The sequence below is a fragment of the Microbacterium paraoxydans genome, assembly GCF_900105335.1.
GTDB classification, from domain to species: Bacteria; Actinomycetota; Actinomycetes; order Actinomycetales; family Microbacteriaceae; genus Microbacterium; species Microbacterium paraoxydans.
This window is the reverse complement of the sequence record NZ_LT629770.1, coordinates 2,790,336-2,845,391: the sequence shown is the minus strand read 5'-3', so window position 1 is coordinate 2,845,391 and position 55,056 is coordinate 2,790,336. Positions and strand designations below refer to the sequence as shown.

At 71.5% G+C, this 55,056-nt stretch carries 63 protein-coding genes (2 of these 63 running past the window's edge); 35 read left to right on the top strand and 28 right to left on the bottom strand.

Annotated features, from left to right (window positions below):
• From BLU02_RS14015 to BLU02_RS13995, 5 genes are all read right to left on the bottom strand, one after another.
• On the bottom strand, positions 1-210 hold the 5' end (the start) of the coding sequence (locus BLU02_RS14015; RefSeq protein ID WP_060922047.1) for a glycosyltransferase family 2 protein. 1,278 nt of this gene lie to the left of the window's left edge; only the first 210 of its 1,488 coding nucleotides appear in the window; its start codon is at positions 208-210; the stop codon falls past the left edge of the window.
• On the bottom strand, positions 210-923 hold the full coding sequence (locus BLU02_RS14010) for a PHP domain-containing protein (protein ID WP_060922048.1): 714 nt from the start codon (positions 921-923) through the stop codon (positions 210-212). The genes BLU02_RS14015 and BLU02_RS14010 overlap by 1 nt, the downstream gene beginning before the upstream one ends.
• A complete protein-coding gene (locus BLU02_RS14005) occupies positions 920-1,909 on the bottom strand; it encodes an ATP-grasp domain-containing protein (protein WP_083371019.1) in 990 nt (329 codons plus the stop codon). The genes BLU02_RS14010 and BLU02_RS14005 overlap by 4 nt, the downstream gene beginning before the upstream one ends.
• Positions 1,909-2,955, bottom strand: coding sequence for a response regulator (locus BLU02_RS14000; protein WP_060923104.1), 1,047 nt, complete (start codon positions 2,953-2,955; stop codon positions 1,909-1,911). Before BLU02_RS14000 ends, BLU02_RS14005 begins: the two co-directional genes overlap by 1 nt.
• Positions 2,956-3,092: 137 nt before the next feature.
• A complete protein-coding gene (locus BLU02_RS13995; protein WP_060923105.1) occupies positions 3,093-3,404 on the bottom strand; it encodes a DUF2277 domain-containing protein in 312 nt (103 codons plus the stop codon).
• Positions 3,405-3,504: 100 nt separating this feature from the next.
• On the opposite strand from BLU02_RS13995, the gene BLU02_RS17455 reads away from it, so the two are divergent.
• Positions 3,505-3,915, top strand: coding sequence for a DUF4190 domain-containing protein (locus BLU02_RS17455; protein WP_157547061.1), 411 nt, complete (start codon positions 3,505-3,507; stop codon positions 3,913-3,915).
• 72 nt (positions 3,916-3,987) lie between these two features.
• On the opposite strand, the gene guaB is transcribed toward BLU02_RS17455, so the two are convergent.
• Positions 3,988-5,490 (bottom strand): IMP dehydrogenase, encoded by a 1,503-nt coding sequence (gene guaB, locus BLU02_RS13985; protein WP_060923107.1) that lies wholly within the window; start codon positions 5,488-5,490, stop codon positions 3,988-3,990.
• A gap of 317 nt (positions 5,491-5,807) precedes the next feature.
• On the opposite strand from guaB, the gene BLU02_RS13980 reads away from it, so the two are divergent.
• Genes BLU02_RS13980 through BLU02_RS13965 form a run of 4 tightly spaced genes read left to right on the top strand, consistent with a single transcriptional unit; the run spans position 5,808 to position 9,827 of the window.
• Positions 5,808-7,094 (top strand): branched-chain amino acid ABC transporter permease, encoded by a 1,287-nt coding sequence (locus BLU02_RS13980; protein WP_060923108.1) that lies wholly within the window; start codon positions 5,808-5,810, stop codon positions 7,092-7,094.
• A gap of 3 nt (positions 7,095-7,097) precedes the next feature.
• On the top strand, positions 7,098-8,075 hold the full coding sequence (locus BLU02_RS13975; RefSeq protein ID WP_025103732.1) for a branched-chain amino acid ABC transporter permease: 978 nt from the start codon (positions 7,098-7,100) through the stop codon (positions 8,073-8,075).
• Complete coding sequence (locus tag BLU02_RS13970) at positions 8,065-9,063, top strand: ABC transporter ATP-binding protein (RefSeq protein WP_060923109.1); 999 nt, start codon at positions 8,065-8,067, stop codon at positions 9,061-9,063. Before BLU02_RS13975 ends, BLU02_RS13970 begins: the two co-directional genes overlap by 11 nt.
• Positions 9,060-9,827 (top strand): ABC transporter ATP-binding protein, encoded by a 768-nt coding sequence (locus tag BLU02_RS13965; protein ID WP_060923110.1) that lies wholly within the window; start codon positions 9,060-9,062, stop codon positions 9,825-9,827. The genes BLU02_RS13970 and BLU02_RS13965 overlap by 4 nt, the downstream gene beginning before the upstream one ends.
• A 65-nt stretch (positions 9,828-9,892) precedes the next feature.
• Here BLU02_RS13965 and BLU02_RS13960 read toward each other — a convergent pair whose 3' ends face one another.
• The 3 genes from BLU02_RS13960 to groES form a co-directional block, all read right to left on the bottom strand.
• Entirely contained in the window at positions 9,893-11,149 is a 1,257-nt protein-coding gene (locus BLU02_RS13960) for an ABC transporter substrate-binding protein (RefSeq protein ID WP_060923111.1), read from the bottom strand.
• Between the two features lie 144 nt (positions 11,150-11,293).
• Positions 11,294-12,226 (bottom strand): EamA family transporter RarD, encoded by a 933-nt coding sequence (gene rarD / locus BLU02_RS13955; RefSeq protein WP_060923112.1) that lies wholly within the window; start codon positions 12,224-12,226, stop codon positions 11,294-11,296.
• Between the two features lie 131 nt (positions 12,227-12,357).
• The gene (gene groES, locus BLU02_RS13950) at positions 12,358-12,654 is read right to left on the bottom strand and encodes a co-chaperone GroES (protein ID WP_017203655.1); all 297 of its coding nucleotides are present in this window, start codon (positions 12,652-12,654) and stop codon (positions 12,358-12,360) included.
• Positions 12,655-12,805: 151 nt separating this feature from the next.
• On the opposite strand from groES, the gene BLU02_RS13945 reads away from it, so the two are divergent.
• The gene (locus tag BLU02_RS13945) at positions 12,806-14,011 is read left to right on the top strand and encodes a THUMP-like domain-containing protein (RefSeq protein WP_083371018.1); all 1,206 of its coding nucleotides are present in this window, start codon (positions 12,806-12,808) and stop codon (positions 14,009-14,011) included.
• Positions 14,012-14,017: 6 nt separating this feature from the next.
• Here the strand turns inward: BLU02_RS13945 and BLU02_RS13940 are convergent, their stop codons facing one another.
• From BLU02_RS13940 to flgN, 10 genes are read right to left on the bottom strand one after another with little or no spacing between them, the layout of a single operon-like run.
• The gene (locus BLU02_RS13940) at positions 14,018-15,202 is read right to left on the bottom strand and encodes a hypothetical protein (protein WP_060923331.1); all 1,185 of its coding nucleotides are present in this window, start codon (positions 15,200-15,202) and stop codon (positions 14,018-14,020) included.
• Complete coding sequence (locus BLU02_RS13935; RefSeq protein WP_060923330.1) at positions 15,186-16,310, bottom strand: hypothetical protein; 1,125 nt, start codon at positions 16,308-16,310, stop codon at positions 15,186-15,188. Before BLU02_RS13935 ends, BLU02_RS13940 begins: the two co-directional genes overlap by 17 nt.
• An 11-nt stretch (positions 16,311-16,321) precedes the next feature.
• Positions 16,322-16,804, bottom strand: a complete 483-nt coding sequence (locus BLU02_RS13930; RefSeq protein WP_060923329.1) for a hypothetical protein — start codon at positions 16,802-16,804, stop codon at positions 16,322-16,324.
• Positions 16,801-17,889 (bottom strand): tRNA (adenosine(37)-N6)-threonylcarbamoyltransferase complex transferase subunit TsaD, encoded by a 1,089-nt coding sequence (tsaD, locus tag BLU02_RS13925; protein ID WP_060923328.1) that lies wholly within the window; start codon positions 17,887-17,889, stop codon positions 16,801-16,803. The genes BLU02_RS13930 and tsaD overlap by 4 nt, the downstream gene beginning before the upstream one ends.
• A complete protein-coding gene (rimI, locus tag BLU02_RS13920; protein WP_060923327.1) occupies positions 17,886-18,374 on the bottom strand; it encodes a ribosomal protein S18-alanine N-acetyltransferase in 489 nt (162 codons plus the stop codon). The genes tsaD and rimI overlap by 4 nt, the downstream gene beginning before the upstream one ends.
• Positions 18,371-18,988, bottom strand: coding sequence for a tRNA (adenosine(37)-N6)-threonylcarbamoyltransferase complex dimerization subunit type 1 TsaB (gene tsaB / locus BLU02_RS13915; protein ID WP_060923326.1), 618 nt, complete (start codon positions 18,986-18,988; stop codon positions 18,371-18,373). The genes rimI and tsaB overlap by 4 nt, the downstream gene beginning before the upstream one ends.
• 57 nt (positions 18,989-19,045) lie before the next feature.
• On the bottom strand, positions 19,046-19,417 hold the full coding sequence (locus BLU02_RS13910) for a flagellar assembly protein FliW (protein ID WP_060923325.1): 372 nt from the start codon (positions 19,415-19,417) through the stop codon (positions 19,046-19,048).
• Entirely contained in the window at positions 19,414-20,283 is an 870-nt protein-coding gene (flgL, locus tag BLU02_RS13905) for a flagellar hook-associated protein FlgL (RefSeq protein ID WP_306304914.1), read from the bottom strand. The genes BLU02_RS13910 and flgL overlap by 4 nt, the downstream gene beginning before the upstream one ends.
• A 25-nt stretch (positions 20,284-20,308) precedes the next feature.
• The gene (gene flgK / locus BLU02_RS13900) at positions 20,309-21,718 is read right to left on the bottom strand and encodes a flagellar hook-associated protein FlgK (protein ID WP_083371017.1); all 1,410 of its coding nucleotides are present in this window, start codon (positions 21,716-21,718) and stop codon (positions 20,309-20,311) included.
• A gap of 13 nt (positions 21,719-21,731) precedes the next feature.
• Positions 21,732-22,214: a flagellar export chaperone FlgN gene (flgN, locus tag BLU02_RS13895; protein ID WP_025104341.1), complete on the bottom strand. Its 483-nt coding sequence runs from the start codon at positions 22,212-22,214 to the stop codon at positions 21,732-21,734.
• Positions 22,215-22,432: 218 nt separating this feature from the next.
• Here flgN and BLU02_RS13890 point away from each other — a divergent pair, with 218 nt between their 5' ends.
• From BLU02_RS13890 to BLU02_RS13815, 16 genes are all read left to right on the top strand, one after another.
• Positions 22,433-23,236 (top strand): sigma-70 family RNA polymerase sigma factor, encoded by an 804-nt coding sequence (locus tag BLU02_RS13890; protein ID WP_060923201.1) that lies wholly within the window; start codon positions 22,433-22,435, stop codon positions 23,234-23,236.
• 81 nt (positions 23,237-23,317) lie between these two features.
• Positions 23,318-24,148: a flagellin N-terminal helical domain-containing protein gene (locus BLU02_RS13885; protein ID WP_060923202.1), complete on the top strand. Its 831-nt coding sequence runs from the start codon at positions 23,318-23,320 to the stop codon at positions 24,146-24,148.
• An 88-nt stretch (positions 24,149-24,236) separates the two neighbouring features.
• On the top strand, positions 24,237-25,625 hold the full coding sequence (gene fliD, locus BLU02_RS13880) for a flagellar filament capping protein FliD (protein WP_060923203.1): 1,389 nt from the start codon (positions 24,237-24,239) through the stop codon (positions 25,623-25,625).
• 2 nt (positions 25,626-25,627) lie between these two features.
• Positions 25,628-26,014, top strand: a complete 387-nt coding sequence (gene fliS, locus BLU02_RS13875) for a flagellar export chaperone FliS (protein WP_060923204.1) — start codon at positions 25,628-25,630, stop codon at positions 26,012-26,014.
• Entirely contained in the window at positions 26,011-26,307 is a 297-nt protein-coding gene (locus BLU02_RS13870) for a hypothetical protein (protein WP_060923205.1), read from the top strand. The genes fliS and BLU02_RS13870 overlap by 4 nt, the downstream gene beginning before the upstream one ends.
• Before the next feature lie 112 nt (positions 26,308-26,419).
• Positions 26,420-26,761 carry a flagellar basal body rod protein FlgB gene (flgB, locus tag BLU02_RS13865; protein WP_060923206.1) on the top strand — a complete coding sequence of 114 codons (342 nt, stop codon included), beginning with the start codon at positions 26,420-26,422 and terminating at the stop codon, positions 26,759-26,761.
• Entirely contained in the window at positions 26,758-27,153 is a 396-nt protein-coding gene (locus BLU02_RS13860) for a flagellar basal body rod protein FlgC (protein WP_060923207.1), read from the top strand. The genes flgB and BLU02_RS13860 overlap by 4 nt, the downstream gene beginning before the upstream one ends.
• Before the next feature lie 41 nt (positions 27,154-27,194).
• Entirely contained in the window at positions 27,195-27,455 is a 261-nt protein-coding gene (gene fliE, locus BLU02_RS13855; protein ID WP_060923210.1) for a flagellar hook-basal body complex protein FliE, read from the top strand.
• On the top strand, positions 27,455-29,077 hold the full coding sequence (gene fliF / locus BLU02_RS13850; RefSeq protein ID WP_060923208.1) for a flagellar basal-body MS-ring/collar protein FliF: 1,623 nt from the start codon (positions 27,455-27,457) through the stop codon (positions 29,075-29,077). Before fliE ends, fliF begins: the two co-directional genes overlap by 1 nt.
• The gene (gene fliG / locus BLU02_RS13845) at positions 29,074-30,078 is read left to right on the top strand and encodes a flagellar motor switch protein FliG (RefSeq protein WP_060923209.1); all 1,005 of its coding nucleotides are present in this window, start codon (positions 29,074-29,076) and stop codon (positions 30,076-30,078) included. Before fliF ends, fliG begins: the two co-directional genes overlap by 4 nt.
• Positions 30,068-30,676: a FliH/SctL family protein gene (locus BLU02_RS13840; protein ID WP_083371016.1), complete on the top strand. Its 609-nt coding sequence runs from the start codon at positions 30,068-30,070 to the stop codon at positions 30,674-30,676. Before fliG ends, BLU02_RS13840 begins: the two co-directional genes overlap by 11 nt.
• Positions 30,673-31,965 carry a FliI/YscN family ATPase gene (locus tag BLU02_RS13835; RefSeq protein ID WP_060923647.1) on the top strand — a complete coding sequence of 431 codons (1,293 nt, stop codon included), beginning with the start codon at positions 30,673-30,675 and terminating at the stop codon, positions 31,963-31,965. The genes BLU02_RS13840 and BLU02_RS13835 overlap by 4 nt, the downstream gene beginning before the upstream one ends.
• Positions 31,962-32,384 (top strand): flagellar export protein FliJ, encoded by a 423-nt coding sequence (locus tag BLU02_RS13830; protein ID WP_060923648.1) that lies wholly within the window; start codon positions 31,962-31,964, stop codon positions 32,382-32,384. Before BLU02_RS13835 ends, BLU02_RS13830 begins: the two co-directional genes overlap by 4 nt.
• The gene (locus BLU02_RS13825) at positions 32,381-33,766 is read left to right on the top strand and encodes a flagellar hook-length control protein FliK (protein ID WP_083371015.1); all 1,386 of its coding nucleotides are present in this window, start codon (positions 32,381-32,383) and stop codon (positions 33,764-33,766) included. Before BLU02_RS13830 ends, BLU02_RS13825 begins: the two co-directional genes overlap by 4 nt.
• A 14-nt stretch (positions 33,767-33,780) precedes the next feature.
• Entirely contained in the window at positions 33,781-34,239 is a 459-nt protein-coding gene (locus BLU02_RS13820; RefSeq protein ID WP_060923654.1) for a flagellar hook assembly protein FlgD, read from the top strand.
• A 25-nt stretch (positions 34,240-34,264) separates the two neighbouring features.
• Entirely contained in the window at positions 34,265-35,425 is a 1,161-nt protein-coding gene (locus BLU02_RS13815) for a flagellar hook protein FlgE (RefSeq protein WP_060923655.1), read from the top strand.
• A gap of 94 nt (positions 35,426-35,519) precedes the next feature.
• Here BLU02_RS13815 and BLU02_RS13810 read toward each other — a convergent pair whose 3' ends face one another.
• Complete coding sequence (locus tag BLU02_RS13810) at positions 35,520-36,896, bottom strand: M23 family metallopeptidase (protein ID WP_231919582.1); 1,377 nt, start codon at positions 36,894-36,896, stop codon at positions 35,520-35,522.
• Between the two features lie 218 nt (positions 36,897-37,114).
• Between BLU02_RS13810 and BLU02_RS13805 the strand changes: the two genes are divergently transcribed.
• Genes BLU02_RS13805 through csrA form a run of 12 tightly spaced genes read left to right on the top strand, consistent with a single transcriptional unit; the run spans position 37,115 to position 46,340 of the window.
• On the top strand, positions 37,115-37,369 hold the full coding sequence (locus BLU02_RS13805) for a flagellar FlbD family protein (RefSeq protein WP_060923592.1): 255 nt from the start codon (positions 37,115-37,117) through the stop codon (positions 37,367-37,369).
• Positions 37,369-38,181, top strand: a complete 813-nt coding sequence (locus tag BLU02_RS13800) for a motility protein A (protein WP_060923591.1) — start codon at positions 37,369-37,371, stop codon at positions 38,179-38,181. The genes BLU02_RS13805 and BLU02_RS13800 overlap by 1 nt, the downstream gene beginning before the upstream one ends.
• On the top strand, positions 38,178-38,987 hold the full coding sequence (locus tag BLU02_RS13795) for an OmpA/MotB family protein (RefSeq protein ID WP_060923590.1): 810 nt from the start codon (positions 38,178-38,180) through the stop codon (positions 38,985-38,987). Before BLU02_RS13800 ends, BLU02_RS13795 begins: the two co-directional genes overlap by 4 nt.
• Before the next feature lie 49 nt (positions 38,988-39,036).
• Positions 39,037-39,957 (top strand): flagellar motor switch protein FliM, encoded by a 921-nt coding sequence (locus BLU02_RS13790; protein ID WP_231919689.1) that lies wholly within the window; start codon positions 39,037-39,039, stop codon positions 39,955-39,957.
• Complete coding sequence (gene fliN, locus BLU02_RS13785; protein WP_060922126.1) at positions 39,954-40,613, top strand: flagellar motor switch protein FliN; 660 nt, start codon at positions 39,954-39,956, stop codon at positions 40,611-40,613. Before BLU02_RS13790 ends, fliN begins: the two co-directional genes overlap by 4 nt.
• Positions 40,610-41,095, top strand: coding sequence for a FliO/MopB family protein (locus BLU02_RS13780; RefSeq protein ID WP_331218851.1), 486 nt, complete (start codon positions 40,610-40,612; stop codon positions 41,093-41,095). Before fliN ends, BLU02_RS13780 begins: the two co-directional genes overlap by 4 nt.
• Positions 41,092-41,901: a flagellar type III secretion system pore protein FliP gene (gene fliP / locus BLU02_RS13775; RefSeq protein ID WP_060922128.1), complete on the top strand. Its 810-nt coding sequence runs from the start codon at positions 41,092-41,094 to the stop codon at positions 41,899-41,901. Before BLU02_RS13780 ends, fliP begins: the two co-directional genes overlap by 4 nt.
• Positions 41,898-42,170: a flagellar biosynthesis protein FliQ gene (gene fliQ / locus BLU02_RS13770; RefSeq protein ID WP_025104366.1), complete on the top strand. Its 273-nt coding sequence runs from the start codon at positions 41,898-41,900 to the stop codon at positions 42,168-42,170. Before fliP ends, fliQ begins: the two co-directional genes overlap by 4 nt.
• Positions 42,171-42,174: 4 nt before the next feature.
• A complete protein-coding gene (locus tag BLU02_RS13765; RefSeq protein WP_060922129.1) occupies positions 42,175-42,936 on the top strand; it encodes a flagellar biosynthetic protein FliR in 762 nt (253 codons plus the stop codon).
• On the top strand, positions 42,933-44,024 hold the full coding sequence (locus BLU02_RS13760) for an EscU/YscU/HrcU family type III secretion system export apparatus switch protein (RefSeq protein WP_060922130.1): 1,092 nt from the start codon (positions 42,933-42,935) through the stop codon (positions 44,022-44,024). Before BLU02_RS13765 ends, BLU02_RS13760 begins: the two co-directional genes overlap by 4 nt.
• Entirely contained in the window at positions 44,021-46,084 is a 2,064-nt protein-coding gene (locus BLU02_RS13755) for a flagellar biosynthesis protein FlhA (RefSeq protein WP_060922131.1), read from the top strand. Before BLU02_RS13760 ends, BLU02_RS13755 begins: the two co-directional genes overlap by 4 nt.
• Before the next feature lie 4 nt (positions 46,085-46,088).
• Complete coding sequence (gene csrA / locus BLU02_RS17875; protein WP_060922132.1) at positions 46,089-46,340, top strand: carbon storage regulator CsrA; 252 nt, start codon at positions 46,089-46,091, stop codon at positions 46,338-46,340.
• On the opposite strand, the gene BLU02_RS13745 is transcribed toward csrA, so the two are convergent.
• Positions 46,337-48,124, bottom strand: coding sequence for a 2-isopropylmalate synthase (locus tag BLU02_RS13745; protein WP_060922133.1), 1,788 nt, complete (start codon positions 48,122-48,124; stop codon positions 46,337-46,339). The genes csrA and BLU02_RS13745 overlap by 4 nt on opposite strands.
• A 186-nt stretch (positions 48,125-48,310) precedes the next feature.
• On the opposite strand from BLU02_RS13745, the gene BLU02_RS13740 reads away from it, so the two are divergent.
• Complete coding sequence (locus tag BLU02_RS13740; RefSeq protein WP_060922134.1) at positions 48,311-48,979, top strand: FadR/GntR family transcriptional regulator; 669 nt, start codon at positions 48,311-48,313, stop codon at positions 48,977-48,979.
• A gap of 14 nt (positions 48,980-48,993) precedes the next feature.
• Here the strand turns inward: BLU02_RS13740 and BLU02_RS13735 are convergent, their stop codons facing one another.
• From BLU02_RS13735 to glmS, 7 genes are all read right to left on the bottom strand, one after another.
• Entirely contained in the window at positions 48,994-50,130 is a 1,137-nt protein-coding gene (locus BLU02_RS13735; RefSeq protein WP_060922135.1) for a hypothetical protein, read from the bottom strand.
• Positions 50,127-51,719, bottom strand: coding sequence for a sensor histidine kinase (locus BLU02_RS13730; RefSeq protein WP_060922136.1), 1,593 nt, complete (start codon positions 51,717-51,719; stop codon positions 50,127-50,129). The genes BLU02_RS13735 and BLU02_RS13730 overlap by 4 nt, the downstream gene beginning before the upstream one ends.
• Before the next feature lie 210 nt (positions 51,720-51,929).
• Positions 51,930-52,775 carry a response regulator transcription factor gene (locus tag BLU02_RS13725; protein ID WP_060922137.1) on the bottom strand — a complete coding sequence of 282 codons (846 nt, stop codon included), beginning with the start codon at positions 52,773-52,775 and terminating at the stop codon, positions 51,930-51,932.
• Positions 52,772-53,266 carry a tRNA (adenosine(37)-N6)-threonylcarbamoyltransferase complex ATPase subunit type 1 TsaE gene (gene tsaE, locus BLU02_RS13720; RefSeq protein ID WP_370670653.1) on the bottom strand — a complete coding sequence of 165 codons (495 nt, stop codon included), beginning with the start codon at positions 53,264-53,266 and terminating at the stop codon, positions 52,772-52,774. Before tsaE ends, BLU02_RS13725 begins: the two co-directional genes overlap by 4 nt.
• Positions 53,263-54,369 carry an alanine racemase gene (gene alr, locus BLU02_RS13715; RefSeq protein ID WP_060922138.1) on the bottom strand — a complete coding sequence of 369 codons (1,107 nt, stop codon included), beginning with the start codon at positions 54,367-54,369 and terminating at the stop codon, positions 53,263-53,265. Before alr ends, tsaE begins: the two co-directional genes overlap by 4 nt.
• A complete protein-coding gene (locus BLU02_RS13710) occupies positions 54,366-54,725 on the bottom strand; it encodes a holo-ACP synthase (protein ID WP_060922139.1) in 360 nt (119 codons plus the stop codon). The genes alr and BLU02_RS13710 overlap by 4 nt, the downstream gene beginning before the upstream one ends.
• A gap of 105 nt (positions 54,726-54,830) precedes the next feature.
• Positions 54,831-55,056, bottom strand: the 3' end of a protein-coding gene (glmS, locus tag BLU02_RS13705; RefSeq protein ID WP_060922140.1) for a glutamine--fructose-6-phosphate transaminase (isomerizing). It continues 1,622 nt past the right edge of the window; 226 of the gene's 1,848 nt are visible here — the last part of the coding sequence; the start codon falls outside the window, past its right edge; its stop codon occupies positions 54,831-54,833.

Sequence of the window (55,056 nt, the reverse complement as noted above, 5' to 3'; positions counted from 1 at the left end):
GGGGCCGATCACCAGGCCCTCGTTCCACGCCGGGATGACCACCGCCACGTTCGGGTGGTACGGGGCGGCCTTGCCGTAGTGATTGCGGAAGGCGTGCAGCGGCAGCATGAGGAACTGCAGACCGGTGTTGACGACCGGCAGCGTGCCGATCAGCACGCACAGCAGGAGGATGACGACGACGACCGTCTCGATCCAGGTCAGTTCGGGCATCAGCGTCCTTCCGTCCCTGTGAGCAGCGGGACGATGCGGGAGTACCGGCCGACGTCTGCGGCCACGTGGCTGTCGGTGGAGGCCACGATGCCGGCGCCCGCGCGCTCCAGGGCGTTCAGCGCCTCCGCGCCGGGGCACACCCACTTCTCGTTGACCTCGACGAGCGTGTCCGTCTCCGCGGCGGCTCGCGCCCACGCGTCGAGGCGCTCGACCCCGAGCTCCTCCTCCGCGAGACCGATCTTCGGCAGGATCGAGAAGCAGTGCGCGAGCTGGTTGCCCGGATGGCGGCGCATGGTCGCGACGACGGCGTCCACGAACTGGTCGAGGACGTCGGCCGGCGCCCAGCCCGCGGCGATGCGCTCGCGGACCGCGGTGGGTCCGAGCGGCCCGTCCACACCGGGGAACTGATGATCGGCGATGAGGATCCGGTCGATGCCCGCCGGAAGCGCCGGGATGTCGAGCGCGCCCGAGGCGTCGAGGATCTTCGCCTCGACGCCGGTGAGCACCGTCAATCCGTCCGGGACGTCCAGCCGGCGGACGGCGGCGAGGTACTCCGGCACCCAAGTCGTGGTCTGCCGCACGTGGTCGACGAGACGGACGGTGTCGAGACCGACGGCCGCAGCCGCGGCGACGTTCTCCTCCAGCGTGGAGACCGCGTCGTCGGAGAACGTGGAGTGGACGTGGTGGTCTCCGCGCAGCGCGGGATGACTCACAGCTCCTCCTGGTGACCGGCGTGCGCCGACACGAGCACGTCGTCGACCTCGACGATCACGTCCTCCAGGAAGCGCACGGAGGCGACCTCACGGAAGGGCACCTGCACCGGGATCTCCCGGCCGAGGAAGAGGTCGGCGACGAGCGACGGGATGTCGACTCCGGCGGCGATCGTCAGCGGGAGCGCGCCGGGGAAGCGCGGGTTGACCTCGAGCAGCACGGCGCGCCCGTCGCGATCGCGGCGGAGCTGCACGTTGGCGACGCCGACCAGGCCGATCGCCCGCGCGATGGCGGCGGCGGTCTCCTCGAGCTCGGGGTCGCGGAGGGTGCGGCCGGCGATCGCGACCCCGGAGTCCACGCGGGCACGGGTGCGCGGCACCGCGGCGACCACGCCGCCGGAGGCGTCGGCGATCACATCGACCGAGTACTCCTCGCCCGGGAGGAAGTCCTGCACGATCAGCCCCTCATCCGTGGGGAGGGCGGCGAGCGCGTCCGCGTCGGGGACGAGGCGCACGCCGCGGCTGCCCGCGCCCTGCCGGGGCTTGGCGAACACGGGGAACTCCCACGCGACCTCCGCGGCGTCCGGGCCGGCGAGCACGGTGCGCGGCACACGACCGGTCGGCGCGCAGCGCTCCGCGAGGGCGAGCTTGTCGAGGGCGGTGTGCAGCGTGTCGGCGGGCGGCGCGGCGAGGACGGCCGGGGCCAGCTCGTCCCGGCGGTCCGCGAGCGCTATCAGCTCCACGTCGACGGTGGAGATCACGAGGTCGAGACCGTCCTCGGCGACCATCCGCGCGATCGCCGGCACGAAGTCCGCGTCCCGCCCCGGGGGAACCAGACGACGCTGCGCCGGCGGAACGAGGTAGAGGCCGCTCGCCCAGCCGTCCATGTCGGCCGCGAAGACCTTCAGATCGGACCGTCGCAGCAGGGAGCGGATCACCGCGACTCCGGCGGGGCCCCCGGCTCCGGTGACCAGTACGCGCTTCGTCATCAGCTCTCCCGTCGGGTCAGTTCATGGGCGCCGATGAACTCGGCGGTCTCGCGCACGACCTCCAGCGGCTCGACGGCCACGCCGCCGCCGAACCGCGACCAGTAGCGGGCGGTGGCCGTGACGAACTCCGGCGCGAGGTACTCCCGGTTCGCGGCTGCCTGGGACTGGAAGCACTCCAGCAGCCGCAGCTTGTCGTCGAGGAAGCGGTCGATGCGGACGAAGCGCGTGGGCCGGTAGTCGATGGTCGCGGAGGGGCTCTGGTAGCACGCGACCGTGCCGACGCGGCGTGTCGCGACGATCGTCGCCTCGTTCACCGCGCGGTGATCCTGGTGGCGGTCGTGGTGCGAGTGCGTGTAGACGATGGTCGGCTGGATCTCCTGCACGACCTCCTCGATGAGGCGGACGGTCGACCCGCCGCCGGAGATCTCGGTGTCGACGAGGTCTTTCACGAACAGCCGGGCACCCAGCTGCTCGGCGGCGGCGAGGGACTCGTGCTGGCGGCTGTCGGCATCACCGCCGCGCGCTCCGCGGGAGAGCGTGAGGATGGTGATGCGATCGCCGGCGGCGGCATGGGCTGCGAGGATGCCGCCGACACCGATCTCGACGTCGTCCGGGTGCGCTCCGATCGCGAGGACGACCTCACCGGTCCTCGCCTCCGCCTTCCGGCGCCGGGACTCCTCGACGAGCCGGGTGACCGACTCCACGAGCCGGGCGTTGTCGAGCGGCTTGGTGAGGAACTCGTCGGCCTGCGCCCGGAGCGCGGACACCGCGTACTCGACCGAGACGTGCGCCGTCATGACGATGACCGGCACGGTGGGCATGACGCGGCGCAGCTCCGCGAGCAGCTCCAGACCACCGAGTCCCGGCATCTCGATGTCGGTGACGACCACGTCGGGTTTCACCGCCGCGGCCTTCTCGAGCGCCGACCGGCCGTCGTCCGCGAGATCGACGACGCAGCCCGCACGCCGTTCCAGGACGGTCTTCACAAGCAGGGCGACGTCGTGGTCGTCGTCGACGACGAGGATGCGAGGGGGGACCTCAGCCATGTACAGCTCTCCTTGGGGAGATTCCCTGCCGAGGGGATTCGGCGGTGCGACCGCGGTGCCTTCATCACCGGGCCGCAGGGAAAGTCGAGCGGGGTACGTCGATTCTGGCACAGGGCTCCACCCCCGGCCCGCAGCGCTCAGCCCGCGCGCGCCGCCCGCTTCTCCTCCTGGTAGAGCCGGATCGCCTCGTACCGCTCCGCCGATCGCGCCCGCCTCTTCGCCGCCTGCTCCTCGCGGTTCTTGGGCGGCGCCGCGGTCACGAGGTCATCGAGCAGCCGCCGCGTGGCCACGGCGATCTCGGCCACCGCGCGATCGAAGACCTCACGGTTCGCCCGCGACGGCGCCGTCGTCCCGGAGATCTTGCGGACGAACTGGAGCGCAGCCTCGCGGCACTCCTCGTCGGTGGCCGCGGGCTCGAGGTTGTTCAGAGGCACGATGTTCCGGCACATACCGGCACCGTACGCGCGGCCCGCCGGCCGCGAAAGGGGGATGGCATGCCCGGCCCGCCGTCGCTACGCTCTGGGCTACGACCGGAACCGAGGAGAGATCATGACCGATACACCGCCGCCCGACGCCCCGCCGCCGTACAACCCGCCACCTCCCGGCGGCACGCCCTCGCCGTATCCCGCCGCCTCCGCTCCCCTACCCGGCACCCCCTACGCGCAGGACGTGCCGACGTCGCCCCCAGGACGGGTGCTGTCGATCATCGGCCTCGTGCTGGCGTTCCTGCTGCCGCCGGTCGGCCTCATCCTCAGCATCATCGCCGCCGTGCAGCTCGGCAAGGCGAAGGCCCCCAAGGGCATCGCGATCGCCGGCATCATCGTCGGCGCCGTCCTGACGATCTTCGCGATCATCGGCATCATCCTGCTGGCGACCGTGCTGGCCGGCGTGATCGGGACGTGCGCCGAGCTCGGCCCCGGGGTCTGGGACGTCGGCGGCGTCACCTACCGCTGCGGCTGACCGCACCGCGAACGACGAGGGGCCGGATGCAGCGCATCCGGCCCCTCGTGCGTCCCCCTGCGGGGGTCGCGGTCACTTCTTGTAGTTCGGCGCCTCGACGACGATCTGCACGTCGTGCGGGTGCGACTCCTTGAGCCCGGCCGAGGTGATGCGCACGAACTTGCCGCGCTGCTTGAGCTCCTCGATGGTGCGGGCGCCGACGTAGAACATCGACTGCCGCAGGCCGCCGACGAGCTGGTACGCGACGGCCGAGAGCGGGCCGCGGTAGGGCACCTGGCCCTCGATGCCCTCCGGGATCAGCTTGTCGTCGCTGGGCACGTCGGCCTGGAAGTAGCGGTCCTTCGAGTAGGAGGTCTGCTTGCCGCGCGTCTGCATGGCGCCGAGCGAGCCCATCCCGCGGTACTGCTTGAACTGCTTGCCCGACTGGAAGACGATCTCGCCCGGCGACTCGTCGGTGCCGGCGAGCAGCGAGCCGAGCATCACGGCGTCAGCACCGGCGACGAGCGCCTTCGCGATGTCGCCCGAGTACTGCAGGCCGCCGTCGGCGATCACCGGGACGCCGGCGGGGCGCGCCGCGAGCGATGCCTCGTAGACGGCCGTGACCTGCGGCACGCCGACACCGGCGACCACGCGGGTCGTGCAGATCGAGCCGGGACCCACGCCCACCTTGACCGCGTCCACGCCCGCGTCCACCAGCGCCTGCGCGCCCTCGCGGGTGGCGACGTTGCCGCCGATGACGTCGATGTGCGCGAACGACTCGTCGGCCCTGAGGCGCTTGACGAGGTCGATCACGCCCTGCGACTGCCCGTTGGCGGTGTCGACGACGAGCACGTCCACTCCGGCGTCGCGGAGGGCCTCGGCGCGCTCCCACGCGTCGCCGAAGAAGCCGATCGCCGCGCCCACCCGCAGGCGGCCCTGGTCGTCCTTGGTGGCGAGCGGATACTTCTCGCTCTTGTCGAAGTCCTTGATGGTGATGAGGCCGGCGAGCTTGCCGTCCTCGTCGATGAGGGGCAGCTTCTCGACGCGGTGCTTCGCGAACAGCGCGATGACCTCGCCCGCCGCGACGCCGACGGGGGCGGTGACGAGGTTCTCCCTCGTCATGACGTCCTTGACGAACGTGCTCTGACGCTCGAAGCCGGAGACGAAGCGCATGTCGCGGTTCGTGATGATGCCCACCAGGCGACCCTCGTCGTCCACGACCGGGAGGCCGGAGATCCGGTACTTGGCGCACAGGGCGTCGACCTCCTCCACCGTCGCGTCCTGCGTCGTGGTGATGGGGTCGGTGATCATGCCGGACTCGCTGCGCTTCACGCGGTCGACGTGCGCGGCCTGGTCGGCGATCGAGAGGTTGCGGTGCAGGATGCCGATGCCGCCCTCCCGGGCCATGGCGATCGCCATGCGGGATTCGGTCACCGTGTCCATCGCGCTGGAGAGCAGCGGCGTCGCGACGGAGATCCGTCGGGTGATCCGGGACGACGTGTCGGCCTCACTGGGGATGACGTCGGTGTGCCCGGGGAGCAGCAGCACGTCATCGTAGGTCAGTCCGACGAAGCCGAAGGGATCGTGCTGGTCCATGGAATCTCCTCCTGCGCGAGTGGCGCGGATCCGGGTGCGAATGGGGGGGTCGACGTCGGCCGGTGCGCGGGCGTGACCCGTATGGAGATTCTAAGCGAGACACGCCCGAGAACATTCCCAGGGCCCTGTCGTTACCGGACCGTTGGCCCGGACGATAGGTGATTCGCCGATCGCCCATTACGCTCAAGTGCGTCGTCCATCCCCGCGGTTCGACCCGAGCCCGCGGAGACAGCACTCACAGTGGAGGTTGCGTGGGACCCACAGCACTCGCCGGACCGCGAAAGCGCCCTTGGGCCTTCGCCTTCTTCGGAATCCTGATGGCGCTCGCGGCATCGCTCCTGCTCCCTCCCTCAGCGGCCTCCGCCGAGACCACGGACGACGGGCAGGAGGTCACCGACTTCTACTTCGCCGGGGTCGTCACCGACGGCGACGAGCCCGTCGAGGGAGTCGTGATGACGATCGAGGGCAACGGCTTCGACGCCGAGACCGAGACCGACGCCGAGGGCAAGTGGCGCCTGTACGTGCCGGAGAAGGAGACGTACACCCTCACGGTGGACGAGTCCACGCTTCCGGACGGCGTGATCGTCGACGCGACGCAGCTCCCCGAGGGGATCCAGCCCGTCTCGGGCACGACCGCCTCATTCGAGCTGGAGTTCGGGCTCACCGGGACGAAGATCGTGAACCTCTTCCTCGGCGAGGGAGAGCGGGTGACCGTCTCCTTCCTCGACCAGCTCCTGTCGCGCCTGGTGGGCGGCCTGAACTTCGGGCTTCTGCTGGGGCTCGCCTCGATGGGCGCCGCGCTCATCTACGGCACGACCCGGCTGTCGAACTTCGCGCACGGCGAGATGGTGACGTGGGGCGCGGTGATCACCCTCGTCGTCACCTCCTTCTGGCAGCTCCCGCTGTGGGCCGGCATCATCGCCGCGGTCATCGGCGGCGCGGCACTCGGCTGGGCGCTCGACGCCGGCATCTGGAAGCCGCTGCGTCGGCGCGGACTGGGCGTCGTCCAGCTCATGATCGTCAGCATCGGCCTCTCGCTGGCCCTGCGCTACGGCCTGCAGTACATCATCGGCGGCAGCACCTATCAGCTGCCCGGCGCGAGCCCGGAGCCGATCCGCCTCGGTCCGATCTCCCTGTCGTACATCGACATGATCGGCATGGCCACGAGCATCATCGTGATCCTCGGCGTCGCGTTCTTCCTCACCCGCACCCGCATCGGGAAGGCGACGAGGGCGATCTCGGATAACCCGCAGCTCGCCGCCGCCTCCGGCATCGACGTGGACAAGGTCATCCGCGTCGTCTGGATCCTCGCCGGCACCCTGGCCGCGATCTCCGGCATCCTCTGGGCGTACTTCCGCCCCGGCGTGAAGTGGGACATGGGCATGCAGATGCTGCTGCTGATGTTCTGCGCCATCACGCTCGGCGGTCTCGGCTCCGCGATCGGCGCCCTGATCGGCTCGATCATCGTCGGCCTCGCGGTCGAGGTCTCGACGCTCCTCGGGGTGCCGACCGACCTCAAGTACGCCAGCGCCCTCGTCGCGCTGATCATCATCCTGCTCGTGCGACCGCAGGGCATCCTCGGACGCAAGGAAAGGTTGGGCTGACGCATGGACTTCGGAAGCATCTTCGGCAACACCGCCTCCTACCTGTTCAGCCCGACGACGATCGCCTACGCGCTCGCGGCCACGGGCCTCGCGGTGCACTTCGGGTACACGGGTCTGCTCAACTTCGGCATGGCGGCGTTCATGGCGATCGGCGGCTACGGCTACGCGATCTCGATCCTCACCTTCGGCTTCCCGTGGTGGCTGGGCGTGCTCGTCGGCATCACCGGCGGCGCGCTCTTCGCCCTGCTGCTGGGCATCCCGACGCTGCGGCTGCGCGCCGACTACCTGGCCATCGCGACCATCGCGGCCGCGGAGGTCGTGCGCCTGATGTTCGTCACCGAGCTCTTCAAGGACTGGACGAACTCCGCCGGCGGTCTCTCCGGCTACCACCAGAGCTTCCGCGACGCGAACCCCTTCCCCCCGGGGACCTACGGCTTCGGCCCGTGGACGTACAACGCCAACGACCTCTGGGTGCGGGTGTTCGGACTGCTCACCCTCGCTCTCACGATCCTCGTGGTCTGGGCGCTCATGCGCAGCCCCTGGGGTCGCGTGCTCAAGGGCATCCGCGAGGACGAGGACGCCGTGCGCTCGCTCGGCAAGAACGTCTTCGCCTACAAGATGCAGGCACTCGTGGTGGGTGGCGTGATCGGTGCGCTCGGCGGCATCGTCTTCGTCCTGCCGTCGGCGGTCATCCCCGGCAGCTACTCCACGTCGCTGACGTTCTTCCTGTGGACGATCCTGCTCCTCGGCGGCGCGGCCACGGTGTTCGGCCCGACGCTCGGCGCCGTGCTGTTCTGGGTGGTGTTCGCCTTCCTCGGCGCGCTCCTCCCCGCGATGGCCACGGCCGGCTACCTGCCCATGACGAGCGCTCAGGCCGACGTGGTGCGCTATATCCTCATCGGCATCGTGCTGATGCTCATCGTCGTGTTCCGCCCGCAGGGCATCCTGGGGAACAAGAGGGAGATGACCTTTGTCAAGTGAGAACGACGCGGCCGTCACGCCCGCGAAGAGCGCTCCCCGCGCGAAGACCACCGGCCTCGCCGCGGGTCCCGCCGCCCCCGGAGTCAAGAAGGTCGACCCGATCCTCGTCGTGGACGCCGTGCAGCGGCGCTTCGGCGGCCTCACGGCGGTCGACGTCGACCACCTCGAGATCCCGCGCGGCGCCATCACGGCGCTCATCGGCCCCAACGGCGCCGGCAAGACCACGCTGTTCAATCTCCTGTGCGGCTTCGACAAGCCCAACAGCGGCACGTGGTCCTACGACGGCAAGAACCTGTCCGGCATCCCGTCGTTCAAGGTCGCCCGGATGGGACAGGTGCGCACCTTCCAGCTCACCAAATCGCTGTCGCTGCTGACCGTGCTGGAGAACATGAAGCTCGGCGCGAAGGACCAGCGCGGCGAGGGCTTCTGGGCAGGGCTGTTCCCCTTCCTCTGGCGCAAGCAGGAGCAGGAGATCGAGCAGCGCGCCCACGAGCTCCTCGTGCGCTTCAAGCTCGACGCCAAAGAGCAGGACTTCGCGGCGTCGCTCTCCGGCGGGCAGCGCAAGCTGCTGGAGATGGCCAGGGCCCTCATGAGCGACCCGAGCCTGGTGATGCTCGACGAGCCGATGGCCGGGGTGAACCCCGCCCTCACCCAGTCGCTCCTCGATCACATCCTCGATCTCAAGGACCTCGGGATGACGGTGCTCTTCGTCGAGCACGACATGCACATGGTGCGTCACATCGCCGACTGGGTGGTCGTGATGGCCGAGGGGCGCGTGGTGGCCGAGGGGCCGCCGGAGACCGTCATGGAGGACCCCGCGGTGGTGGACGCCTACCTGGGTGCCCACCAGGACGTGGACCTGGGCGCCGTCACCGGCCGTCTCCCGGTGATCTCCGACGCCGACGCGGAGCGCATCCGCGAGCAGATCGAGACCGAGGTCGAGGCCGAGGTCGAGGCCGAGGACGCTGCCGAGGAGGACAAGGCATGAGCACCGCAACCCCCGCCGAAAGCGCCGCCCCGGCCGACGACGTGGTCGTCGAGCTGAAGGACGTGCACGCCGGCTACCTGCCGGGAGTGAACATCCTCAACGGCGCGAACCTCGTCGCCCGCCAGGGCGAGCTCATCGGCATCATCGGCCCGAACGGCGCCGGGAAGTCGACGCTCCTCAAGGCGATCTTCGGCATGGTCAACGTCCGCGAAGGCGACATCACGGTCAAAGGCGAGAGCATCGTCGGCCTCAAGGCCGACAAGCTCGTGCGCCGCGGTGTGGCCTTCGTGCCGCAGACGAACAACGTGTTCCCGTCGCTCACCATCCAGGAGAACCTGGAGATGGGTCTCTACCAGAACCCGAAGATCTTCGCGGGGCGGCTCGAGTTCGTCAGCAGCATCTTCGCGGAGATCGGCAAGCGTCTGAAGCAGCGTGCCGGCTCGCTCTCCGGCGGCGAGCGGCAGATGGTCGCCATGTCGCGGGCTCTCATGATGGACCCGTCGGTGCTGCTGCTCGACGAGCCGTCCGCCGGCCTCTCCCCCGTGCGGCAGGACGACGCCTTCATCCGCGTCTCCGACATCAACAAGGCGGGCGTCACGACGATCATGGTCGAGCAGAACGCCCGTCGGTGCCTGCAGATCTGCGACCGCGGATACGTGCTCGACCAGGGCAAGGACGCCTACGAGGGCACCGGCCGGGAGCTGTTGAACGACCCGAAGGTCATCGGCCTCTACCTGGGCACCCTCGGCACCGACGCCGCCTGAGGCCGGTTCCTGGTACGACGAAGGCCCCGGATGCCGAAGCATCCGGGGCCTTCGTCGTCGCTGCGTTACTTGATGCGCGAGGTGACGTTCTCGGCGTCGAACTCGTAGACGCCGATCGCGGCACCCTTCGGGTCGTTGTTCTCGTCGAACGTGATCTCGCCGGAGAGACCGTCGTAGTCCGGCGTGCCGCCGTCGTTGATGATCGCGGCGCAATCGGCGAAGTTGTCGCACTTCTCGCCGTCGCCGTCACCGCCGGAGACGGTGATCATCTCGGCCGCGATGTCCGGGCCCTCGACCGAGCCGGCCTTCAGCGCCGCCAGGGCGATCAGCACCACAGCGTCGTACGCCTCGGCCGAGTAGGTCACGGCGTCGATCGGGTCGTTGCCCTCGGCCGTCCAGACCTCGTTCAGCTGGTCGAGGAAGTCCTGCGGCAGCTCAGCACCGGCACGGGTGCCCTTCGAGCCCTCGAGGCTGACCGAGACGTCCGAGCCCCAGTCCTTGAGGTTGCCGTCGACGAGGTACAGGGACCCGGTGTCGACCCCGGCGTTGCCGAGCAGCGGCGCGATGGTGGCGAACTGGTCGTAGGAGACGACCGCGACCGCGTCCGGGTTCGCCGCGGCGATCTCCGAGACCTGCGCGTTGAACTGACCGTCACCCTGGTTGTACGACGCGTCGGCGACGACCTCGCCGCCGGTGCTCTCGAAGGTGGCCTTGATCGCCTCGAACAGCCCCGTGCCGTACGGGTCGTTCTGGTAGATGATGCCCAGCGTCTTGTGGCCGTCCTCGGCGATCTCGTTGCCGAGGACCTCGCCCTGGAGGTTGTCGCTCGGCGCGGTCCGGAAGTACAGCGGATTGATGCCCGTGAAGTCCGGCGAGGTGTTCGACGGGGACACGGTGAGGATGTCCGCGCCCGCGTTGCCGTCGAGGATCAGCTTGGTGACGCTGGAGGACGCCGCGCCGATCATGGCGGTGATGTCGTCGTTGCGCAGGTTGTTGATGGAGGTCTCGTAGGCCTTGTTGTCGAGGTCGCCCTCGTCGGCCGTGCTGACGTCGATCGTGATGCCGGCGTCGGCCTCGTTGATCTGGTTGACGGCGAGCTGGACACCGGCCTCCATCGGCGCGCCCAGGAACGCGAGCGTGCCGGTGGCCGGCAGCAGCGAACCGAGCTTGAGCGTCAGGTCGGCGGCCGGCTTGTCGCCACCCCCGTCCGACGGCTCCGCGTTCGGCGTGCTGCTGCAGCCCGCGATGATGAGGGCGGAAGCGCTGACCAGCGCGATCCCGGCGAAGATCCTCGCGCTGCGCGAGCCCTTCAGTGCGTTCATGATGCTCCCTTGCGTAAACGAACGTGGATGGTGACCACAGTCGGGTGCTCTAACACTAGGGCGTGCGCCCCGCGCGCAGGAGGGGCAAGTATCTCGGTGCGTTAACGATCCAGGACCGCTGTTTCCGCCTGCGAGCGGGCGGGATCAGAACCCCGCGGCGGGGGTGTCCCGGCGGCCGCGCCGCGCGGCGAGGAGCAGATCGACGACGAAGACCGCGATCGCGATCCACACCAGGACGAACCCGATCCAGCGCTCCGGTGGCATCGGCTCCTGGAGCACGGCGACCCCGATCACGAACTGCAGGATCGGGGTGAGGAACTGCAGCATGCCGATCACGGCGAGGTCGACCCGACGTGTCCCGGCCGCGAACAGCAGCAGGGGGACGGCTGTGGCCACCCCCGCGAACGCCAGCAGCACGGCGTGCGACCAGCCCGCCGTCCCCATCGTGAGTCCGACGGGCGTCGTCGCCACGATCACGAGCTGCACCACCGCGATGGGGATCAGCCAGAACGACTCGAGCGTCAGCCCGCTGACCGCGTCGACGGCGGGGCCGATCTTCTTCTTGATGAGCCCGTACAGGCCGAAGGAGGCCGTCAGCGTCAAGGCGATCCAGGGGACGTCGCCGTACGCCACGACGATGACGACCACCGCGGCGGCCGCGATGCCGACGGCCACCCACTGCAGCCGTCGGAGGCGCTCCTTGAGCACGAAGACGCCGAGCAGCACGGTCGTGATCGGGTTGATGAAGTAGCCGAGCGCCGTCTCCACGACTTTCCCGCTCAGCGTGCCGAGGACGAACACCTGCCAGTTGACGTAGATGAGGAGGCCGGCCAGGGCCGTCCACCCCAGCAGTCGCGGACTCCGGACGATCGCGAGGAAGGCGGCCCATCCTCGGGTGACCGTGAGCAGCAGGAGACAGAAGACGAAGGAGAGCAGCACCCGCCAGGCCACGACCTCCCACGGACCGGTGGGCTGCAGCAGGAGGAAGTAGAGCGGCAGGACGCCCCACAGCAGGTAGGCGCTCCCGGCGTACGCGACGCCCGCCGTCCGGGTGGCGCGGCTCGTCTCGGGGGTCACCGCACAACCCTATGCCCGCGCCGCCGGGCGACGCGCCGTTCGGGACGCAGAAGAGGGCCCGGATGCAGAAGCATCCGGGCCCTCTGCGGACCGGGTTCCCGTCCGGCGAGCGGAGGGAACCGGGTGTGCGATCAGCGGACGACGACCGCCAGGACGTCGCGAGCCGACAGGACGAGGAACTCGTCTGCACCGAACTTCACCTCGGTGCCGCCGTACTTGCTGTAGAGCACGCGGTCGCCGACGGCGACGTCGAGCGGAACGCGGTTGCCGTTGTCGTCGATACGGCCGGGGCCGACCGCCACGACCTCGCCCTCCTGGGGCTTCTCCTTGGCGGTGTCGGGGATGACCAGGCCACTCGCGGTGGTCTGCTCGGCCTCGACCTGCTTGATGACGATGCGGTCCTCGAGCGGCTTGATGGAAACCGACACGGTCTACCTCTTCTTTCTTGACGCTGACACGAAAGACTCGTTCGCACTCTCAACCCGAGAGTGCTAATGCCAGTGTAGGCGGTCGGCTGGCACTCATGCAATGCGAGTGCCAACCCGGGTCGGGGCGGCGAGCGCGCCGTAGGCTGGGAGGGTGGAGATGTCCGAGCTGCGCGCCCTGCTGACCCCCGCCGGCCTGGAGCTGCTCGATGCGCTCGGGCCGGTCACCTCCACCGCGGAGGCCGCAGCCGCCGTCTCCCGGCTGCGGGCTGCGGGACACTCCCCCGACCTCGTCTCCGCCGTCGTCGGGCAGGCGCACCTGCGCGCCAGGGCCACGGCGAAGTTCGGCCCCTTCGCCGCCCGCATGCTCTTCACCCGCGCCGGCCTCGAGCAGGCCACCCGCCTCGGCGTGGCCGCCCGCCACGCCCAGCGGATCCGCCGAGCCGGCCTCACGAGCGTCGCGGACCTCGGCTGCGGGATCGGCGGCGACGCCCTCGCGTTCGCCGGCGCGGGACTGGCGGTCCATGCGGTGGACGCCGACGAGGTGACCGCGGCCCTCGCCGCCTACAACCTCGCCCCGTTCGGCGACGACGCCACGGTCCGGCACGCCACGGCGGAGGACGCGCTCGGAGAACCGGTCCCCGGCCAGGCGATCTGGATGGACCCCGCCCGCCGCACCTCCGGGCACAGCGAGACCCAGCGCGTCTCCGCCGACGACTACTCGCCGTCCCTCGACTGGGCGTTCGCGGTCGCCGCGCAGCGCCCCACCGGGATCAAGCTCGGCCCTGCCCACGACCGCGACGCCCTGCCCACGGACGCGGAGACGCAGTGGGTCAGCGCAGACGGGAGCGTCGTCGAGCTCGTGGTGTGGTCGCGCGAGCTGGCGAGGGAAGGGGTCCGGCGGTCCGCACTCGTCATCCGCGGCGAGCGCTCGCACGAGCTCACCGGCGCCGCAGACGCCGAGGACGCTCCCGTCCGTGCACTCGGGGCCTTCCTGCACGAGCCGGACGGCGCCGTCATCCGGGCGCGTCTCATCGGCGACGTCGCCCGCAGCCTGGACGCAGGGATGCTCGACGCGCGCATCGCCTACCTCACCTCCGATGCGGCCCTGACGAGCCCGTTCGTGCAGTCCTTCCGCGTCCGGGAGACGCTGCCGATCACGCCGAAGACGATCAACGCCGCCCTGAAGACCCACGGCATCGGCCGCATCGAGATCAAGAAGCGCGGGGTGGACGTCGATCCCGCGGCCTTCCGGCGCAAGCTGACCCTCCGCGGCGATGCCGAGGCGACCCTGATCCTCGCCCGATTCGGCGATCAGCGCCGCGCGATCCTCGCCGACCGGGTGCCCGCCGCGGACTGAGGACGGTCAGTCCTCCGGCTCCCGGCCCGGGATGTCGACGCGGATCGGATCCCCGGGCGGCCCGGTGGTCACCAGGTACGACTCGCCCGTCGCTTCGTCGACCACGGCCGGGCCCGAGGTCACGGTGAGGTAGGGCGTCTGCCAGCGAGTGAAGTCCACCTCGATGACGGATGCCGACAGCAGCTCCCCGGTCTCCTGGTCGACGTCGAGCAGCTGTACGCGGAGCCCGGACTGCACCGCTTCGTCGATCGTGGCGCACTGGCGTGAGCCGTCCGCGTCGACGATCAGGCAGCGCTGGGAGGGCCCGCTCTCCGTGCTGCGGTCGCCGAGCCAGACCGGCTGCTCGCGGAAGGACCCGAGGACGGAGAGGTTGAGGTCGTAGCCGTCCCCGACGAGCTCCTCCGCCCTCGCGCGCTCCGCCTCGCCGAACTGGGCGACGAGCGTGGAGCTGCCTCCCCAGCGCTGGATGCTCACCATCGGCTCGTCCGTGGTGGAGAAGAGCATGACCGCCGTCACGCTGTCGAAGGAGAAGGAGTCCTCCTCGGCGTCCGCTGCGGAGGACGGGACGGGGAGCGAGGCGTACAGGCCCGGTCCCGCCTCCTCCCCCGCCAGACAGGTCGACTGGGAGTCCGTGCCGACGTCGAGGATCAGACACCGGCTGGCCCCGTCGTCCTGCGTGGCGAACCAGGCGAGCGCGCCCTCCGCCTCCGCCACCGGACGCACGGAGCCGGGGTCGTAGCCCTCACCGGCGAGTGCGATCCGCCGGTCCTCCTGCGCCTCCGTCAGGCGAAACGCGTCCGACCGCGGGGCGAACAGCGCCCACCCGGCCCCCACGCCGATCGCGAGGAGAGCCGCCGACGCCACGAGCACCGGCACGAGACCGCGGCGGTTCGCGGCCGACGCCTCCGTCCGGGAGACGTCGTCCGGGGTGGCCGGAGGGGTGTCCTCCGCGGCCGGCACGTCCTCCGGCGCCGGGCGAGCGGTCACGGACTCCGGCGCGTCATCGCCCGCGGATGGCGATTCCATCGGCTCGTCCTGCGCGAAAGGGGTCAAGCGACGATGTTCCTCCTGAAGCTCCTGAAGCCGACGGGCCGCTGCGGCGTCGAGCCCGCCGTCGCGGCCGTACGCCGCGCGCTCCAGCGCCCGGCGCTCCGCTGCCGCGGCGTCCTCTCCGTCAGTCTCCGCCCGCACCGGCGTCGCTCCCCTCGCGGATGATCGTGAAGGACGGCACTCCGGCGCTGGTCGGCAGCTCGTACGTCGTCACCTGCCCGGTCGTCGCGTCCGTCACCTGCAACCGCAGCCGCCCGTCGTGCTCCGCCAGCGTCTCGGTCTCCTCGCAGGCCATCGGAGCGTCGGCCGTCGATCCGTCGTAGACGAGACAATGCCGCCCCGAATCCTGCGCGGAGGCCGTCCAGATGGGGACATCGTCGTCGTACCCGACGACCCAGATGGAGTTCGGGTCGAACCCTTCCTCGACCAGACGCGCGGCTGCGCGGGTCTCCGCCTCGTTCGCATAGGTGATGCCGCCGCCGTCGCCGATACCGTACTCCGAGACGTCGACGCTCACCGCCGGTTCGCCGTCGGGCGTGAGGATCAGCTGAGCCATGATCTGGCGCGTGTAGTCGTCGTCGCGCTGCGTCGTCACCTCGCCCCACAGGCCTTCCTCCTGCACGGTCTCGCGCCGATTGCAGCTCGGCGTCGTGCTCTCCGCCGACCGGAGGACCAGGCAGATGCTCGCGCCGCCGTTCTGCGTCGCCGTCCAGACGACAGCGTCGTCCTCCGTGGCGAGCGCACGCACCGAGCCGGCGTCGTACCGTCCGGACGCGACGAGCTCGGACTGCCACTGCTGCTGCGTGGAGCTCAGGGCGACGGCCGCTCCGCCGGTCCGGCCGAAGGCCAACCAGCCGATGCCGACACCGAGCAGCAGCACCACCACCGCGGCGAGCACGCGCGTCCCGAGGAGACGGCCCTGCCCCGCCCGGAGAGTCGGGGAGTCGGTCCGGGCGGTCGCGACCTCCTCGGATTCCTCCTCCGGCATCGCGGAATCGCCGCCGGGGGCCGGAGGTTCGTCGTCGTGCGGACCGGACGTGGCCCCGGAGGACGGCGGAGGGCCGGGGGGCCGGGTCTCCTGGACGGGATCGGTCATCGACGCGGACGCGGGCGGCCCCGCCGAGCGTGTCCGATGGGAATCCTCGAGCGCGCGCAGCCGGGCGGCCTCCGCGGCGGTCAGCTCCCCGCCGGGCCCGTACGCCTTGCGCTGCAGGGCCCTGCGCTCCTCGACGTCGTCGTCGTCCGTCATGGCCACCCCGCCTAGCCGAGTCTCTCGAACTGCATGCCCGCCCAGACCAGCCATCCCAGGCTGTACACGGTCGCGCACAGACCCAGCACGAGCGCCCAGCGCGCGATCGCGCGGTTCTCGACGGGGCGGCGCAGCGACATGATCGCGGCGATCACGGCGACGACCGCGACCGGGATCCCCCACCCCACGAAGAACGATGCGCCGAGAGCGACGATCGCCGCGAGCAGCGCCCACGGGGCCAGGCGGGTGTCGTCGACGACGGCCGGCTCGACCGCAGGCTCCCACCCCTCGTCCTCCCCGTGGTCGAGGTCGGGTCCGCTGACGACCACCGGTTCGATGCCCACCGGACCCGTGGGGAGCTTCGTGTACCCCTCCCGCGGGGCTCCGGGAAGGCGCGCCGTCCCCGCCGGACGTTCGACCTGCCCGCTCGCGCGCTCGACCCGCGCACGGGGCGTGGCCCCGTCCGGCTCCGGTCCGCGCGCGAGCCCGCTCACGCCGCCACCGCCTCCGCGACCTGGATCTCGGTGACCGGCAGCGTCGAGTCGGCGCCGAAGCCGAGCGTCGAGGCGGGGCGCCCCGACGCGATGAGCTCAGCGGCGAGCGCGGCGATCATGGCGCCGTTGTCCGTGCAGAGGGAGAGCGGCGGGATGCGCACGGTGACCCCGGCCTCGGCGGCCCTGGCCAGCGCCACCTCGCGGAGCCGACGGTTCGCGATCACACCGCCGCCCAGGAGCAGCCGCGGCACCCCGAGGTCGGCGCACGCGTTGAGCGACTTGGTGACGAGGACGTCGACGACGGCCTCCCGGAAGCTCGCGGCGATGTCGGCGATCGGCAGCTCGCGCGCGTCGGTGCCCGCGGCGGCGTTCTCGGCCTCGAAGCGCTCGATCCAGCGGGCGACGGCGGTCTTCAGCCCGGAGAACGAGAAGTCGTAGCGATGCTTCGCGAGGTCGGAGGCACGGGAGAGCCCGCGCGGGAAGCGGATCGCATCCGGGTCTCCGCCGACGGCGGCCCTGTCGATCTCGGGGCCGCCGGGATACGGCAGGGACAGCAGCCGGGCGACCTTGTCGAAGGCCTCGCCCGCGGCGTCGTCCACGGTCTCGCCGAGCAGCTCGACATCGGTCGTGAGGTCGCGCACGTGGAGCAGGGAGGTGTGGCCGCCGGACACCAGCAGCGCGATCGTCGGGTACTCCAGCGGCGCCGCATCCGGGGTGAGGATGTCGGCGGCGATGTGGCCGACGAGGTGGTTGACCGCGTACAGGGGCTTGTCCAGGGCGACCGCGAGTCCCTTCGCCGCCCCCACGCCGACCATGAGCGCTCCCGCGAGGCCAGGGCCGCTCGTCACCGCCACCGCATCGAGGTCGGCGAGGCGGACGTCGGCCTCGGCGAGGGCGGCGTCGATGGCCGGCTGCAGCGCTTCGAGGTGTGCGCGGGCGGCGACCTCCGGCACGACGCCGCCGTACCGGGCATGCTCGTCCATGCTGGAGGCGATCGTGTTGGACAGCAGCGTGCGGCCCCGCACGATGCCGATGCCGGTCTCGTCGCAGCTCGTCTCGATGCCGAGCACCAGGGGCTCACTCATGCGGTCGCCTCCTCCGGCGTATCGGCGGGCGCCGGATGGCGGCGCAGGTCCAGACGCATCACGATCGCGTCGACGTCGTCCGGCTGATAGTAGCGGGGGCGCCTGCCGATCTCCTCGAAGCCCTCCGCGCGGTACAGGCCCTCGGCCGGCGGGTTGTCGGCGCGCACCTCGAGGAACACCTCGTGCGCACCCCGGGCCGCGGCCGTCCGCAGCAGGGCACGCAGCAGCGCCCGCCCGCGTCCCTGTCCCCGGACCTCGGCGAGGAGGGCGATGGTCTGGATGTCGGCGTCCGCGCCGCCCTGCAGGGCCCTGACCCCGCCGTAGCCGACGATGGCCCCGCCCTGCTCGTCGACGAGGTAGCGGCCGTGCGGGCTCGCCAGCTCGCTCGCCATGGTCTCCCGGCTCCACGCGTCGGTCGGGAACGAGCGCTCCTCGATGGCCATGATCGCGTCGAGGTCGGCCGACCTGGCGTCCCGGAGGGTCATGCGCCCACCTTCTTCGGGGCACCGGGCAGGGTGACGTCCGGGTGCCGCAGGTAGAGCGGCTCCTCGCCGGCGAGGACCCTGCCGGCGGCGAGCGCCCGTGCCCCCACCCGGGCAAGATCGACCGCGGACAGCGTCGTCACGTCCACCCGGCGGAGGCCCGCGAGGTGCTCGTCGGCGTCGGCGGCCCGCACGAGCACGGTGTCGGCGATCGTGCGCGGGATCCCGTCCTCGTCCTGCCCGTCGAACACGGTGACGGCGACCTCGCGGCGGCGGGCGTCGGTGACGACGGCGAACGGTCCGGTCACGGTGGCCTGGATCGTGAGAGCGGCCGCCGTGTGGCTCGGGACCGGCACGACGGGGACGCCGCGGCCGAGGGCGAACGCCCGCGCAGTCGCGATGCCGATGCGCAAGCCGGTGAACGGGCCGGGCCCCATGCCGGCCACAACGTGCGTGATGCCGTCGGGCCCGCCCTCGCGGAGCACGTCGCGCACGAGGTCGCCGATCACCTCGGCGTGGCCCAGCGGATCGGCGGTACCGGCCTCGGCACGACGCGTCCCATCCGGGTCGATGAGGGCGACGGCGGTGCCAAGGGAGGTGTCGACGGCGAGGATCACCTCTCCAGGGTAGTCGTCACCCCGCCCGTCACGGCCGGCGCCCCGGCCCCGCACGGGTCAGCCCAGCGGCGCCCGCACGGGGTAGTCCTGGCCTTCGAGGATGACCTGCGTCGCCGCTCCCGTCGCCCGGTTCACGACGACCGGCGCCAGCAGGTTGACGCTGACACCCTCGGCGGCGGGGTGGGCGACCACGAGCACGAAGGCGTCGTCCGCCGAGGAGAGCGCGAGGTCGGCGACCTGCGCGTCCGTGAGGGTCGGCGCGTACTCCGTGAGGACGGTGTTCGGGTCGACCAGGTAGAGCCGCAGGGCCTCGTCTTCGACCGCCCGCATCGCGAAGAGCCCGTCCGCGCCCTCGACGGGCACGAGGGCGAAGTCCACGTGCGGAGCCAGGCCGGGCGGCGGGGCCGTGAAGGTGAGCGCGGCGGTCATCGCAGGAAGTCCATCAGCGACGGCTGCAGCACGCGCGCGTTCACCGCGAGCGCCGAGCGATACACGAGCTCCTGCGCCTGCAGGCGGATGAGCACCTCGACCGAGTCGACGTCCTCGACCGCGGCGCGGCGGGACTCGAGGGACACGGAATTCTGCACTGCCGCCTCCTTGGCGCGTTCGATCTGGGCCTGTCTGGTGCCGACCGCGCCCTGCACGCCCAGCATCGCCGTGCGGCGGTCGTCGATCTCCGCGAGCCGTGGCCCGACGTTGGTGCCGGATCGGAGGTCGGCGACGATGCGGTCGACGAGGGCGAACACCGAGTCGTCGCCCGTGCCGAACACCGCCGCCCCGTCGGTGTCGACGCGGACGGCCGCCGCATCGGACACGCGGCGGGTGACCTCGGAGCCGGCGACACCGCTGTACGAGTAGTCGGCGGCGAAGGCCGCCGTGTCCGAGGTACCGGCGAACACGGACCGCCCGAGCAGCCGGGTGTTCGCCTGCGAGAGCAGCTCGTCGCGGATGCCCTCCAGCTCCACCGCGAGGGCCTCCTTCGCCGCGGCGTCCAGCGCCCCGTCGTTCGCTCCCTGCGCGGTGAGGTCCCGCACCCGCGAGAGCAGGGAGGTGCTGGAGGTGATCGCCGTGTCGGCCGCAGTCACCCACGCCAGGCCGTCGTCGATGTTGCGCGCGTACTGCTCGGTGCGTCGCTGCTCGGCGTGCAGGGCGAGGGCGGCGGCGGCCGCGGCCGGATCGTCCGAGGGCGCGGCGAACGCCTTCTGCGACGTCGCCTGCTCCTGCAGCCGGGCGAGCTCGGAGAGGTTGGACTGCAGCTGACGCATCGCCGTCTGCGTCATGGTGGTCTGGGTCACGCGAGAGATCATGGAGCTTCTCCGATCAGCGTCCGACGACGCCCGTGCGGTTGATGAGGACGTCGAGGGCCTCGTCGACGGCGGTGAGCACGCGGGCCGCTGCCTGATAGGCGGTCTGGTAGGTGAGGAGGCTGATCGTCTCCTCGTCGCCGTCCACGGCCGCGACGGACTGCTGCGCGCCGACGGCGCCGACCGCCGCCGCATCCGAGACCTTCGCGCGCTGCACGTCGGCCGCGGTGGCCACGCCGAAGCGGGTCACCTGGTCGGTCCACAGCGCATCCGGAGAGGTCGCGCGTTGCCCGATCTGAGAGATGAGGTCGGCGTTGGTCGCGTCCTTGGAGCCGGCTCCGGGCGCGGCGAGAGCGAGCTCGGCCGCCGTGGTGACGGCCACCTGCAGCCCGAGCGCGGCGGAGCCGGTCGCCGGGAGGGTGAAGAAGTCGCCACCCGGCTGTCCGGATGCCGTCACACCGGCGCGGTGCTGCGCGTTGAGCGACTCCGCGAGCGCCGTCGCCACCCGGTCGTAGGTGGCGGCGAGCTGTGCCAGCATCCCGCCGTCCGCCGCGGGGGCGAGCACCGCGAGCGAGCCGCCGAGCTCTCCGCCGTCGACGACGAGGGGCAGATCCGGCACCGACTCCCAGGCGACCCCGACGCGCGGAGCACCGTCGATCGTCGCCGAGCCGGTCAGCGCGAGGTGACGGGCGTCGCCGCCGGCGACCAGGGCGTTGCCGCCGAGGCGCACCGTGAGCGTGCCGTCCGTCTCCAGCGTCGCCGTCGCGCCGGCGAGCCGGGCCACGTCCTCCGCGAGCAGGTTGCGGCGGTCGGTGAGCTCGTTGGCCGAACGCCCCGAGGCCAGAGCCTCGCGGATCTCGCCGTTCAGCACCGCGATCTGGTCGGCCGCGGCGTTGACCTGGCTGACGGTGCGCTCGGCGGTCCCCCGGGCGGCCGTCCACTGCGCGGCGACCGTGCGGTAGCCGCCGGAGATGTGGGCGGCGAGCTCCTTCGCCGACTCCAGGATGCTCGCGGCCGCGGCACCGGAGTCCGGGGTGTTGGCGAGGTCCTGCCAGCCGGCCCAGAAGTTCGTCAGCCGGTTGGCGAGCCCCTTGTCCGTCGGCTCCGCGAGCGCCGACTCGGCGGTCGTCGCGGCGAGCGCGCGCGTGGCCCAGTAGCCGGAGGCGCCGAGGGTGTCGCGGACCCGGGCGTCCAGCAAGGCGTCGCCGAGGCGGGTCACCCCGTCGATGGAGACGCCGTGTCCGGGGAGCGCGCCCATGCTGAAGCGCCCCGTCTGCGCGACGGCGGCGATGGAGGAGGTCTCGACGCGCTGCCGCGTGTACCCCTCGGTCTTCTGGTTGGCGATGTTCTGCCCCACCACATCCATGCCCCGCCGCGCGGCGGCGAGGCCGCTGGCGGCGGTGGTCAGTCCACTGAAGGTCGACATGAATCCCTCTCGGTCACATCTCGGTGTCGATGATGCGGGCGGCGTCCTCGCGGGCGCGGTCGCCGCGGGTGGTGTATTCGCCGCTCTCCTGGCCGAGAGCGGCGATCGTCTCCTGGGTGGCGCGAAGCACCCCGCTGAGCTGTTCCGCGGCGGCGTCGCGCATCTGCTCGACCTCCGCCGTCAGCTTCACCAGCGCGCGCATGTGGTCGGTGAAGACGTCGCCCCAGGCCCCGTCCGGAGCGTGCTCGATGAGCTGGCCGATCGTCGCGTCCTGAGGAGCCCCCCACTCCTCGGCGACACCGGCGACCTCGACGGCCCTGGCCAGGCTCGCGGCGCGCAGGCGGTCGAGCACCTGATCGATCTCCCTGGCCGCGAACTGGATCCAGTGCGACCGGCCGGCGGCGAGCAGCAGCTGTTGCTCGTCGAGCTTGAAAAGCAGCATCTCGAGCAGCTCGCGCTCGCGCCAGAGCTGCATCGATAGTTCGTTGGCTCCCATGATCCCCTTGTCCCCAGCGATCCCCCGCCCCACGCAGGTGCGATCGGCCCGCTTGTTAACGGTTCATAAATCTCTATCGGCCGCCGCGCCCCTAAGGTTACTATGTGGACTGGCGGCGGTTAGTGCTCCCCATGGACATATCTCGGACCTTGTGATATGACCATCTACCCCTCGCCATGGAGCTTCCGGAGTGCATCCAGAGAGGTGGATCATCCCCCATGTCGTCGCGCGCTGAGCGCAACCGCCTCGTCGAGGCCAACCTCCCCCTGGTCGGCTACCTCGCTGCAGACACCCATGCTCGGGCTACCCATATCCCCCGCGAAGAGCTCGCCGCCGTCGGCGCGCTCGCCCTCGTGACCGCCGCCGACGCCTACGACCCCGCGCTCGGCGTCCCCTTCGGCGCGTACGCCCGCCGCCGCATCCTCGGCGCCTTCGCCGACGAGATGCGCGCCATGGACTGGGCGTCCCGCGGCATCCGCAAGCGCATCAAGGAGACCGTCGCCGTCCGCGACACCCTCACCGCCGCCCTCGGTCGCACGGCGACCGCCACCGAGATCGCCACCGCCATGGGCTCCCCCAAGGAGGCGGTCGTGGAGGCCCTCGCCGACGCTGCACGCACGGTCGCCCCGCTCGACGACCCCGCCACCCGGGACCTCGTCGCCGACATCCCTCTCCCCGAGGAGTCCGCGCTGGTCGGCGAGCGTCGAGAGGTGCTCGAACACGCCATCACCGCTCTCCCCGAGCGCATGCGGCGCATCGTCGTGGCCGTCTACGTCGAGGAGCGCCCCGTCAAGGAGATCGCCGAGGAACTCGGCGTCACCCACTCCGCCGTCTCGCAGCAGCGGGCGGAGGCGGTGCGCCTGCTCCGCGACGCCCTCGACCGCTACTTCGCCGAGGGCGGCACGGAGACCACGACCACCACCCGGGTGTCGCCCGCCGCGCGGGATGCGTACTTCGGCCGCATCGCCGAGGCCGCCGGCGTCCGGATCGGCGACGTCTTCCGCGCCGCCGCCCCCGCCTAACGCGTCCGCATCCTCCGCCGATAGGTGAGGGCAGGAGACCACGGATGGTCTCCTGCACAACACATCACGGAGGAAACCCTCATGGGTATGCAGATCAACACCAACGTGGGCGCGCTCAACGCCTACCGCAACCTGTCCAACACGCAGAACGACCTGTCGAAGTCGCTCGAGAAGCTCTCGAGCGGTCTGCGCATCAACCGCGCCGCGGACGACGCCGCCGGCCTCGCGATCTCCGAGGGCCTGCGTTCGCAGGTCAACGGCCTGAACGTCGCGGCCCGCAACGCCCAGGACGGCATCTCGGTCATCCAGACCGCAGAAGGCGCCCTGACCGAGGTGCACTCCATCCTGCAGCGCGTTCGCGACCTGACCGCTCAGGGCGCGAACGACTCGAACAACGCGAAGTCGCGCGAGGCGATCCAGAAGGAGATCAACACCCTCGGTGACGAGCTCACCCGGGTCGCCGACAGCACGAACTTCAACGGCATCAAGCTGCTCTCGGGCGGCGCGACGCTGACGTTCCAGGTCGGTGCGGGCTCGGTCGCCGCCGATGACCAGATCTCGGTCGCCCTGACCGATTTCGACACCCTCGGCGCCGACATCAAGACGCTCGCGGCCACGATGACCGACGCGGCATCGTACGGTGCGGCTCTGGCGGGCATCGACACGCAGATCCAGGCGGTCTCGACCGCACGTGCCGGCTACGGTGCGCTGCAGAACCGCTTCGAGTCGACCATCAACAGCCTCAACGTGTCGGCCGAGAACCTCGCCGCCGCCGAGAGCCGTATCCGCGACACCGACATGGCGTCCGAGATGGTCAAGTTCACGTCGGCGAACATCCTGTCGCAGGCGGGAACGGCCATGCTGGCCCAGGCCAACCAGGCCAACCAGGGCGTGCTCCAGCTGCTGCGCTGATCCGCGCCGCCGCACGGAATCACTCCGGGGGTCCGGGTGACGGCTTCGGCCGTCGCCCGGGCCCCGCCGCACACAGAAGGGAAGCCGCATGTCGCTCTCGCTCGACGGCCTCGTGTCGGGGCTCAAGACCACCGAGGTCATCAAGGCCCTGATGGACGTGCACGCCATCCCCCGCACGCTGCTCAAGGCCAAGATCGACGACAAGAACGTCGTCATGACGCAGCTGCGCACCCTCAACACGGCCGTGCAGAACCTCGCCGCCGCCGCCGAGAAGGCCGCAGCACCCGGTGGTCTCGACCGCTTCACCGGCAGCGCGTCGTCGGAATCGGTGAAAGTCGCCCTGCGCACCGGCGCGGCGCCCGTGTCGACCGACATCGTCGTCGACCGTCTCGCCCAGGCGCACACGGTGGTCTCCGCATCCGCGACCCGCTGGCCCGCGGACCCGCCCGTCCTGACGCTCGAGGACTCCACGGGGAAGCGCGTCCAGGCGCAGGCCGACTCGACGTCGATGCAGGACATCGCCCAGGCCATCAACGACGCCGACACCGGTGTGCTCGCCACGGCCGTCCCCGCCGGCAAGGATGCCGACGGCACCCCCGTCTACCGCCTGCAGCTCCGGGCCGAGGAGTCCGGAGAGGCCGGGCGGTTTCGCGTCTACGCGGGCGACCTCGCCGCCGTGGCCGCCGGCACCGCCACGGACGTGTCCGCGGAGCCCGGCGCCGCCGTCATCGCCACGGGCACGGATGCGCAGCTGCGTCTCTGGGCCGGCACCGCGGCCGAACAGGTCATCACCTCGTCCGGCAACACGTTCACCGATCTCTTCGAGGGCGTCGACGTCACGGTCTCCACCGTCTCGACGACCCCCGTCACGGTCACCGTCGCCGTCGACGGCGAGGCCAGGACCAAGGCCTCCGGCGAGTTCATCGCCCTCCTCACCGACATCTTCACGCGCATCGACAACGGCTCGAAGGCGACGGTCGCCGCGGGACAGGGCGAGAAGACCACCCTCGGCGTCTTCACCGGCGACAGCACCATCCGCGGTCTGCGGACGGCCCTCGCCGATGCCGTGCAGCACCCCGTGGACGGCGTCTCGCCCTCCACGATCGGCATCTCGACCGACATGTACGGCAAGCTCACGTTCGACGAGGAGAAGTTCTCCGAGGCACTGGCGAAGGACCCCGCGGCCGTCGGCGCGCTCTTCTCCGCGGTCGCGGCACGCGTGGAGCAGACGGCGACGTCCTACTCGGACAAGTACGACGGCCTGCTCACCTCGCGGATCACGGGTCAGGAGAGCGAGGTCAAGAGCCTCGGCGAGCAGATGGAGCGCTGGGACGTGCGCCTCGCGCAGCGCAAGGCGTCGCTGGAGCGCACGTACGCGCGCCTCGAGGTCATGCTGTCGCAGATGCAGTCGCAGTCGTCGTACCTCGCCTCCCAGATCAACGCGCTGCCGAGCAGCCGCTCCGGGTCGGACTCGTGAGCATGAACGCCGCTCTGCGTGCCCAGCAGCGGTACCGCGAGGACGCCATCCTGTCCGCCTCGCCGGAGCGCCTGGTCACGATGCTCTACGACCGGCTCCTGCTCGACATCGAACGCGCCGAGACGGCACAGCGGGCTGCCGACTGGACCGAGGCCAACACCCAGCTCCAGCACGCGCAGGCGATCGTCGCCGAGCTGTCGTCGTCCCTCACTGACGACTGGAGCGGCAGCGCCGGGCTGCGCTCGCTGTACGTCTTCCTCTCGCAGACGCTGATCGGCGCCAACATCGGCCGCGATCCGGAGCGCACGCACGCCTGCCGCGAACTCGTCGTACCGCTGCGCGACGCCTGGCACGCCGCCGCCCTGGCCGTCGTGGAGGGCCGCGCATGACGGACGAGGACTGGGCCGCGCTGCTCGACCGGCTCGAAGCGGACGCCGACCGGATCCTCGCCGCGCCGGCGGGAGCCGTCGAGGTGCACGACATCATCCCCTGGGCGCCGCCGTCCTCCCCGCTCCCCCCGCACCTGGGCGATCGCGCCCGCGCGGTGATCGACCGGCAGCACGCCGCCATGGAGCGCGCCCGCTCGGAGCTCGAGGGGCTGCGGCAGCACCTCGGTGCCGTCCGGCGGGTGCCGGCGCCCCGCTCTCCTGATGCCCCCGCGTACCTCGACGTGGACGGGTGAGCGACCCTCCTAACGAATCCGCACGGACGGCCGACAGTCTCCCGAGAGCACGGATCGCTCGCAAGACTCGGCCAGGGAACGGCCACTTCGCCCACACACGGGGAGCCGGTTCGTGTTCGACTCTGTGACCATCACCGCACTGACGAGTGCGCTGAACGGCCTCTCGCTGCGCCAGCGAGCCATCGCCGACAACATCGCCAACATCAACACCCCCGACTACCACGCCAAGCGCGTGCAGTTCGAGGCCGCGCTCGCCGACTCGATCGCCGCCGGCGACGGGGAGGTGTCCGCCACGGTCGGGACATCGCTCGAGCCGACACGGCTGAACGGCAACAACGTGAACCTCGACACCGAGACGCTCTCCAGCATCGACACCATGCTGCGCTACCAGTTCGCGACGCAGGCCGTGAACGGGTCGTTCTCCTCGATGCGCACCGCGATGAGGACGTCATGACCTTCGACGCCATCGGGATCGCCGGCACGGGACTGACCGTGCACCGGAAGTGGCTCGACGCCATCAGCGACAACATCGCCAACATCAACACCGCGACACCGACCGACGGCGCGGCGTTCCGAGCGCGCTACATCCTGGCGCAGACCAGCGACCAGTCCCCCGGGGTCTACGTCGCCGGCACCGTCCAGGGCGACGCGGAGGGCCGGCTCGTGCACCAGCCCGACCATCCGCTCGCCGACGCCGACGGCTACGTGCGCTACCCCGACATCGACCTGGGAGACCAGATGAGCCAGCTGATCCTCGCGCAGCGCGGATACCAGGCGAGCGCGGCGATCGTGGACCGTGCCCGCAACTCCTACGAGGCGGCGCTGCAGATCGGACGGAACTCGTGAGCGCCGTGGCCGGCATCGAGGCCGTCGCCTCGTCCCTCGGCATGACCACTTCGCCCGTGACGGGCGCCAAGACCGGCGACGACGCGGCCTTCGCGAACAGTGTCACCGGGGCGATCGACGAGCTGCGCTCGCTGCAGTCCGAGTCCGACGCCCTGAAGGTCGCCGCCGTGACCGGCGACCTCGACGACATCCACGCCGCGATGATCGCCTCCTCGCGCGCTGCCGTCACCCTCGAGCTCGTCGCCGCCGTCCGCAACAAGGGCGTCGACGCGTTCAACGAGATCATGCGGATGCAGGCCTGATGCCCCCGGCAGTGACCGGGGCGTTCCAGCGGATGCGGCGGATGATCGCCGGATTCTCGCTCGCGCAGCGGACCATCGCCATCATCGGCATCGCCGTGCTCGCGCTCGGCATCATCGCCCTGTCCAGCTGGCTCAGCCGCCCCACCTACACGCCGCTGTTCTCCGGCCTGAACGCCTCCGACGCGAACGCCGTCGTGGAGCAGCTGCGCTCCGCCTCCGTTCCCTACGAGCTCGCCGACGGCGGCGCCACCGTGCTCGTCCCCGAGAAGGACGTCTACGACCAGCGGCTCGCCGCCGCCTCCGCCGGGCTGCCGAGCACCGGATCCGCCGGATACTCGCTGCTCGACGACATGGGCGTCACCACGAGCGAGTTCCAGCAGTCGGTCACCTACAAGCGCGCGATCGAGGGCGAGCTGGCCGCCACGATCTCGGCCATCGACGGCGTCTCCGCGGCGTCCGTGCAGCTCGCGATCCCCGAGGAGAGCGTCTTCGTGTCGGAGACGGTCGACGCGACCGCCTCCGTGTTCGTGGAGACCGCCGGACGCACGACGCTCGACCAGAAGCAGGTCGAGGCGATCGTGCACCTCACCTCGGCTGCGGTCAGCGGCATGAAGCCGGAGAACGTGGCCGTCGTCGACCAGACCGGGCGCACGCTGTCGACTGTGGGTGGCGGAGTCACCGGCGGCCTCGACCAGCAGGCGAGCGACTACGAGGCCCGTGTGGCCGCGAGCGTGCAGCAGATGCTGGACACCGTGGTCGGCCCGGGGAACGCGACCGTGACCGTGGTCGCCGAGATCGACCGCTCCGTGAACGAACGCGTCGAGGAGACCTACACCCCGGCCGAGGGCACACCCCCGCTCACCGAAGAGGTCCGCGAGCAGAACAGCAACGGCTCCACCTCGGAGGCAGGCGTGCTCGGTCCGGACAACATCGCGGTTCCGAACGGGAACGGCGACGGCACCTACACGAACACGGAGGAGACGCGCACCAACGCCGTCAACAAGGCCACCGAGAGCACCTCCACCCCCGCCGGAAACCTGCTGCGGCAGTCGGTGTCGGTCGCCGTGGACGCCGGCGCGGGCGGAGACCTCAGCTCCGCCCAGCTCAGCGATCTCGTCGCCACCGCGGCCGGTATCGACAGGACCCGCGGCGACGAGCTCGCCGTCGAACTCGTCGCCTTCAGCCAGACGGACGCCGAGGCTGCTCAGGCCGCGCTGCAGGCGGCGAAGGACGCCGAAGAGGGCGCCCGTCAGGCCGCCCTCCTGAACACCGTGATCATCGCCGCCGCCATCGCCATCCCCCTCATCGCCGCGATCGCCGCCCTCATCGTCCGTTCGCGGCGGAAGGCACGCGGTGTGGAGGAGTTCGACCAGCTCTTCGGCGACCGCCCCGCCGAGTTGTCCGCGCTCTCGGCCGACGCGCCGACGGCCGTGCTGGAGGCGCCGACCACACCGCTCGCCTTCCTCGAGCCGGTCCCCGACCTCGACCCCGAGCCGGACCCCGAACCCGCGCAGATCAGCCTGGAGCGCCGCCGCGCCGAGATCGCCGCCCTCACCCGTCAGGATCCGCAGCGCACCGCGGAGCTGCTGCGCACCCTCATCGACGACAGGTCGCGGGTATGAGCGGACTGACCGATCGGCAGACGGCCGCGATCGTCCTGATGAACCTCGACCGCGCACAGGCCGTCGAGGTCATGAAGCACCTCTCCGAAGCGGAGGCCGAGGCCGTCGCCGCCGAGATCATCGGACTGCAGGATCTCGACGCGGAGACGACGGTGCAGGCACTCGGGCAGTTCCATCGCATCGCCGCCGGGCACCTCCCGCCGGCGCGCGGCGGACGCGACATCGCCGCGGGCCTGTTGGAGGCGTCGTTCGGCTCCGAGCGGGCGGCGGCCGTGCTCGGCCGGGTCGGCTCGACCTCGATGAGCGCGTCCTTCGACTTCCTCGCCTCCGCCGATGCCGCCCATCTCGCCACGCTCCTCGACGGCGAGCTGCCGCAGACCGTCGCCCTCGTGCTCGCCCATCTCCCCGCCGATCAGGCCGCCGCGGTCCTCGCCGCGCTGCCCGATCCGGCCAGGACCGACGTGGCCCAGGCCATCGCCACCATGGGCACCGCCTCGCAGGAGGCCATCACGATCGTCGCCGATGCCCTCAAGGCCCGCACCGGCAGCCTCGCCTCGCGGGACAGCCCCGAAGTGCTCGGCGGAGTCGAGCCGCTCGTGGAGATCATCGGGCGCTCCGGCGCGACGATCGAGAAGGCGCTGCTCGCCAGCATCGAGGACCGCGACAGTGCCCTCGCGGAGGACATCCGGTCGCGCATGTTCACCTTCGCCGACATCGTCAAGCTCGACGACCGCGACACCCAGCGCGTGCTGCGGGGCATGGACATCCGCTCGCTGGCCCTGGCTCTCAAGGGCGCACAGCAGCCCATCGTCGACCTCATCCGCCGCAACGTGTCCGAGCGCAACCGCGAGAACCTCGACGAGGAGGCCAGGACGCTGGGTCCTGTGCGCGTCTCCCAGGTCGAGGAGGCGCGCGCCGAGATCGTCCGGACGATCCGTGCGCTGGAGGCCGCGGGAGACATCACCGTGCAGCGGGCCGACGAGGACGAATATGTCTACTGACGCGTTCGCGCCCGCCGCGTTCCCGCGACTCGGCGGATCCGACCACCGGGCCGAGCAGGAGCGTGCGCGCCGCCGCGGGTACGCGGAGGGGCACGCCGCCGGCTTCCGGGCGGGGGTGGCCGATGCCGAAGCTGCTCGACGAGAGGCCGAGGCCGCGCAGGCGGAGCGGGAGCGCAGCCGGGCCGAGGACGTCTCGGCCGCCGTCGCCGCGCTGCACGCCGCGGCCCGGTCCCTGACCGCCCGAGCGACCGCGCTGGAGTCCGCCGCGACCGCGCAGGTGCTCTCGCACGCGATCGACCTCGCGGAGCTCATCCTCGCGGCCGAACTGGGCGACGCAGGATCGTCTGCGGCCGCCGCGGCTCGCCGCGCCCTGAGCGCGACCGATGCAGCCGCCGTACGGCGTCTCCGCGTGCACCCGGAAGACCTCCGCATCCTCGCCGAGGAGGCAGGAGAGGGCATCTCCGAGATGGCACTGGTGGCCGACGACACCCTCGCCCGCGGCGACGCCGTGGCCGAGCTGGAGCACGGCCTGATCGACGCCAGGGTCGGGACGGCCCTCGCCCGCGCGCGCCGCGCTGTCCGGGAAGGCGCGCCGTGAGCTCCTGGGCCGCCGTGCTCGAGGCGGCGCGTCCGGAACGGATCGGCGAGGTCTCGCAGGTGCGCGGTCTCAGCGTGCAGGTCCGGGGCCTCGACGGCGCCGTCGGGGACGTGCTGACACTCGACGGCATCGACGCCGAGGTCGTGGCCACGGGCGAGGACGGCCTGCGGTGCATGCCCCTCGCCCCGGTCGCCGGGCTCACCGTCGGCGCCCCGGTTCGAGGCCGTGGCGGCCCGGTTCGGGTTCCCACCGGATCCGCGTTGCTCGGCCGGGTCCTGGACGGTCTCGGACGCCCCATCGACGGCAAGGGCCCCCTCGCAGCGCCGCACGTGAGCCTGGACCACGACACGCCTTCGATCATGGAGCGCGACCGCATCGACACCCCGCTCCCCCTCGGCGTGCGTGCGCTCGACACGCTGGTCAGCGTCGGCCGCGGACAGCGCGTCGGCCTGTTCGCGGGATCCGGGGTCGGGAAGTCGTCGCTGCTGTCGATGATCGCCCGCGGCACCGAAGCCGAGGTCACCGTCATCGCCCTCGTCGGCGAGCGCGGCCGCGAGGTGCGCGAGTTCATCGAGGACGACCTGGGCCCGGAGGGACTCGCGCGCTCCGTCGTCGTCGTCTCCACCTCGGATCAACCGGCGATGGCCCGCATCCGCGCCGCCTTCACCGCCACCCGCATCGCGGAGGCCTTCCGTGACGAGGGCGCACACGCCATCCTCATGATGGACTCGCTGACCAGGGTCGCGATGGCCCAGCGCGAGATCGGGCTCTCCGCAGGCGAGCCGCCGGCCACCCGCGGCTACCCGCCCTCCACCTTCTCCCTCCTCGCCGGGCTGCTGGAGCGCGCCGGCACCGACCGCGCCGGCTCCATCACCGGCATCTACACCGTGCTCGTCGACGGCGACGACCACAACGAGCCCATCGCCGACACGGTCCGCTCGATCCTCGACGGTCACGTCGTGCTGGATCGCGCCCTCGCGCTCGCCGGTCATCACCCCGCGATCGACGTCCTCGGATCCGTCTCCCGCGTGGCCGGCAAGGTCACGAGCCGGGAGCGCCGCGACCACGCCGCCACCCTCCGTGCGGTGCTCGCGGCGCGACGCCGGGCGAACGATCTCATCGACATCGGCGCCTACCACGCCGGTGCCGACGCCCGCATCGACGCGGCGATCGCGCACGAGCGCGTCATCTCGGCGTTCCTCACCCAGCCGCTCGACGAGACGAGTCCGATCGAGGAGTCCTGGATGCGGCTGGAAAGCCTGGTCTCCGCCTTCGAGGGGGTGTCATGAGCAGAGGGTTCTCCCTCGCCGGTCTCCTGCGGGTGCGGGAGATCCAGGAACGCGCGGCGGCGCAGCGCCTGTCGCGCGCGGTCATCGACGCGCAGCACACCGAAGCCAGGGACCGGGTCCTGCGCGCGCATCTGGCCGGCACCGATACGGAGGCCGTGGACGTGCGTGCGCTCGCCGCGCTCGCCGCAGCCCGCGTCTCCGGTCGCGCCCTGCTCGCCGATCTCACGGCGCTCGCCGACCTCCAACAGGAGACGGTCGCCGAGGCGCGGTCCGCGCACGCCGACGCCCGGCGCACTCTCCGCGGACTCGAACGGCTCGCCGACGACCACGCGGAAGCAGTGCGGACGGCAGACCTGCGCGCAGAGCAGGCGGAACTGGACGAGATCGCCTCCCGATCGCGGACGGAGAACCCGGCATGACCGCCCTCGACCTCCTCGCGGCTCTGGACGTGCGCCCCGTGCGCCCCACAGCCCCGGTGCCCCGCGGCGCCCCCGGAGCCGCCACGTTCGCCGATGCCGTGCGTGATGCCGCGCGGGAGACGGAGCCGGCCGGCCCCGAGTCGCCCGAGGGGACCGCGGCCGACGCCGCCAGCGGCAGCGACGGCACCACGGCAGCCGTTCCCGCCGACGGTGCCATCGCCACGCCGCCTCCGCTCGCCGCCCCGTCGTCCTCCGGGTCCGCGATCGCTCCGCCAGCGGTGCTGCCTGTCGCTCCGTCGGACGCCGACTCGACCGCGGTCCCGACGCCGCCGCACGGAGAGGACGCCCCGGCTCCTCCGTCTCCCGCGGGTCCGGCCGGCCCCGGCATCGACGCGCTCGCACTGCCCGCCAGCAACGCGCCCACCCTGCCCGCCATCGACGCGGCCGCCCCTGCGGCGACGTCTCCTCGTGCGGATGCGGTGCCCGCGGCGGCCGACAGGGCGCCGGACGCCGCACCGATCGAGGCCGGAGCGGTCCGGTCGGCAGCCGCTCTCCCGTCGTCGGCCCCGACGACGGCGCCTCCGACGATCGAAGCGGTCGTGCCGTCCCCGCCCGCCTCGTCCGTCGACGCAGCGGCGGGTGCGCGCGCCGGCGCCGACGGCGGGACGAGCACGGGGTCGGAAGGCCGGATGTCCCGCCTCGCCGGCCCGGCGCCGGACGGAGCGACGGCCACGCTCGAACCCCCGACCGAGGCCACGACCGTCCCCGAGACCTCCTCCCAGCCCCCGACACCCTCGCCCCCGGCGCCGGTCACCGCCGCGCCGGCGGGCCCGACGAGCATCGACCCGGTCGCGGCCGGGTCCGCCACCACGCCGAGCCCGGTCGCCGCCACGGCCACCGCCCCCGTCGCGCCGCCGAGCACCGTCCCCGCGCCGGTCCGCCCGGCCCTGCTCCCCCAGGTGGCGGCCCCGGTGCTGTCCTTGGCCCAAGCCCCCGACGGCGACCACCGGATCACGCTCACCGTCTCGCCGGATAACCTCGGTCCCGTCACCGTACGGGCCCACATCGCCGGCTCCACCCTCCGCATCGAGCTGCAGGCCCCGAGCGAGATCGGCAGGGACGCCCTCCGCGCTCTCCTCGTCGATCTCCGCCGGGACCTCGCGGTCGCCGCGCCGCACGCCACCCTCAGCCTCAGCACCGGGGACGGCTCGTCCTCCTCGCCCCAGCACGGCGCGACGACGCACGGCCAGACCGGGAACGGTGACCAGGACACCCCGCGCCCGCAGCCCGTCCCGCGTCCCCCGACCTCGGCGCCGGCCGCATCCCCGCCCCCGCCCGCACCGCCCGCCGCGCCCACCGGCGGCATCGACGTCTACGCCTGACCAGAGAGGACTCCATGACCACGGTCGACTCCATCACCGGCACCCTGCCCCCGGGTGCCACGCCGACGTCCGGTGTGCAGACCGGCAGCACGACGCCGGCGACCGAGCGCAAGAAGACCCTCGACTCCGAGGTGTTCCTCAAGCTGCTCGTGACCCAGCTCACCAACCAGGATCCGAGCTCGCCGATGAACACCAACGAGATGATCTCGCAGACCACGCAGCTGGCATCCATGGAGCAGCTGACGGCGCTCGCCTCGACGAGCACCGAGAGCTTCGCCCTCAGCATGCGGCAGACCGCCGCCGCCCTCCTCGGGCAGGAGGCCCAGTACGTCGACGCCGACGGCATCACCCAGAAGGGCATCGTCACCGCGGTCTCGTATGCGGGAGCCATCCCCACCGTGACCATCGGCGAGAAGTCGATCCCCCTCGACGCCGTCTCCGGCGTCTCCCTCGTCCCCGGCACCGCTGCCTGACCCCGCTCCCCAGAAAGGCACCACCATGCTCCGTTCGCTGTTCTCCGGAATCTCCGGACTCCGCTCGCACCAGACCATGCTCGACGTCACGGGCAACAACATCGCCAACGTCAACACGACCGGCTTCAAGGCGTCCTCCGTGCAGTTCCAGGACTCCCTCTCGCAGCTCCTGCGCAACTCGATGCTGCCGCAGCAGGCGACCGGCGGACAGAACCCCGCCCAGGTCGGGCTGGGTGTGCAGGTCGCCGGCATCAGCACCAACTTCGCCGGAGGCGCCCCGCAGCCGACCGGCGTGCCCACCGACCTGATGATCTCGGGCGACGGCTTCTTCGTCGTCCGCTCCGGCGGCGAGACCCTCTACACCCGCAACGGCGGCTTCACCTTCGATGCGAGCGGTCGTCTCGTCGGCGCCGGCGGGGCCCTCGTCCAGGGCTGGACCGCCCGCAACGGGGCCATCGTCCCCGGTCAGGGCATCGGCGACATCACCCTCCCCGTGGGCGCCCTCAGCCCGGCCGCCGCCACCACCACGGCACGGGCCACCGGCAACCTGCCCTCCGGCGCCGCGGTCGGCGAGACGCTCGTGCGCGACATCAAGACGTACGGCGCCGACGGCTCCGCGTCCACCCTGCGCCTGACGTTCACGCGCAGCGCGACCGGGTGGGACGTCACCGACGGGGCGGGTGCGAGCACCGCACTGACCTTCACCGACGGCGTGCAGAACGGCGCCGGCAGCATCGTGTCGGGCGGCGTCACCGTCGACCTGTCCGGTGTGACCGGCTTCGCCGACGTCAGCGACATCGCGATCAAGGAGCAGAACGGCAAGCCGGCCGGCACGCTGAGCTCCTACGCGCTGACCAACGACGGCAGCCTCGTCGGCACATTCAGCAACGGCGACACCCAGGTGCTGGCCCGCATCGCGCTGGCCGGGTTCGTGAACCCCGGGGGCCTGGAGAAGGTCGGCTCCTCACAGTTCCGTCCGAGCGGCAACTCCGGTCAGGCCGAGCTCGGACAGCCCGGCACCGGCGGTCTCGGGGGCATCATCAGTGGCGCACTCGAGATGTCGAACGTCGACCTCTCGCAGGAGTTCACCAACCTCATCGTCGCTCAGCGCGGCTTCCAGGCGAACGCCCGCATCATCACCACGAGCGACGAGGTTCTGCAGGAGCTCACGAACCTCAAGCGCTGAGCCCTTCCCGCGAGACCCCGTCTTCGCGTCGAGGCCCCGCCGTATTCACGTGGATACGGCGGGGCCTCGGCGCGTAACCGGGGTTTCGGCAGGGTCAGACGTAGATGCCGCGCTGCTCCATGAAGCGCACGGGGTTCGTGTACCCGCCGTTGATGTAGACCTCGAAATGCAGGTGGCAGCCGAACGAACGGCCGGTATCGCCGGCATACGCGATGACCTGACCCGCCCGCACCCACTGGCCGCTGCGCACGTTGATGCCGCCCGGCTTGATGTGGGCGTACCCGGTGCTGATGCCGCCGCCGTGCTGGATGCGGATGTAGTTGCCGTAGTTCCCGTTCGGTCCCGCGTAGTCGACCGTGCCGGAGTTGGCGGCGTAGATGGCGGCACCACAGCCGTTGGCGAGATCCGCACCGTAATGGAAGCTCGACGAACATCCCTGAGGACCGCAGATGGGGGTGCGCGGGCCGTAGCTCGAGCTGCGTGCTCCGCCGTGCGGACGTACCCATCCGCCGCTGCCCGCTGAGCCGCCGCCACCGCCACCGCCACCACCGCCGCCGCTCGTCCCCCGGCCGGCCGCTGCGGCAGCCGCGGCCGCCGCAGCGGCCTCGCGCTTGCGGCGGGCTTCCTCTTCCCGTCGGCGCTTCTCGACGCCCGCCTGGTACCCCGCGACCGTCTTCGTCGTGGTGTCCTTGAGCGCGGCCAGCTGGGCCTTGAGGGTCTCGAGGTTCGCCGCCTGCTCGTCGAGCGCCGCCTGCGCGGCGTCCGCCGCCTGCTGCGCCGCGACCATCTTCTGCTCGGCGACCTGCTGCAGGCGGTCACGCTCGTCCCGGGCGACGTCGGCCTGAGCGGTCAGCGCCTGGGCGGTGTCGCGCGCCGAGACGGCGTTGTCGTAGGTCGTCTGGTTGTACTCGAGGAATTTGTTCATCGTGCCGAGGCGCGACAGCAGCTCGTCGGCGTTGGCACCCGACCCCGCGAAGAACAGCTCCAGGGCGGTGTCGTCCCCGCCGCTGCGATAGAGCTGGGCGGCGATCTGACCGGCCTTCTTCGCGGTCTCGTCGGCGAGCGCCGCCTGCTCATCGGCCTGAGCCTGCAGCGTCTCCGCCTCCGTGATCGCCGCGAAGTACGCCTGCTGCGCCTCATAGAACTCATCCGACGCGACCTGCGCGGCCGCCTGCGTCTCGGCGACCTTGCGCTCGAGCGACTGGATCAGCCCCTGGATACGGGTGACTTCGCCGGCCTTGGCCGCCTCGTTGCTCTTCGCCCGCTGGACGTCGTCCCAGCTCGGGTAGGACGCGGCGTGCGCGGCGGTGACGCCCGAACCGACGCCGAAGGCAGCGAGCGCGACCACTCCCAGCGCGCCGATCCCGAAGGCATGGCGCCGGCTCACCGGCTGGTTCCACAGTGCGCCGCGCTCGGCAGCGGTCGGCGCGCAGCCGCACTCCTCGGCCGCCGTCGCCGCGGCCTTCTCCACGTTCCGATCCCGCACAAGGCTCCCTTCGCCCGCTGCTCATCGTCCCCCGCCCCTGGTCTCTATCGGCGACGACGCGCCCGCCGTGAGAAAGATCCCACCTGGTCCCGACCCCGCGCTAACGCGGCGCAGCGCCCGGCCGACAGTCCTCTCCGACAGCCCAGGACGGGCCGTCGGTTCCCCGCTCTCGGGCGGGGCGAGCTTTTTCCAGGATGGAGCCCATGATCGTCCTCACGCGCCTGAACCGTTCCCGGTTCGCGGTGAACCCCGACCTGATCGAACGTGTCCAGGCCACGCCCGACACGACGATCATGATGGTCGACGGCGCGACCTTCGTCGTCACCGAGACGATGGACGACGTGATCGCCCGCATCACCCGCTTCCGCGCCGGCGTCCTCGCGACCGCGGCCGCGCTGGTCGCCGCCGGCATCGAGGACACCCGACCCGCCACTCCCGTCGCAGGGGGAGATTCCTGATGGATCCGTCCCTCATCCTCGGGCTCGTCCTCGCGTTCGGCGCCCTGATCGCCATGATCAACCTGGAGGGCGCGACGGTCGGGTCGCTCCTGCTGCCCGCGCCGATGGTGCTCGTCTTCGGCGCCACGATCGCGGTCGGCCTCGCCAGCGGCACGCTGCGCGACGCCCTGCACGCCGTGAAGTCCCTCCCGCGCGCTTTCCGCGGCGAGCGACGCACCGCCCAGAGCACGATCGACACCGTGGTCGGCTATGCGGAGAAGGCGCGCTCCGAGGGCCTGCTCGCGCTGGAGCAGGGTCTGGACGAGGAGAAGGATCCGTTCCTGCGGCAGGCCCTGCAGAGCATCGCCGACGGCACCGACGCGGAGGATCTGCGGGTGCTCCTCGAGGACGAGCTCACCTCGACCGCCGCCCGGAACCGCACCGCCTCACGCTTCTACATGACCCTCGGCGGATTCGCCCCCACCGTCGGCATCATCGGCACCGTGGTCAGCCTCACCCATGTGCTGGAGAAGCTCGACAAGCCGGACACCCTCGGACCCATGATCGCCGCGGCCTTCGTCGCGACGCTGTGGGGCCTGCTGTCGGCGAACTTCATCTGGCTGCCGATCGGCGGCCGGCTGCAGCGCCTCGGTGAGCTGGAGCTGGAGCGCATGACGGTGCTGATGGAGGGCATGCTCGCCGTCCAGGCTGGCGCCGCCCCCGCCCACGTCCGCGAACGTCTGAGCGCGCTCGTCTCCGACCGCTCCCCCGGCCGCTCCCGCCGGCGCGAGCAGCCCGCGGAGACGGAGACGCACGAGGACCTCTTCTCATGAGCGTGCGCACCCGACGCCGTGTCCAGGAGTCCGAGCACAGCGGACCGGACGAGCGCTGGATGGCGTCGTACCTCGACATGGTGACGGTGCTCATGTGCATGTTCATCGTGCTGTTCGCGATGTCGACCGTGGACCAGGAGAAGTTCGAGGCCCTCAGCGCCTCGCTCGCGACGGGTTTCGGGCAGGAGCCCTCGGACGACGTCGACGTGACCAGCGGCGTGGTCGTACCTCCGGAACTCATCGACGATGAGGGCGAGGACTTCGCGGACACGGGTCTGGAGGCGGCGGAGCGCGAGTTCGACGAGCTGTCCGCGCTGCGCGAGCGGTTGCGCCAGGTCCTCGCCGAGCGCGGACTGGAGACCGACGTCACGTTCACCATCGACGAGCGCGGGCTGACGATCGGGCTCGTGAGCGCGGAGACGTTCTTCACCACCAACAGCACCGATCTCAGCCCGGCCGCGACGCAGGTGCTCGACGCCCTGGGGTCCGTCCTCGTCTCCGCCCCGAACGAGATCTCCGTGGAGGGGCACGCCGACGCCCGCGGATCGGTCGCACCGTTCCCCACCAACTGGGAGCTCTCCGCCGGACGCTCCACCCAGGTGCTGCGCTACCTCGTGGAAGCGGCCGGGCTGCCGCCGGCCCACCTCAAGTCCGTCGGCTTCGGCGACACCCGTCCGGTGGCCGCCGGAAGCACCCCCGAGCAACTCGCGGAGAACCGCCGCGTGGACATCGTCATCCTCTCCGACGCCAGCGAGGAGGTGCGAGCGCTGATCCCGGCTGCGGGTGCGGCGCAGACCTCCCCCTGACCCGCCCCTAACGCACGCCGATCACCGCCCGATAGTCGGGTTCGTGGTGATGGATGACGGCGTGCGCTCGCGAGTGCGCGCGGAGACGGCGACCGCCGACGTCGAGGTCTACGACTTCGGACGCGCGGCGACGCTGTCGCGCGAGCACGCCCGCACCCTCGAGCTCGCGTTCGAGACGTTCGCCCGTCAGTGGTCGGCCCAGCTCAGCGGCAAGATCCACGTGCGCGCGACCATCGCCGTCGAGCACGTCGGCATGCTCACGTACGGCGAGTACGCGCAGTCGCTGCCCACGACGACGACCATGATCGTGTGCGCGCTGCCGGACTCCGACGAGCGTCTGATCGTGCAGGTTCCGATCCCGACCGCGACGTCGTGGATCGTGCAGATGGTCGGCGGCAGGGTCACCACCACCGCCGAGGACCGCACGTTCACGCCGATCGAGCAGGCCCTGATCCGGTCGTTGATCGGCGACGCGATCGATCACCTCACCGGCAGCCTCGACGGTCTGCTGCCCGCCGGCGTCGCCGTCGCCGGCATCCAGTACAGCTCCCAGTTCGCGCAGGTGGCCGCCGCCGGGGAGCCGGTGATCGTGGCCCGGCTGTCGATGCGCCACGGCGGTCGGACGGTGCCGGCGAGCATCATGCTCCCCGCCTCGGTGCTCGCCGGGTTCGCGGTGCGGGCCTCCGACGCCGACCGATCCGAGACCCCTGGCCTCGTGCGCCGCCAGGTGGAGTCGACTCCGGTCGAGATCGCCCTCCGGCTGGCGCCGCGGAGCGTGCTCCCCCGCGAGGTGCTCGACCTCGCGGTCGGCGACCTGCTGCCCCTGCCGCACGCCGCCGACCGCCCGATGCTCCTCACCGTCGGTGACCAGACGGTCGCGACGGCGGCCGTCGGGAGCGCCGGCGCCCGCCTCGCCTGCGTCGTGACCGCCACCGTCCCCGAAACCGCCCCCGCTCAGGAGTCCGCGTGATCAGCACCACCGCCTACGAGTCCGCCGTCGCCGCCGCGTTCGCGGCGCGACTGCCCACCGCCGCACCGGTCACCGCCCGCGCCTCCCAGGTGTCCGGCGACACCGGCGAGGCGGTCGTGGCACAGTTCGTGGGCGAGGCGAGCGCTCAACTCGCCGTACAGCTCCTCGATGCCGACGTCCTCGTCGACGGCCTCGGGGACCGTCCCCTCACCGACCGGCTGCTGGATGCGCTCGAGGCCGCCGCGACCGCCCTCGGGCCCGGGCTGCTCGGCGAGGCCGCGGTCGGCGACGCCTCGGCCGTGTTCGCCGACCCGCAGACCCAGCTCTTCGACCTCGTCGACCACACCGAACGCACCATCGGCCGGCTCGCGGTCCGCATCACGCATCGACCGGCGCGTCCGACCGGAGCCGACGGCCGCCTGCATCGCATCGCGGGTGTCGAGATGGAGCTGACGGTCGAGATCGGGCGCACCCGCATGGCGGTCCGTGACGTGCTCGACCTCGAGCCCGGTCGCATCGTGGAGCTCGATCGCTCCGCGGGTGCCCCCGCCGACGTCAAGCTCAACGGCCGCACGATCGCGCACGGTGAGGTCGTCGTCGTCGACCAGGACTACGCGGTGCGGATCACCCGCATCCTCGAGAACGTCGAGGCCTGACCCTGGACGACCTCCTGCTCGCGCTGCGGGTCGGGCTGTCGCTCGCCGCCGTCCTCGGGCTGCTCTGGTTCCTGCAGCGCCGGGTCTCGAAGACCCAGGCGCGGCGCCGCGACGCCGAGGCGATCACGGTGCTCGGGCGGCAGGGCATCGGCCCCAAGGCGCAGCTCGTGGTCGTGCAGACCGATGACGCCCGCTACGTGCTCGGGGTCACCGAGCACGGTGTGAGCGTGGTCGACCGGCTGCCCCTGCGGCCGGAGCCCGCGGAGTCCGAGGAGGGGCGCCCGCCGGCCACCCGCACGGCCGACGACGCCGAGTTCGACCGCATCCTCGCCGCCGCCGCACTCACGAGCACGCCCCCGGCGGTCGGCCCGGCACCGGAGCTCCGTCGCCGCGTGCGGCACCGCAACGACCCGCTCCGCGGTTCCATCCTCTCCCCCGACACCTGGCGGCAGACCGCCGAGGCCCTCCGGCGCGCACGATGACCGCGACCCGTGCCGTCGATCGCGGTCGCGCCTCGCGGCTGCTCGTCCTCGTCGCGGTCGCGATCCTCCTCGCCGTCGTCCTCGTCGCCCTCACCGGAACCGCCGCCCACGCGGAGGTCACCCCGGACGACGGCGAGGGCGTGACGATCGACATCAACGGCATCGACGGCGGCCCGTCCGGCTCGATCCTCACCCTCCTGGGGATCACGCTGCTGTCGGTGGCCCCCGCGCTGCTGCTGATGATGACGTCGTTCACGAAGATCTTCGTCGTGCTCGCCATGACGAGGAACGCGCTGTCGCTCCCGACGATCCCGCCGAACCAGGTGCTCGCGGGCCTGTCGCTGTTCCTCTCGCTGTTCATCATGTGGCCCGTGCTGACCGAGATCAACACGCTCGCCGTGCAGCCGTACATCGACGGCGCGCTCACGTTCACGCAGGCCGTCGACGTCGGGCAGGCCCCCCTGCGGGAGTGGATGCTGCACTACACGCGCGAGGAGGACCTCGCGCTGATGACCCGGATGGCCGGGCAGGACAACCCGGAGGACGCCGCGAGCGTGCCGATGTACACGCTCATCCCCGCGTTCATGATCTCGGAGCTGCGGGCGGCCTTCATCATCGGCTTCGTGATCTTCGTGCCGTTCCTCGTGATCGACCTCGTCGTGGCCGCGGCGCTGATGTCGATGGGCATGATGATGCTCCCGCCGGTCATGATCTCGCTGCCGTTCAAGATCCTGCTGTTCATCCTCGTCGACGGGTGGGGGCTCATCATCAAAGCGCTCCTGGAGAGCTACGGAGGTGTGGGATGAGTCCCGAAGCCGTCCTCGACATCGGCGCCCAGGGCCTGCTGATCGCCGCCAAGCTCGCCGCCCCGATGCTCATCACCGCGCTCGTGGTGGGCTTCGCGATCTCGCTGCTGCAGTCCATCACCCAGGTGCAGGAGGTGACGCTGTCGTTCGTGCCGAAGATCGTCGCGGTGGGCATCGCCCTGCTCATCGCGGGGAACTGGATGATCGCCGAGATCATCGCCTTCACGAACGAGATGTTCGCCCGCATCCCGTCGCTGCTGAGCGGATGAGTCCGTGTTCATCCCGATCGACTTCGCGTGGCTGGAGGCCACCCTGCTCGCCGCCGTGCGCATCACGGCGTTCATCATGATCGCGCCGCCGTTCTCGTACGGCGCGATCCCGGTGCGCGTGAAGGCGATGCTCTCGATCGGACTCTCGCTCGCGGTGGGCGCCGCCGTCGCGCCGGGGTACGAGAGCCTCGACACGGGCGCGTTCCTCGGTGCACTCGTGATCCAGCTCCTCACCGGGGCCCTGCTCGGGTTCCTCGTGCTGCTGTGCTTCTCCGCGGTGCAGGCCGCGGGCAGCCTGATCGACGTGTTCGGCGGATTCCAGCTCGCCCAGGCCTTCGATCCGGCGGCGATGGTCAACGGCGCGCAGTTCACCCGGCTCTTCCACCTCACTGCGCTGACGCTGCTCTTCGCCTCCGGCGGCTACCAGCTCATCCTCGCCGGGCTCGCCCGCAGCTTCGACGCGGTTCCGGTCGACGGCATCTTCCGTGTGGCGGGACCGACCGAGCTGCTCGTCGACGGGGTGTCCCAGATGGTGCTGGCCGCCGTGCAGATCGCGGGCCCGCTGGTCCTCGTGCTCTTCCTCGCCGACGTCGGGCTCGGGCTCATCACGCGCGTGGCGCCGGCGCTCAACGCCTTCGCGATGGGCTTCCCCGTCAAGATCCTCCTCACCCTCCTGCTCGCGGGCGCCGTGTACGTCGCGTTCCCCGGCATCGTCGACGCCCTCGCCACCCAGGCCTTCCGCATGATGCAGGGGGTGACGCCGTGAGCGGCTCGGACAGCGGCGAACGCAGCGAGAAGGCCACCGAGAAGCACCTCAGGGAGGCCAGGCAGAAGGGCCGGATCTCCCGCAGCCAGGACCTCACGGCGTGGCTCGGCATCGGCGCCGCCGCCGTCATGATGCCCGCCGCCATCGCCGCGGGAACCGCCGCCGGCACCGAGCAGCTCGTGACCCTCGCCGGGCTCATGCAGGCGCCCTCTCCGGAAGCCGCCCTCGCCGCCCTGGGGCGGGCCCTCGCCTCGGTGCTGCCCACGCTGGGCGCGCTGCTGGCCGCGGTCGCGATCGTGACGCTGTTCGGCGCAGTGGTGCAGGGCGGCGTGCACCTGCGGAAGCTGTCAGGGCGCTACGAGCAGTTCAACCTCGTCTCCGGAGTGCGGCGGGTGTTCGGCCTGCAGGCGCTGTGGGAGGGGGCGAAGGCGCTGCTGAAGACGGCCGCCATCGCCCTCGCCCTGTGGGTCGTCATCTCCGGGCTCATGCCCGTGCTCACGGCGAGCGGCGCCCATTCGGTCTCCCGGCTGCTCGGCACCGCGGCGGACGGCACCGCGGCACTGCTGCAGACCGCCATCGCCGTGGGTCTGGTGCTCGCCGCGATCGACCTGTTCGTCGTGATGCGCCGCAACCGCAAGCACACGCGCATGACCAAGCGCGAGGTGCGCGACGAGAACAAGAACTCCGAGGGCGACCCGCTCATCCGGCAGCAGCGCCGGTCGCGTCAGCTCGCGGTGAGCCGCAACCGCATGATCGCCGCGGTCGCCGGCTCCGACGTGGTGGTCGTCAACCCCACGCACATCGCCATCGCGCTCGAATACGACCCCGGCACGTCCGCCCCGCGGGTCGTCGCGAAGGGCAGCGGCGTCATCGCCGAGCGGATCCGTGAGAAGGCGCTCGAGTCCGGCGTCCCCCTCGTCCGCGACATCACCCTCGCCCGCGCTCTGCACGCCGCGTGCGAGCTGGGTCAGGAGATCCCCGAAGACCTCTACAACGCCGTGGCACGGGTCCTCGTGTTCGTCGACGCGCTGCGGCGCCGAGGCGCCGCCCGCGGCATCCACTCGCTCCCCTACCGGAGGACCGTATGAAGAAGCTCCTCATCACGCTCGGAGTGCCGATCGGCGTCGTCGGCATCATCATGCTGCTCGTCGTCCCCGTGCCGCCGTTCCTGCTCGACGTGCTGATCATCCTCAACATCATGTTCGCGCTGGTCATCCTGCTGACGTCGATGTTCGTGAAGAAGCCGCTCGACTTCTCGGTGTTCCCGTCGCTGCTGCTCGTGGCGACGCTGTTCCGGCTGGGGCTGAACGTCGCCTCCACCCGCCTCGTCCTCGGTGAGGCGTACGCGGGACAGGTGATCGAGGCGTTCGGGGCGATCGCGGTGGGCGGCTCGCTCATCATCGGCGCCGTGGTCTTCCTCATCCTCGTCGTCATCCAGTTCGTCGTGGTGACCAAGGGTGCCGAGCGCGTGGCCGAGGTGGGCGCCCGGTTCACGCTCGATGCGATGCCGGGCAAGCAGATGGCCATCGACGCCGATCTCAACGCCGGCCTCATCAGCGACACCGAGGCCAGGGAGCGCCGGGCGGAGGTGGCCGCCGAGTCCGACTTCTACGGCGCGATGGACGGCGCCTCGAAGTTCGTCAAGGGCGACGCGATCGCCGGACTCGTCATCATCATCATCAACCTCGTCGGCGGCATCGCGATCGGCCTCGTCCAGCACGGCATGTCGATCGACCAGGCCGTCAGCACGTACAGCCTGCTCACGATCGGCGACGGCCTCGTCACGCAGATCCCCGCCCTGCTCATGGCGGTCTCGACCGGCATGATCGTCACCCGCTCGACCGCCGAGGCCGAGATGGGATCGGCCGCGTCGACGCAGCTCGGCCAGTCGCGCAACGCCCTCATCATCGCGGGATGCGCGGCCATCGTCATGTCACTCATCCCGCACATGCCGATGCTCCCCTTCCTGGTGATCGGCGCCCTGCTGCTCCTCATCGCGCAGCGCATCACCGCGACCCGCAAGCGCGAAGAGGCGGAGGCCGCACAGGCCCCCGCGCCGGTGCCCGCGGACCAGCCCGAGGAGCTCATCGAGCGTATGCGGGTGCACCCCCTCGAGATCCTCCTCGCCCCGGACATCGTGGACCTGGTGACCGGCGGCCCCGACGATCTCCTCGCGAGGGTCAAGGCACTGCGGCGCCGCATCGCGCTCGACCTCGGTCTGGTCACCCCGCCCGTGCGCACCAGGGACAGCATCGAACTCCCCCAGGCGACCTACGTCATCCGCATCGCCGGCGTCGAGACCGGGCGGGGCACCGCGCCGACCGGATCGGTGCTGGCTCTCGGACAGGGCCTGGACAGCCTGCCGGGGACCGCTGCCCTGGACCCGGTGTTCGGCCTCGAGGGCAAATGGATCCCGATGGAAATGCGGCACAGCGCGGAGTTCGCGGGAGCCACGGTGATCGACAGGGCGAGCGTCATCATCACGCACCTGTCGAGCGTGATCCAGACGCACGCCGCCCGGCTGCTCACCCGCGAGGACGTGCGGCAGCTCACCGACGCGCTCAAGCAGGTCTCGCCGTCGGCGGTCGAGGAGCTCACCCCCGCGCTGCTGTCGCTCGCGGAGGTGCAGCGCGTGCTGCAGGGGCTGCTCGCCGAACGTGTGCCGATCAACGACCTCAGCCGCATCTACGAGGCGCTCGCGCTGCGTGCCAAGGTCTCGACAGACCCGGAGGGACTGATCGAGGCCGCCCGTGCCGCGCTGGGCCCGGCCATCGCCTCCCGCTTCGCGGAGGACGGCACGCTCCGCGTCGTCATGATCGCGCCGCTGCTGGAACAGGCCATGCTGGAGAGCCTGCGTCCCGGCGACGAGGGCTCGCAGATCGTCTTCGACCCGCCGCGGATGGAAGCGGTGATCGCGTCGGTCAAGCAGGCCGTGGCGACGCCGACGGACGGCGGTGAACCGGTGCTCGTGTGCGCGCCCTCGCTGCGCCCGGCCGTGCGGCGGCTCGTGTCGGCGCAGACCGACGGCCTCCCGGTCCTCTCCTACACCGAGGCGACGGCCGCATCGCTGACGATCGAGACGATCGGCGTGGTCCGCGACTCCGCCACCGCGTCGCTGGGGGCCGCCCCCTCCGCACCAGTAGGCTGAACGAATGCTGGTGTTGACGAGGCGGATCGGTGAGAGCGTGCGCATCGACGGCGAGATCGAGGTCACGCTGCTCGACATCAAGGGCGACAGCGTGCGCATCGGCGTCAAGGCCCCGCGCGAGACCCGCATCCAGCGCACCGAGATCATCGAGGCCGTCGTGGCCGAGAACGTGTCCGCCGCCGCCGACACCGACGCGAGCGCCGCGGATGCGATCTCCGCGGCACTCGCGCGGGGGCGCGAGAAGCAGACCCCCTAGACCTCGCGGGACGGCGTCGTCGCGGCGCGGCGCTCCGCCGCGTTCCGTACGGCGTGCAGGGTCGCCGCCAGCACGGAGCGGTCGCGGCCGGCCGCCCATCCCGAGCGCACGCCGTCGCGGTACTCGATCAGAGTGAGCGCGTCGCTGTCCGGGCCCGTTCCGATGCTCGTCTGGTGCAGACTCAGGATCTCGACGGGCAGACCGATCTCCGCGAGCGCCGTACCCAGCGCCTCCACCGGACCGACGCCGTCGTGGCGGGTCCGCGTCTCGACGCCGTCTGCACGCAGCGTGATCGTCGTGCACCCTCCCGCGACGTCGGCATCCGCCCGCAGCCTCGGCGGTCTCGTGTCCGCGCTCGCGAGGTAGGCGGCGTCGAAGATGTCCCACACCTCCGCGGCGGTGACCTCGTGTCCCGTCTGCTCGGTGCGCCGCTGGACGTGACGAGCGAGGTCGATCTGCAGGCGCCGCGGCAGCTCGATCCCATAGGCGTCTTCCAGCAGGTACGCGATGCCGCCCTTCCCGGACTGCGAGTTGACGCGGATCACGGCGTCGTAGCTGCGGCCGAGGTCCGCCGGGTCGATGGGCAGATACGGCACGCGCCATTCGATGTCACCCTCGGCGCGGCCCTCGTCCGCGGCACGGGCGCGATGCTCCGCGAACCCTTTCCGGATGGCGTCCTGATGGGTGCCCGAGAACGCGGTGTGCACGAGGTCGCCGGCATACGGGTGCCGCGCATGGATGTCGATGCCGTTGCAGTGCGCGACGGTCCGGCGGATCTCGTCGATGTCGGAGAAGTCGATCATCGGATCGACGCCCTGCGCGTGGAGGTTGAGGGCGAGGGTCACGAGGTCGACGTTGCCGGTGCGCTCCCCGTTGCCGAAGAGGCACCCCTCGACCCGCTGCGCGCCGGCGAGGACGGCGAGCTCCGCGCAGGCGATACCGGTGCCGCGGTCGTTGTGCGGATGCACGGAGAGGATGACCCCGTCGCGACGCCCGAGGTTGCGGTGCATGTACTCGATCTGGTCCGCGTAGACGTTCGGCGTCGCGACCTCGACGGTCGCCGGCAGATTCAGGATCACGGGACGCTCGGGGGTCGCGTCCCACAGGGTCGTCATCGCCTCGCACACGTCGAGGACGAAGTCCGGCTCGGTGAGGGTGAACACCTCGGGAGAGAACTCGAAGCGGACGTCGTCGAGGTCTCCCGCGACGCGGAGCACGTCCTGCCCGCCGGTGAGGATCAGCGCCCTCAGCCCCTCCCTGTCCTGGCCGAGGACGACATCGCGCCACGTCGGCGCCGTGGCGGTGTACATGTGGATGACGACGGGGTTCCGGATGCCGCGCACGGACTCGACGGTGCGCTCGATCAGGTCGCGCCGCGCGGGCGTGAACACCACGATCGTCACGTCGGCAGGAGCGAGGTCGGTCTCGGCGAGGAGCCGGACGAAGTCGTAGTCCGTCCGGGAGGCCGAGGGGTATCCGACCTCGATCTCCTTGTAGCCCATCGCGACCATGAGCTCGAAGAAGCGCCGCTTGCGGGCCGGGTCCATCGGCTCGGCCAGCGCCTGGTTCCCGTCCCGGAGATCCACGGGGACCCAGAGGGGGGCCTGGGTCAGTCGCGCGCTCGGCCAGGTCCGCGTCTGCAGCGGCACGGCGACACGGGAGTACACGTCTCGATAGCGATGCGAGGGCATCTGCGAGGGCCGCTGCCTGTTCCAGTGCGGAGCGTCGTCGGGGAGGGCGCCGGACGGGGTGGCGAGGGTCGGGAAGGTGCGGAGAGGGGTCATGATCTGGTTCCTGTTCGGATCGCGGAGAAGGCGACCGGCGCGTCCTGCGCCCCCACGACGGGGAGCCGGTCTGACTAGACCCCGTCGTGGCGACGAAGGAGGAGGAACCCGGATGTGCGCATAGGGAGAACCTAGCACAACTCCTCAGACAAGCAGAGCAGTCGAGTCACCTGCGAGAATGGACCCATGACGACCGTGCGCCGCGAATCCCTCGCCGAACAGGCCGCCGAGCTGCTCCTCGCCCGGATCGGAGCCGGCGAATGGGAGGTCGGCGGGAAGCTGCCCGGCGAGACCACGCTCGCTCCGCAACTGGGGGTCGGAAGGTCGACGACCAGGGAGGCGATCCGCATCCTGGCCGGGCGCGGTGTGCTCGCCACCCGCCAGGGCGCGGGCGTCTTCGTCACGGCCGTCGAGCCCGCCCCGACCTGGGATGCCGTCCTCGACCGCGCCGACATCATCGCGGTCCTCGAGGCCCGCACCGCGATCGAAGTCGAGGCCGCGGCGCTCGCTGCGGAGCGCCGGACCGCGGCCGACCTGGACGAGCTGAGGCGCACGCTCGCCGAACGCGACCGTCGACGCACGGACATCCGCGCGCACGTCGAGGCGGACATGGCCTTCCACCGGGCCGTCGTCGTCGCCTCCGGCAATCCCGTGCTGCGAGAGCTGTTCGACGGCTTCGCCCCGCGCTCGCTGCAGGCCATGATCGACATGCTGCGCATCCGCGGCCATCACGGCGACGCCGCCGACCAGGACGCGCACGGGCGTATCGGCGATGCGATCGCCGCGCGCGACCCCCGGACAGCCGGCGCCCTGACCCGCGAGCACCTCGATACGGTGAAGAGGCTGTTCGGCTGACGCGGAACGCGAGCTCAGACGGCGGTCAGATCCGACTCCTGCGCCCGCTTCCACTGATCCCCGCCGGCGTCGCGCGCCCGTTCCGCCGCGGATGCCGCCGCCGCGACGAGTGTGCCGTAGTCGTATCCCGCGACGGCTGCCGTCGCCCAGCCGATGCTGGCGGAGGAGCGGATCCCGCTCGCAGGCGCCTCCAGATCGATGATCGACACGGATGCCAGGATCGCCCGCAGGTGGAACCGCACCGCCTCGTCGCTTCCGTGGATGATGACGATCGCGCGGTCGTCGGCGACCCGCTCCGCGTCGGCTGTCGCCGGCAGCGCTTCGCAGATGTCCGCGTGGAACCGATCGGCGATGCGGCGGAAGCCGGCACTGCTCGACGCCTCGCGGAGGTCGGTGGGATCATCCAGACGGATGTCGAGGATCGACCACGCCGGGTCTTTCTGCGCTGCCGCCTTGCGAAGCCGCTCCCTGGCGCGCTCCGCCGCGCCGTCCGTCCCGGGGGTCGCGCTCTCCACCCGCACGAGGAGCACGAGGGTGAAGGCCGCGCACGTGCTCACGACGATCGTCCCCACCGCGTTCATCCCGCGCAGCGCGCTGAGCTGTTCCTCCGTGCTCACTCCTCCCGATACGAGGGCGGAGCCGGCGCTGACGACGGCGACCACGACGAAGCCGCACGCGGCGAGCGCCAGAGGCAGCACGATGTCCCGCGACGCCGGCTGTCCTCGGAGCAGCTCCCAGGCGAGCAGGCCGGCGAAGACCGCCATCGCCAGGAAGACGACGTGGAAGACCGGGAGATACCAGCGGGTACCCGCGGTGAGGATCAGTGCCGCGGGCACGCCGACGAGCGCGAGGACGACCGGCAGCCAGGGCGCTGACCGTCCGAAGTGCATCCGCACCCCGATCCACACGAGCGGCACGAAGGAGACGACGATCGCGGAGGCGGCCGCACGGAGCACGGGGCTGCCGGTGTGGTGACCGGCCAACCAGAGGTAGGCGCCGAGCATCCCGATGCCGAAGGCGACGCCCCAGACGATGGTCGCCCTGCTCGGCCGCGCCAGGGTGGCGAGACCGACGACGATCGCGGTGAGCACGGTCACCACGGCCACCATGCTCGTGGTGACGTCGACGCTGACGGGCACGAGCGGCGTCATACAGGGTCCTCTCTCATTCGTCGGGGGAAACGGACGGTGACGGTGGTGCCGACGTCCACCTCGCTCGCCACGAGGATGGCGCCGCCGTGCGCGACCACGATGTCCCGCGCGATGCCCATGCCGAGACCGGTGCCGGCGATGCCGCCGCGCACGGCGCTGTCGGCGCGGAAGTAGGGCTCGAACAGCCGCGGCAGCTCCTCCTCGGCGATGCCGATCCCGGTGTCCGCCACGGTGACCTCGGCATGTCCGTCCGACTCCGTCAGCCGCACCGTGATGCGGCCACGGGCCGGCGTGTACTTGACGGCGTTGCCGAGCAGGTTGTCGAGCACCTGACGGAGCCGGAAGGCGTCGCCCGTGATCACCATCCGAGCGGCACCGTCGAGCACGAGCTCCTGCCGCGCGGCACCCATCAACGGTGCGAAGGACGCGGCGGACTCCTCCACGACGACGCGCAGGTCCACCGGCTCGAACGGATCGTGCGAGACCCGTCCTGTCTGGGCCTGCATGCTCGTGACGAGATCCTGCAACCGCTCCCCGGCGTCCGCGATGACCTCGATCTGCGCGGGCACCCGGCCGGGGAGGTCGTCGCGCTCGCGGAGGAGCTCGACGTGCCCGATGATCGCGGTGAGCGGGTTGCGCAGCTCGTGGGAGATCACGGCGGTCAGCGCCCGCCGCTCCTCGGCGGCCTCCAGGAGTGCGGTGACGTCGTCGATGACGACGAGGGTGATGCGCTCCCCCTCCCGCGCTCCGGCGATGGGCTGCGTGGTCACGGCCAGGGCGTGCCACTGCCCTGCCCCGTCGTAGAGCCACACCCGCTCCTCCCGCATCGACTCCCCCGCGGCCGCGCGCGCCAGCGTCGTACGCTCCGGGGTCAGAGCCGTCCCGCGCCGGGCGTCGTACTCGACGGACGCCGACGGGAGCGCCGTCCCGAAGCGGTCACGGCCGTAGAGGGTGCGGTACGCGTCGTTCATCTGCAGGATGCGGCCCGCGGAGGTGACCACCACCAGCGCGATGCGCAGCGCGTCGATGACCTGCGTGACGCGCTCCCGATTCGTCTCGGCCCGCTCCGCCGCCCGGTTCACCTGTTCCGAGCGGCGCTGCAGGAGCCGGCGCGCCGCGCCGGACCGCTGGGCGCCGATGCGGACTGTCACGCCCAGGAAGCTCAGGGTGATGACGACGGTGAGCACCCGCAGCAGCACGTCCTCCGGCGGGCCCGAGCGGTCCGCGAAGAACACCAGACAGCCACCGCTGAGCGCGATGCCGACGAACACCCAGGGCATCGAGAAGTAGGTCGCCAACCAGACCACCGGAAAGACCCAGAGGAAGCCGAGCCGGAGATCCGGCACGTTCGTCGTCAGTCCGACCCCGAGCACGTCGAGCAGCGGGAGGACCGTCACGGCCGAGCGCGGCAGTCGTCGCCACGGGACCATGAGCGCCACCAGGGTGGTGACGACGATGAGCCCGATTCCGCCGATGAACAGCGGGATCGCGAGGGTCTGCGGCTTGAAGCCCGCGACCATCACCACGATGGCCACGATGCTCGCGGTGAACACCAGCTGCCACCGCCAGATCGAGACCGTGCGGATCATCAAGGTCCGCCTCCCGGTCGATCCTCAGCATTCACGCAAGATTACTCAAAGATCGTCACTTCTCGCTCTTCAGGAGGCCTTCCCGTCCTACGATTCTGAGTGGGAGCCGACGCTGCGACTGGGGAATTCGCAGAAGCTGGGGCCGCGCGAGTGGGGATTCGCAGGCATCCGGGGCCGCGGTGGGGGAGCCGCGGCCTCGACCCCTTCTTTTCAGGCGGGGCGGTCGTCGGACGTGAGGCGGTACCCGACACCGCGCACCGTCTCGATGTAGCGGGGGGCGGTGGGGCTGTCGCCGAGCTTCCGACGCAGATTGGCCATGTGCGTCTCGATCGCCCGCTTGTCGGGTTCGCTCACCCGATCGAAAGCGTCGCCGGAGGCTCCGCGCAGTCCGAGCGCGAGGTCGGCTTTGCTGCAGACCCGGCGGCCGGCCTCGAGGAGCGCCGCGAGCAGGTCGAACTCGGTGGGCGTGAGCTCGACGGGGCGCTGGGCGACGAGCACGAGGCGCGTGTCGAGGTCGAGACTGAGGTCCCGGTGCACGAGCCCTCGCCACGTGGCCACGGTGGCATCCCCGGCGGCCACCGTCGGGAGAGCGGGGATCGACGCGACGGAGGGTGCGGGGGCGGCGGTCTGCGGCGACGGGGCGCTTGCGACCTCCGGCGTCCCCGTGGGTACCGCCGACGAGCGGTTGCGGCGGAGGAGCGCCTCGATCCGCGCCCGCAGCTCGCGTGGCCGGAAGGGCTTCACCAGGTACTCGTCGGCGCCGGAGGTGAGGCCGAGCACCACATCCGACTCGTCGGCCAGGGCGGACAACATGATGATGAACGTGTCGCTGACCTGACGGATGCGCCGCGCGACCTCGAAGCCGTCGATGCCCGGGAGGTTGATGTCCAGCGTGGTGATGATCGGATGGTGCGCCGCCACGGCTGCGAGACCCTCCGGGCCTGACCCCGCCTGCACGGTTCGGAAGCCCGCGGCGAGGAACACCTCATCCAGGAGCGAACGGACACCGGGGTCGTCTTCGATGATGACCGCGACCAGCGGCTCCCCCGCCGTCATGCGCGCTCCTCGCGGGCGATCGTGACGAAGCGCGGCGCGTCGGCATCCAGCTCCGAAGGATCGAGGTCGTCATCGTCCTCACCGGCTCCGACGGGTCGTTCGATCTCGATGTCCCACCAGGCGTCGGCGAGCTCCTCCGCCATGCCGCGACCCCACTCCACGACCACGACCGACCGCTCCAGGTCCAGGTCGAGGTCGTCGAGCTCGGCCGCGGAGCCGAGGCGGTACGCGTCCACGTGCACGAGGGGGGCGCGTCCGACGAGCGACGGATGGGTGCGGGCGATCACGAACGTCGGGCTCTGCACGGGTCCTCGGACCCCGAGGCCCTCGGCCAGGCCGCGCGTGAAAGTGGTCTTGCCGGCCCCCAGCGGACCGGTGAGGATGAGCAGGTCTCCCGGCTCGAGCTGCTCGCCGATGCGCAGCCCGAGCTGCTCCATCTCTTCGGACGTGGCGATCCGGCGTCGTCCGAGGAACGCCGGGTCCAGGCTCACGTCGTCCTCCGCGGCACCCGGTGACCGATGCGCGTGACGATCTCGTACCCGATGGTGCCGGCGGCCTCCGCCCAGTCCGCGGCCGATGGCACGCCGAGAGTCGGATCCCCGAAGAGCGTGACCTCGTCGCCGACGGCGACCGGGGCGTCTCCGACGTCCACGACGAACTGATCCATCGCGATCCGGCCCACGTTGGTGTAGCGGCGCCCGCCGATCGATACGGGCAGTCTCCCGGAGGCGCTGCGGGGCACTCCGTCGGCATATCCCAGCGGCACGAGCGCCAGGGTGGTCGCGCGGTCCGTGCGATGCACGTAGTCGTAGGAGACCCCGGTACCGGCGGGAACACGCCGGACGGCCGTCACGGCCCCGCGCAGGGTCATGGCCGGGCGCAGGCCCAGCTCCGCGGAGGAGCGGTCGTCGAAGGGCGAGAGGCCGTAGGTGCCGATGCCGATACGCACGGCGTCGAGTCGTGTCTCGGGCAGATCGATGGCGGCGGCGGTGGCGGCGATGTGGCGGATCTCCGGACGCACGCCGAGCGCAGCGGCCTGCGCCACGCCCTCCTCGAACCGGGCGAGCGCGGCGCGGTCGTCGGCCGGCGAGGCGTTGGAGAGGTGACTGAAGAGCCCCACGACCCTGACCCTTCCGATCCGCTCCAGGCGGGCGGCCTCGGCGAGCACCGTTGCCCAGTCGTCCGGAGCGATGCCGTTGCGCGACAGACCGGTCTCGAGCTTCAGGTGCACCGCGACCGGGCGGTTCGCGGATGCGGCGGCGGCCACGGCCTGCAGCTGGTCGTACGACGAGATGCCGATCTCGACGCCCTCCGCTGCCGCCTCCAGGAACCGCTCCCCCGGCGCGTGCAGCCACGCCACCACCGGCGCGTGCACCCCTTGGCGCCTCAGCTCCAGCGCCTCCGGGATCTCGGCCACCCCGAGGCGGGTCGCACCGCCGGAGAGCGCGGCCACGGCGGTCGCGGCGGCTCCGTGCCCGTACGCGTTCGCCTTCACCACGGCCAGCACCTCCACGCCGGTGAGGCGACGGAAGTGCCGGACGTTGTCGGCGATCGCATCGAGATCGATCGTGGCCTCGCGGAACGGGACGGTCACAGCGGGGCTCCTTCGGCGACGACGAACGCGGCGGCGAGGCCGGCATCGTGGGTGAGGGTGAGGTGCAGCGTCAGGATCCCCCGTGCCTCGACCACCGCGGCCGTGGATCCGGACAGGACGAAATGCGGTCTCCCTGAGGGCTCGGAGGCGATCTCGATCTCGGTCCAGTGCACCCCGTCGGAGCCGCCGAGCGCCTTGATCAGCGCTTCCTTCGCAGCATATCGCGCGGCTAGAGAGGGCAGCCGGAGTTCACGTTCCGACGGGGCGAACAGCCGCTCCCGCAGTCGAGGCGTCCGGGTCATCGTGCGCTCGAACCTCGGGATGTCCACGAGGTCGATGCCGGTGCCGATGATCACGCGTTCAGCCTACTCGGGCTTCCCCACCCACCCCGCTACGAACGCCCCACCCCTCTGCGTGCGTACTCAGAGGGGTGGGGCGAACAGAAGGGGGTGGGTCGGCGGTCACTCCACCGTGACGGACTTCGCGAGGTTCCGCGGCTGGTCCACGTCGAGGCCCTTCGCGGTCGCCAGCGCCATCGCGAAGATCTGCAGCGGGACGACGGCCAGCAGCGGCTCGAACATGGGGCCGGCGAGCGGGATGTGGATGACCTCGTCCGCGAAGGGCAGCACGGCGGCGTCACCTTCCTCGGCCACCACGATCACGCGGGCACCGCGGGCGCGGATCTCC

Coding starts and splice junctions, on each gene's coding strand:
- BLU02_RS14005 (WP_083371019.1), bottom strand. CDS start 1,909: ATGACGAAGCGCGTACTGGTCACCGGAGCCGGGGGCCCCGCCGGAGTC.
- BLU02_RS14000 (WP_060923104.1), bottom strand. CDS start 2,955: ATGGCTGAGGTCCCCCCTCGCATCCTCGTCGTCGACGACGACCACGAC.
- BLU02_RS13995 (WP_060923105.1), bottom strand. CDS start 3,404: ATGTGCCGGAACATCGTGCCTCTGAACAACCTCGAGCCCGCGGCCACC.
- BLU02_RS17455 (WP_157547061.1), top strand. CDS start 3,505: ATGACCGATACACCGCCGCCCGACGCCCCGCCGCCGTACAACCCGCCA.
- guaB (WP_060923107.1), bottom strand. CDS start 5,490: ATGGACCAGCACGATCCCTTCGGCTTCGTCGGACTGACCTACGATGAC.
- BLU02_RS13980 (WP_060923108.1), top strand. CDS start 5,808: ATGGCGCTCGCGGCATCGCTCCTGCTCCCTCCCTCAGCGGCCTCCGCC.
- BLU02_RS13975 (WP_025103732.1), top strand. CDS start 7,098: ATGGACTTCGGAAGCATCTTCGGCAACACCGCCTCCTACCTGTTCAGC.
- BLU02_RS13965 (WP_060923110.1), top strand. CDS start 9,060: ATGAGCACCGCAACCCCCGCCGAAAGCGCCGCCCCGGCCGACGACGTG.
- BLU02_RS13960 (WP_060923111.1), bottom strand. CDS start 11,149: ATGAACGCACTGAAGGGCTCGCGCAGCGCGAGGATCTTCGCCGGGATC.
- BLU02_RS13935 (WP_060923330.1), bottom strand. CDS start 16,310: ATGACGGACGACGACGACGTCGAGGAGCGCAGGGCCCTGCAGCGCAAG.
- tsaD (WP_060923328.1), bottom strand. CDS start 17,889: ATGAGTGAGCCCCTGGTGCTCGGCATCGAGACGAGCTGCGACGAGACC.
- rimI (WP_060923327.1), bottom strand. CDS start 18,374: ATGACCCTCCGGGACGCCAGGTCGGCCGACCTCGACGCGATCATGGCC.
- BLU02_RS13910 (WP_060923325.1), bottom strand. CDS start 19,417: ATGACCGCCGCGCTCACCTTCACGGCCCCGCCGCCCGGCCTGGCTCCG.
- flgK (WP_083371017.1), bottom strand. CDS start 21,718: ATGTCGACCTTCAGTGGACTGACCACCGCCGCCAGCGGCCTCGCCGCC.
- flgN (WP_025104341.1), bottom strand. CDS start 22,214: ATGGGAGCCAACGAACTATCGATGCAGCTCTGGCGCGAGCGCGAGCTG.
- BLU02_RS13890 (WP_060923201.1), top strand. CDS start 22,433: ATGTCGTCGCGCGCTGAGCGCAACCGCCTCGTCGAGGCCAACCTCCCC.
- BLU02_RS13885 (WP_060923202.1), top strand. CDS start 23,318: ATGGGTATGCAGATCAACACCAACGTGGGCGCGCTCAACGCCTACCGC.
- fliD (WP_060923203.1), top strand. CDS start 24,237: ATGTCGCTCTCGCTCGACGGCCTCGTGTCGGGGCTCAAGACCACCGAG.
- fliS (WP_060923204.1), top strand. CDS start 25,628: ATGAACGCCGCTCTGCGTGCCCAGCAGCGGTACCGCGAGGACGCCATC.
- BLU02_RS13870 (WP_060923205.1), top strand. CDS start 26,011: ATGACGGACGAGGACTGGGCCGCGCTGCTCGACCGGCTCGAAGCGGAC.
- BLU02_RS13860 (WP_060923207.1), top strand. CDS start 26,758: ATGACCTTCGACGCCATCGGGATCGCCGGCACGGGACTGACCGTGCAC.
- fliE (WP_060923210.1), top strand. CDS start 27,195: ATGACCACTTCGCCCGTGACGGGCGCCAAGACCGGCGACGACGCGGCC.
- fliF (WP_060923208.1), top strand. CDS start 27,455: ATGCCCCCGGCAGTGACCGGGGCGTTCCAGCGGATGCGGCGGATGATC.
- fliG (WP_060923209.1), top strand. CDS start 29,074: ATGAGCGGACTGACCGATCGGCAGACGGCCGCGATCGTCCTGATGAAC.
- BLU02_RS13840 (WP_083371016.1), top strand. CDS start 30,068: ATGTCTACTGACGCGTTCGCGCCCGCCGCGTTCCCGCGACTCGGCGGA.
- BLU02_RS13830 (WP_060923648.1), top strand. CDS start 31,962: ATGAGCAGAGGGTTCTCCCTCGCCGGTCTCCTGCGGGTGCGGGAGATC.
- BLU02_RS13825 (WP_083371015.1), top strand. CDS start 32,381: ATGACCGCCCTCGACCTCCTCGCGGCTCTGGACGTGCGCCCCGTGCGC.
- BLU02_RS13820 (WP_060923654.1), top strand. CDS start 33,781: ATGACCACGGTCGACTCCATCACCGGCACCCTGCCCCCGGGTGCCACG.
- BLU02_RS13815 (WP_060923655.1), top strand. CDS start 34,265: ATGCTCCGTTCGCTGTTCTCCGGAATCTCCGGACTCCGCTCGCACCAG.
- BLU02_RS13805 (WP_060923592.1), top strand. CDS start 37,115: ATGATCGTCCTCACGCGCCTGAACCGTTCCCGGTTCGCGGTGAACCCC.
- BLU02_RS13800 (WP_060923591.1), top strand. CDS start 37,369: ATGGATCCGTCCCTCATCCTCGGGCTCGTCCTCGCGTTCGGCGCCCTG.
- BLU02_RS13795 (WP_060923590.1), top strand. CDS start 38,178: ATGAGCGTGCGCACCCGACGCCGTGTCCAGGAGTCCGAGCACAGCGGA.
- BLU02_RS13790 (WP_231919689.1), top strand. CDS start 39,037: ATGGATGACGGCGTGCGCTCGCGAGTGCGCGCGGAGACGGCGACCGCC.
- fliP (WP_060922128.1), top strand. CDS start 41,092: ATGACCGCGACCCGTGCCGTCGATCGCGGTCGCGCCTCGCGGCTGCTC.
- fliQ (WP_025104366.1), top strand. CDS start 41,898: ATGAGTCCCGAAGCCGTCCTCGACATCGGCGCCCAGGGCCTGCTGATC.
- BLU02_RS13755 (WP_060922131.1), top strand. CDS start 44,021: ATGAAGAAGCTCCTCATCACGCTCGGAGTGCCGATCGGCGTCGTCGGC.
- csrA (WP_060922132.1), top strand. CDS start 46,089: ATGCTGGTGTTGACGAGGCGGATCGGTGAGAGCGTGCGCATCGACGGC.
- BLU02_RS13745 (WP_060922133.1), bottom strand. CDS start 48,124: ATGACCCCTCTCCGCACCTTCCCGACCCTCGCCACCCCGTCCGGCGCC.
- BLU02_RS13740 (WP_060922134.1), top strand. CDS start 48,311: ATGACGACCGTGCGCCGCGAATCCCTCGCCGAACAGGCCGCCGAGCTG.
- BLU02_RS13735 (WP_060922135.1), bottom strand. CDS start 50,130: ATGACGCCGCTCGTGCCCGTCAGCGTCGACGTCACCACGAGCATGGTG.
- BLU02_RS13730 (WP_060922136.1), bottom strand. CDS start 51,719: ATGATCCGCACGGTCTCGATCTGGCGGTGGCAGCTGGTGTTCACCGCG.
- BLU02_RS13725 (WP_060922137.1), bottom strand. CDS start 52,775: ATGACGGCGGGGGAGCCGCTGGTCGCGGTCATCATCGAAGACGACCCC.